Source organism: Peribacillus sp. 05N428 (genome assembly GCF_056397085.1).
The window spans coordinates 1-53,028 of the sequence record NZ_JBFTMS010000056.1 but is presented as its reverse complement, the minus strand read 5'-3'; the positions used below and the strand labels follow the sequence as shown (position 1 = coordinate 53,028).

52 protein-coding genes and 4 pseudogenes are annotated in these 53,028 nt (G+C 36.5%); 31 read left to right on the top strand and 25 right to left on the bottom strand.

Going from position 1 to position 53,028, the window contains the following annotated elements:
* Positions 1 to 206: hypothetical protein (locus tag AC1DIV_RS27240; protein WP_477577843.1), on the bottom strand; the 206-nt coding region annotated here is incomplete at its 3' end.
* 107 nt (positions 207 to 313) lie between these two features.
* Here AC1DIV_RS27240 and AC1DIV_RS27235 point away from each other — a divergent pair.
* On the top strand, positions 314 to 1,525 hold the full coding sequence (locus AC1DIV_RS27235; protein ID WP_477577842.1) for an MFS transporter: 1,212 nt from the start codon (positions 314 to 316) through the stop codon (positions 1,523 to 1,525).
* Positions 1,525 to 1,977 carry a GNAT family N-acetyltransferase gene (locus AC1DIV_RS27230; RefSeq protein WP_477577841.1) on the top strand — a complete coding sequence of 151 codons (453 nt, stop codon included), beginning with the start codon at positions 1,525 to 1,527 and terminating at the stop codon, positions 1,975 to 1,977. Before AC1DIV_RS27235 ends, AC1DIV_RS27230 begins: the two co-directional genes overlap by 1 nt.
* Positions 1,978 to 2,641: 664 nt before the next feature.
* Here the strand turns inward: AC1DIV_RS27230 and AC1DIV_RS27225 are convergent.
* Complete coding sequence (locus AC1DIV_RS27225) at positions 2,642 to 2,950, bottom strand: hypothetical protein (RefSeq protein ID WP_477577840.1); 309 nt, start codon at positions 2,948 to 2,950, stop codon at positions 2,642 to 2,644.
* 187 nt (positions 2,951 to 3,137) lie between these two features.
* On the opposite strand from AC1DIV_RS27225, the gene AC1DIV_RS27220 reads away from it, so the two are divergent.
* The gene (locus AC1DIV_RS27220; protein ID WP_477577839.1) at positions 3,138 to 3,308 is read left to right on the top strand and encodes a hypothetical protein; all 171 of its coding nucleotides are present in this window, start codon (positions 3,138 to 3,140) and stop codon (positions 3,306 to 3,308) included.
* Between the two features lie 193 nt (positions 3,309 to 3,501).
* On the opposite strand, the gene AC1DIV_RS27215 is transcribed toward AC1DIV_RS27220, so the two are convergent.
* The 3 genes and pseudogenes from AC1DIV_RS27215 to AC1DIV_RS27205 form a co-directional block, all read right to left on the bottom strand.
* Complete coding sequence (locus tag AC1DIV_RS27215; RefSeq protein WP_328138828.1) at positions 3,502 to 4,269, bottom strand: SDR family oxidoreductase; 768 nt, start codon at positions 4,267 to 4,269, stop codon at positions 3,502 to 3,504.
* 871 nt (positions 4,270 to 5,140) lie between these two features.
* A pseudogene (ribB, locus tag AC1DIV_RS27210) lies at positions 5,141 to 5,776 on the bottom strand (3,4-dihydroxy-2-butanone-4-phosphate synthase); the annotation flags it as partial.
* 108 nt (positions 5,777 to 5,884) lie between these two features.
* Positions 5,885 to 6,679 (bottom strand): DeoR/GlpR family DNA-binding transcription regulator, encoded by a 795-nt coding sequence (locus AC1DIV_RS27205; protein ID WP_328138827.1) that lies wholly within the window; start codon positions 6,677 to 6,679, stop codon positions 5,885 to 5,887.
* Between the two features lie 397 nt (positions 6,680 to 7,076).
* On the opposite strand from AC1DIV_RS27205, the gene AC1DIV_RS27200 reads away from it, so the two are divergent.
* The 7 genes from AC1DIV_RS27200 (at position 7,077) to tkt (ending at position 15,045) form a co-directional block, all read left to right on the top strand.
* Positions 7,077 to 8,198, top strand: a complete 1,122-nt coding sequence (locus tag AC1DIV_RS27200; protein WP_328138826.1) for an MDR/zinc-dependent alcohol dehydrogenase-like family protein — start codon at positions 7,077 to 7,079, stop codon at positions 8,196 to 8,198.
* Positions 8,199 to 8,278: 80 nt separating this feature from the next.
* Complete coding sequence (locus tag AC1DIV_RS27195) at positions 8,279 to 9,550, top strand: MFS transporter (protein ID WP_477577838.1); 1,272 nt, start codon at positions 8,279 to 8,281, stop codon at positions 9,548 to 9,550.
* Between the two features lie 173 nt (positions 9,551 to 9,723).
* Positions 9,724 to 10,209, top strand: coding sequence for a ribose 5-phosphate isomerase B (gene rpiB, locus AC1DIV_RS27190; RefSeq protein WP_054396694.1), 486 nt, complete (start codon positions 9,724 to 9,726; stop codon positions 10,207 to 10,209).
* The gene (locus tag AC1DIV_RS27185) at positions 10,190 to 11,194 is read left to right on the top strand and encodes a dihydroxyacetone kinase subunit DhaK (protein ID WP_477577837.1); all 1,005 of its coding nucleotides are present in this window, start codon (positions 10,190 to 10,192) and stop codon (positions 11,192 to 11,194) included. The genes rpiB and AC1DIV_RS27185 overlap by 20 nt, the downstream gene beginning before the upstream one ends.
* Before the next feature lie 13 nt (positions 11,195 to 11,207).
* Positions 11,208 to 11,858 (top strand): dihydroxyacetone kinase subunit DhaL, encoded by a 651-nt coding sequence (gene dhaL / locus AC1DIV_RS27180; protein ID WP_477577836.1) that lies wholly within the window; start codon positions 11,208 to 11,210, stop codon positions 11,856 to 11,858.
* Positions 11,859 to 11,999: 141 nt separating this feature from the next.
* Positions 12,000 to 12,974 carry a class II fructose-bisphosphatase gene (gene glpX / locus AC1DIV_RS27175; RefSeq protein ID WP_477577835.1) on the top strand — a complete coding sequence of 325 codons (975 nt, stop codon included), beginning with the start codon at positions 12,000 to 12,002 and terminating at the stop codon, positions 12,972 to 12,974.
* 16 nt (positions 12,975 to 12,990) lie between these two features.
* Complete coding sequence (gene tkt / locus AC1DIV_RS27170; RefSeq protein ID WP_477577834.1) at positions 12,991 to 15,045, top strand: transketolase; 2,055 nt, start codon at positions 12,991 to 12,993, stop codon at positions 15,043 to 15,045.
* A 904-nt stretch (positions 15,046 to 15,949) separates the two neighbouring features.
* On the opposite strand, the pseudogene AC1DIV_RS27165 reads toward tkt, so the two are convergent.
* From AC1DIV_RS27165 to AC1DIV_RS27135, 7 genes and pseudogenes are all read right to left on the bottom strand, one after another.
* Positions 15,950 to 16,104: pseudogene (locus AC1DIV_RS27165) on the bottom strand (carboxymuconolactone decarboxylase family protein); the annotation flags it as partial.
* A 699-nt stretch (positions 16,105 to 16,803) separates the two neighbouring features.
* Positions 16,804 to 17,148, bottom strand: coding sequence for a DMT family transporter (locus tag AC1DIV_RS27160; RefSeq protein WP_477577833.1), 345 nt, complete (start codon positions 17,146 to 17,148; stop codon positions 16,804 to 16,806).
* Positions 17,149 to 17,224: 76 nt separating this feature from the next.
* Complete coding sequence (locus AC1DIV_RS27155; protein ID WP_477577832.1) at positions 17,225 to 18,154, bottom strand: TauD/TfdA dioxygenase family protein; 930 nt, start codon at positions 18,152 to 18,154, stop codon at positions 17,225 to 17,227.
* Positions 18,111 to 18,977, bottom strand: coding sequence for an ABC transporter ATP-binding protein (locus tag AC1DIV_RS27150; protein WP_477577831.1), 867 nt, complete (start codon positions 18,975 to 18,977; stop codon positions 18,111 to 18,113). Before AC1DIV_RS27150 ends, AC1DIV_RS27155 begins: the two co-directional genes overlap by 44 nt.
* Positions 18,978 to 19,000: 23 nt before the next feature.
* Positions 19,001 to 19,801, bottom strand: a complete 801-nt coding sequence (locus AC1DIV_RS27145; protein ID WP_477577830.1) for a taurine ABC transporter substrate-binding protein — start codon at positions 19,799 to 19,801, stop codon at positions 19,001 to 19,003.
* An 11-nt stretch (positions 19,802 to 19,812) separates the two neighbouring features.
* A complete protein-coding gene (locus AC1DIV_RS27140; RefSeq protein WP_477577829.1) occupies positions 19,813 to 20,040 on the bottom strand; it encodes a hypothetical protein in 228 nt (75 codons plus the stop codon).
* Positions 20,041 to 20,070: 30 nt separating this feature from the next.
* On the bottom strand, positions 20,071 to 20,871 hold the full coding sequence (locus AC1DIV_RS27135) for an ABC transporter permease subunit (RefSeq protein ID WP_477577828.1): 801 nt from the start codon (positions 20,869 to 20,871) through the stop codon (positions 20,071 to 20,073).
* A 620-nt stretch (positions 20,872 to 21,491) separates the two neighbouring features.
* On the opposite strand from AC1DIV_RS27135, the gene AC1DIV_RS27130 reads away from it, so the two are divergent.
* From AC1DIV_RS27130 to xerS, 17 genes and pseudogenes are all read left to right on the top strand, one after another.
* Positions 21,492 to 21,797, top strand: a complete 306-nt coding sequence (locus tag AC1DIV_RS27130) for an aquaporin (RefSeq protein WP_477577827.1) — start codon at positions 21,492 to 21,494, stop codon at positions 21,795 to 21,797.
* 2 nt (positions 21,798 to 21,799) lie between these two features.
* Positions 21,800 to 23,644: a propanediol/glycerol family dehydratase large subunit gene (locus tag AC1DIV_RS27125; protein ID WP_477577826.1), complete on the top strand. Its 1,845-nt coding sequence runs from the start codon at positions 21,800 to 21,802 to the stop codon at positions 23,642 to 23,644.
* A gap of 13 nt (positions 23,645 to 23,657) precedes the next feature.
* A complete protein-coding gene (locus AC1DIV_RS27120; protein WP_477577825.1) occupies positions 23,658 to 24,236 on the top strand; it encodes a propanediol/glycerol family dehydratase medium subunit in 579 nt (192 codons plus the stop codon).
* Between the two features lie 10 nt (positions 24,237 to 24,246).
* Positions 24,247 to 24,693, top strand: a complete 447-nt coding sequence (locus AC1DIV_RS27115; protein WP_477577824.1) for a diol dehydratase small subunit — start codon at positions 24,247 to 24,249, stop codon at positions 24,691 to 24,693.
* Positions 24,694 to 24,697: 4 nt separating this feature from the next.
* Positions 24,698 to 26,536: a diol dehydratase reactivase subunit alpha gene (locus tag AC1DIV_RS27110; RefSeq protein ID WP_477577823.1), complete on the top strand. Its 1,839-nt coding sequence runs from the start codon at positions 24,698 to 24,700 to the stop codon at positions 26,534 to 26,536.
* Positions 26,533 to 26,898 carry a glycerol dehydratase reactivase beta/small subunit family protein gene (locus tag AC1DIV_RS27105; protein WP_477577822.1) on the top strand — a complete coding sequence of 122 codons (366 nt, stop codon included), beginning with the start codon at positions 26,533 to 26,535 and terminating at the stop codon, positions 26,896 to 26,898. The genes AC1DIV_RS27110 and AC1DIV_RS27105 overlap by 4 nt, the downstream gene beginning before the upstream one ends.
* Entirely contained in the window at positions 26,885 to 27,319 is a 435-nt protein-coding gene (locus AC1DIV_RS27100) for a GlcG/HbpS family heme-binding protein (RefSeq protein ID WP_477577821.1), read from the top strand. The genes AC1DIV_RS27105 and AC1DIV_RS27100 overlap by 14 nt, the downstream gene beginning before the upstream one ends.
* 461 nt (positions 27,320 to 27,780) lie before the next feature.
* Positions 27,781 to 29,022 (top strand): sensor histidine kinase, encoded by a 1,242-nt coding sequence (locus tag AC1DIV_RS27095; protein WP_477577820.1) that lies wholly within the window; start codon positions 27,781 to 27,783, stop codon positions 29,020 to 29,022.
* 5 nt (positions 29,023 to 29,027) lie between these two features.
* Positions 29,028 to 29,462 carry a response regulator gene (locus tag AC1DIV_RS27090; protein WP_477577846.1) on the top strand — a complete coding sequence of 145 codons (435 nt, stop codon included), beginning with the start codon at positions 29,028 to 29,030 and terminating at the stop codon, positions 29,460 to 29,462.
* Positions 29,458 to 29,565: pseudogene (locus AC1DIV_RS27085) on the top strand (hypothetical protein); the annotation flags it as partial. The gene AC1DIV_RS27090 and the pseudogene AC1DIV_RS27085, both read left to right, overlap by 5 nt.
* Before the next feature lie 15 nt (positions 29,566 to 29,580).
* Positions 29,581 to 29,730 carry a hypothetical protein gene (locus tag AC1DIV_RS27080; protein WP_477577819.1) on the top strand — a complete coding sequence of 50 codons (150 nt, stop codon included), beginning with the start codon at positions 29,581 to 29,583 and terminating at the stop codon, positions 29,728 to 29,730.
* A 505-nt stretch (positions 29,731 to 30,235) separates the two neighbouring features.
* Entirely contained in the window at positions 30,236 to 32,272 is a 2,037-nt protein-coding gene (locus AC1DIV_RS27075; RefSeq protein WP_477577818.1) for a DEAD/DEAH box helicase, read from the top strand.
* 5 nt (positions 32,273 to 32,277) lie between these two features.
* The gene (locus AC1DIV_RS27070; protein WP_477577817.1) at positions 32,278 to 33,000 is read left to right on the top strand and encodes a hypothetical protein; all 723 of its coding nucleotides are present in this window, start codon (positions 32,278 to 32,280) and stop codon (positions 32,998 to 33,000) included.
* Between the two features lie 417 nt (positions 33,001 to 33,417).
* Positions 33,418 to 33,825, top strand: a complete 408-nt coding sequence (gene mntA / locus AC1DIV_RS27065) for a type VII toxin-antitoxin system MntA family adenylyltransferase antitoxin (protein WP_477577816.1) — start codon at positions 33,418 to 33,420, stop codon at positions 33,823 to 33,825.
* Positions 33,815 to 34,219, top strand: a complete 405-nt coding sequence (gene hepT / locus AC1DIV_RS27060; RefSeq protein ID WP_477577815.1) for a type VII toxin-antitoxin system HepT family RNase toxin — start codon at positions 33,815 to 33,817, stop codon at positions 34,217 to 34,219. Before mntA ends, hepT begins: the two co-directional genes overlap by 11 nt.
* Before the next feature lie 15 nt (positions 34,220 to 34,234).
* Positions 34,235 to 34,396 (top strand): hypothetical protein, encoded by a 162-nt coding sequence (locus tag AC1DIV_RS27055; protein ID WP_477577813.1) that lies wholly within the window; start codon positions 34,235 to 34,237, stop codon positions 34,394 to 34,396.
* Between the two features lie 133 nt (positions 34,397 to 34,529).
* Positions 34,530 to 35,657 (top strand): tyrosine recombinase XerS, encoded by a 1,128-nt coding sequence (gene xerS, locus AC1DIV_RS27050; RefSeq protein ID WP_477577811.1) that lies wholly within the window; start codon positions 34,530 to 34,532, stop codon positions 35,655 to 35,657.
* Positions 35,658 to 35,856: 199 nt separating this feature from the next.
* On the opposite strand, the gene AC1DIV_RS27045 is transcribed toward xerS, so the two are convergent.
* Positions 35,857 to 36,669, bottom strand: a complete 813-nt coding sequence (locus AC1DIV_RS27045) for a hypothetical protein (RefSeq protein ID WP_477577809.1) — start codon at positions 36,667 to 36,669, stop codon at positions 35,857 to 35,859.
* 486 nt (positions 36,670 to 37,155) lie between these two features.
* Between AC1DIV_RS27045 and AC1DIV_RS27040 the strand changes: the two genes are divergently transcribed.
* Both AC1DIV_RS27040 and AC1DIV_RS27035 read left to right on the top strand, forming a co-directional pair.
* Positions 37,156 to 37,821, top strand: a complete 666-nt coding sequence (locus AC1DIV_RS27040; protein WP_477577807.1) for an excalibur calcium-binding domain-containing protein — start codon at positions 37,156 to 37,158, stop codon at positions 37,819 to 37,821.
* 427 nt (positions 37,822 to 38,248) lie between these two features.
* The gene (locus AC1DIV_RS27035) at positions 38,249 to 38,533 is read left to right on the top strand and encodes a tyrosine-type recombinase/integrase (protein WP_477577845.1); all 285 of its coding nucleotides are present in this window, start codon (positions 38,249 to 38,251) and stop codon (positions 38,531 to 38,533) included.
* A gap of 263 nt (positions 38,534 to 38,796) precedes the next feature.
* On the opposite strand, the gene dut is transcribed toward AC1DIV_RS27035, so the two are convergent.
* The 4 genes from dut to AC1DIV_RS27015 all read right to left on the bottom strand — a co-directional run bounded on the left by dut (position 38,797) and on the right by AC1DIV_RS27015 (position 43,288).
* Positions 38,797 to 39,234 carry a dUTP diphosphatase gene (dut, locus tag AC1DIV_RS27030; RefSeq protein ID WP_063596991.1) on the bottom strand — a complete coding sequence of 146 codons (438 nt, stop codon included), beginning with the start codon at positions 39,232 to 39,234 and terminating at the stop codon, positions 38,797 to 38,799.
* Complete coding sequence (locus tag AC1DIV_RS27025; protein WP_477577805.1) at positions 39,235 to 40,278, bottom strand: dCTP deaminase domain-containing protein; 1,044 nt, start codon at positions 40,276 to 40,278, stop codon at positions 39,235 to 39,237. It abuts the gene before it with no gap.
* 50 nt (positions 40,279 to 40,328) lie between these two features.
* Complete coding sequence (locus AC1DIV_RS27020; RefSeq protein ID WP_477577803.1) at positions 40,329 to 41,828, bottom strand: SIR2 family protein; 1,500 nt, start codon at positions 41,826 to 41,828, stop codon at positions 40,329 to 40,331.
* Positions 41,829 to 42,037: 209 nt separating this feature from the next.
* A complete protein-coding gene (locus AC1DIV_RS27015) occupies positions 42,038 to 43,288 on the bottom strand; it encodes a helix-turn-helix domain-containing protein (protein ID WP_477577801.1) in 1,251 nt (416 codons plus the stop codon).
* 357 nt (positions 43,289 to 43,645) lie between these two features.
* Here AC1DIV_RS27015 and AC1DIV_RS27010 point away from each other — a divergent pair, with 357 nt between their 5' ends.
* Together AC1DIV_RS27010 and AC1DIV_RS27005 are read left to right on the top strand one after the other, a co-directional pair.
* The gene (locus tag AC1DIV_RS27010; protein ID WP_477577799.1) at positions 43,646 to 44,791 is read left to right on the top strand and encodes a tyrosine-type recombinase/integrase; all 1,146 of its coding nucleotides are present in this window, start codon (positions 43,646 to 43,648) and stop codon (positions 44,789 to 44,791) included.
* A gap of 123 nt (positions 44,792 to 44,914) precedes the next feature.
* Positions 44,915 to 45,180, top strand: a pseudogene (locus AC1DIV_RS27005) (DDE-type integrase/transposase/recombinase); the annotation flags it as partial.
* A gap of 332 nt (positions 45,181 to 45,512) precedes the next feature.
* On the opposite strand, the gene AC1DIV_RS27000 reads toward AC1DIV_RS27005, so the two are convergent.
* The 8 genes from AC1DIV_RS27000 to AC1DIV_RS26965 form a co-directional block, all read right to left on the bottom strand.
* Complete coding sequence (locus tag AC1DIV_RS27000) at positions 45,513 to 45,986, bottom strand: flavin reductase family protein (RefSeq protein WP_342605221.1); 474 nt, start codon at positions 45,984 to 45,986, stop codon at positions 45,513 to 45,515.
* Between the two features lie 25 nt (positions 45,987 to 46,011).
* Positions 46,012 to 46,563: an FAD synthetase family protein gene (locus tag AC1DIV_RS26995; protein ID WP_342605220.1), complete on the bottom strand. Its 552-nt coding sequence runs from the start codon at positions 46,561 to 46,563 to the stop codon at positions 46,012 to 46,014.
* Between the two features lie 157 nt (positions 46,564 to 46,720).
* A complete protein-coding gene (locus AC1DIV_RS26990) occupies positions 46,721 to 46,909 on the bottom strand; it encodes a dioxygenase family protein (RefSeq protein WP_377413685.1) in 189 nt (62 codons plus the stop codon).
* 553 nt (positions 46,910 to 47,462) lie between these two features.
* On the bottom strand, positions 47,463 to 48,977 hold the full coding sequence (locus AC1DIV_RS26985; protein ID WP_477577797.1) for a 4-hydroxyphenylacetate 3-hydroxylase family protein: 1,515 nt from the start codon (positions 48,975 to 48,977) through the stop codon (positions 47,463 to 47,465).
* Between the two features lie 465 nt (positions 48,978 to 49,442).
* Positions 49,443 to 51,236 (bottom strand): XylR N-terminal domain-containing protein, encoded by a 1,794-nt coding sequence (locus AC1DIV_RS26980; RefSeq protein ID WP_477577795.1) that lies wholly within the window; start codon positions 51,234 to 51,236, stop codon positions 49,443 to 49,445.
* 40 nt (positions 51,237 to 51,276) lie between these two features.
* Positions 51,277 to 51,729, bottom strand: coding sequence for a GNAT family N-acetyltransferase (locus tag AC1DIV_RS26975; protein ID WP_477577793.1), 453 nt, complete (start codon positions 51,727 to 51,729; stop codon positions 51,277 to 51,279).
* 217 nt (positions 51,730 to 51,946) lie between these two features.
* Complete coding sequence (locus AC1DIV_RS26970) at positions 51,947 to 52,156, bottom strand: STAS domain-containing protein (protein ID WP_477577844.1); 210 nt, start codon at positions 52,154 to 52,156, stop codon at positions 51,947 to 51,949.
* An 18-nt stretch (positions 52,157 to 52,174) separates the two neighbouring features.
* On the bottom strand, positions 52,175 to 52,408 hold the full coding sequence (locus AC1DIV_RS26965) for a hypothetical protein (RefSeq protein ID WP_477577791.1): 234 nt from the start codon (positions 52,406 to 52,408) through the stop codon (positions 52,175 to 52,177).
* Between the last annotated feature and the right edge of the window lie 620 nt (positions 52,409 to 53,028).

Here is a 53,028-nt window from a genome sequence, read left to right as displayed (position 1 = left end):
TGGTTATAGTGATCTTGTGATTTACCTTCAGAGTTGCTCACAAAGTTCTCGATGTTTTTTGAAACATGGTTATAGTGATCTTGTGATTTACCTTCAGAGTTGCTCACAAAGTTCTCGATGTTTTTTGAAACATGRTTRTAGTGATCTTGTGATTTACCCTCAGAGTTTTTTACAAAGTTCTCAATGTTTTTTGATGTTTTTGTCATTTTTTTATCTCCTTTTTATGTAAAATTTGGTACAATATAAATTGTAATATAATTTTTAACATTGTCAATGTTTTAATTTTTTTGAAATATTAGGAAAAGGAGGAACTATGCAGAAAATTCCGAATGATAAAAATGTAATGAAACTCTATTTTATTGGATTTTTCGGTAATAATTTTTTTGATAGAGCAATTTGGATGATTTACTTTACACATTTGGGTTTTTCATTATTACAAATTGCTATACTACAAGCTATTCTAAACGCAACACAATTTTTATCAGAAATTCCAACCGGACTTATTTCTGATAAATATGGTAGGAAAGTCTCTTTAATTGTAGCGAGAATGTTCATTATTTGTTATATGCTAGGATTTATGTTTTTTGATAGTTTTTATTTAATTGCTGTAGCTCAAGTCTTTTACGGAGTAGGTCTAACTTGTATTTCTGGAGCAGATCAATCCCTACTGTATGACACGTTAAAAGATAAGAAACTCGAAAAAAATTACAGTAAAATCATTGGACGTTATTTTGCTATTGTAATTTTAGCGTTAGCTATTTCTATGTCAATAGGAGGGTTTCTCCAGGAATTATCATGGTCTACAGTATACTTATTTGGTGTAATATGTCAGTCAATTGCATTGTTAATAACTTTAAATTTAAAAGAAAGTAGTAGTTATAATACAAATAAAACTAGAAAGGTTTCGGATTTAATTGGAGAAATTAAATTGTTTTTGAAATTAAATCCAAATTTGAGGCTATATTTAATTGGTATAGGAATCTTTTATGCAATAGGTTCTGTATATTACATGTATAATCAAGTGCTTTTTGATCAAATGGGTTTACCTACATACATAATATCTTTATTGTTCGGAATTGATTCAATTGTTGCAGCAGTTGCTTCTATTAACGCATACAAACTAGAGAGTAAATTTACAGCAAGGATTGTTTTCAGTTTTTGTTTGAATGCAACAGTTGTGATGTTCTTGCTTTTATTTACTAAAACTAACTTTTGGGTTCTAATTGGATTTTTTGGTGTGAGTTTAATTTATAATACACTTGAACCTATTGCTAGCAATGTTTTGAATTTAGAGGTTTCATCTGAAAAAAGGAATACAATGCTATCAATGACTAAATTTTTATCCACATTCATAATGTTCTTGTCATTTCCACTAATCGCTTTTTTAACAAAATTTTTAAGTGTTTATTATGTATTGGCAATTACGGGTGCATTTACAATGTTTATATCTAGTCGTCTTATTAGCAAATTTTTTTCCGAATCAAAAATACAACTTAAATTCTCAAAGGAAAAGAAGGTACTGTAATGATAATTTATAATTATTTTAAAGATAATCAAATTTATGATGCAGCTAACCTTTTTATAGAAGTTTTTAATAGTCCACCCTGGAATGAGAATTGGACCTTAGAATATGCCATTCAAAGAATTGAAACCATCTTTAAAACTCCTGGGTTTAGAGGCATCGTTTGTTTGGAGGATTCTAATTCAGAAATAGTGGGTTTTTGTATTGGAAATGATGAGGCTTGGGAGAATAGAAAAGTTTTTTATCTAAATGAACTATGTATTAAACCTTCATATCAACAGAGAGGCATAGGAAAAAAATTAATAAATAGATTAGAGAGAGAGTTGAACCACCTCGAGGTCAATCAAATTTATTTATCAACAATTAGAAAAAAGGAAGGGCCAAAAGACTTTTTCAGTAAGCTCGGTTATATTGTTGAGGAAGAGCGTATTACGATGTTGAAAAAACTTAAGTGAGAAAATTAATATTTTTATTGCTTTAATATATAAAATAGGAGGTATATTCATGAGTAACACCGTCCCAGTAGAAATATTAGAAGAAAATGATCAACATGTTATAGGGCCTAAAAATGGAGATGTAGGTTTTTAACTAAATGTCTCATCCCGCTGACTATCTATTCTTTTTCCCTATAAAATAAAAATACTCAGGTAGACGCATTACAACATCTGATTTGGATTAATCCTAATAAAGATAAATTAGAAGTTGTTAGAGGGAATGATAAGTATGCAATTAACAGAAGAAAATTCAGGTATTTATTTAAAATTATTACGGGTGAGGAATTAACTGATTAAAAATAAGGATTATGGAACTAACGGGTGCTTTACTTCAATAAGAGAGGTTGCTGAGGCAGCCTTTTTCTTATTGAACTACCATGAAAATAAGTTTCTTTAAAAATGAAAAATAACAATACTTAAGAAGACCCTGCTCAATCGTTTTAAAAAAAGAGGAGAGCGTTAATTAATTAGTCTATGGATTAGGGTTGACTGGGTTAAGGTCAGTATTAGTATTGACACTTCCTAACCATTTTCAATCTTTGTGGTGAATCGCCGATTTTTGCGATTCATGGATGGCTAACGGGGCAGGTTAGTTCAACAAGCGTAGTGTATTCGTACTATGACGTTACTTCTTCTGTTTTAAATCCATTTCGTCTAGCACGAATACTTTAAAAGAGTCTTTCTCTTTCATATCGCAAAAACAATATCCATCTTCCATTTCCATAGGGGAATCATCTTCTCCATAATTTTCAAATGCTCTTACAAATGCGATATAAACCACTTCGTGACTTGGTTTTTCAAACTTTTCATCAAGGTAAAATTCACTCCAACAATCTTCTAAGAAAGTAACCCTATCCAAATATTTTTCTCTTTTGCCAACAAACCATTTTCGCCCACTTCCACTTGCACCTTCTGTAAACTCTGTTAATTCCATTTGACTCACTCCTTCACAGTTTGTGTCAACTCCGCGATAAGTTTTATAGAACTACCATGAAAATAGACTTCTGGAATTTAGGGGAAAAGGCAATACTTAAGAAGACGCAGCTCTCGTATAACAAGCGAAGCTATGACACTACATGGAGGACAGGGGTACTGGTTAATAAGTAGAGGAGGTAAAGATAATGAATCCAGTTGTTGGATTGAAAGAAGAGAAAAATCCGCCTTTAGGCATGCAATTAAAGCAAGCAAGATATTTTAAAAATACAATAGAGCAAGATCACTGTTTTATTCCGTTTTATGGAGGAATTGGAGCTATTTCGTACAGCTATTTACATACTGTGGCATATAAGTGATACGTTTGATTAAAAAGAAACAGACTCACCAAATGGTGACGTCTGTACAAAATCAAAACCAATTTATCCATAGACTATCTGAATTAGTTTCTGCTGGTAGTTTAAAAAAAACTGCCCGTTTCTAGAGAATCATTTCTTCATCAGAGCCCCAATCAATACTATCCCTTCAGGATAATATTGATTTTATTCCCTATTATTTAATCGTATTACCACCATCAATTACCATATTTTCACCAGTAATTAGATTTGTCGCATCGCTCGCTAAGAATAAGGCAATAGCTGCAACTTCTTCGGGGTATCCAAAGCGTCCAAGTGGAATTTCTTTTTTCGCTTTTTCCCCTTTTTCTCCAGCCCAAGCCTTTTCCCCTAATTCAGTTAAAATAACAGTAGGTGAAATAGCGTTTACTTTAATGTCAAATTGAGCCCATTCATAAGCAAGTACTTTAGTCATTCCAAGAATTCCGGCTTTACTTGCAGCATAAGCCACATGATTATCTAATGCAATAAGTGCTGCCTGAGAAGCTAAGTTAATAATATTCCCACCTTTTCCTTGTTCAATCATTAAAGTGCCGACTTTCTGGCACATTTTAAATGATCCAGTTAAGTTAATCTCAATGGTTTTTTGCCAGTAATCATCAGAAATATTTTCTGCATCATCGAGTAAAGCAATACCAGCACAGTTTACTAGAATATCAATCTTGCCGAAGTGTTCTCTAACTTCCTGGATTGCAAGGTCCATACTTTCGTTACTAGTAATATCGCATTGCACGCCGATGGAATTTTTTGTACTCAATTCCTTAGCTACATCTTTCACAAAATCTTTTTGGTCAAAAATAGCAACTTTTGCCCCTTTTTCTATGTATAATTCCGATATAGCTTTTCCAATTCCGCTTGCTCCGCCTGTTACAATTGCAACTTTGTCTGTAATATTGAAGTTTTTATCATATCCTTGAAAACCCATAAAATATCTCCCTTTCTATTAATATATTTTTGAAAACGTTTTCATTGTTGAGTATTAAATTAACTATTTTCATTTTAATACAAATTCAATCGCTTTTTCAATATTATTTATCATTTATTTTTATATTTTTCATTTTATTTATCGTTTGTTTTTACATTTTATAAATTTCGATGTGAGGAATACAATAATTTGAAAAGAATTTAGAAATTTCTAATAGAATTTGTTCCAATGTAGGCAGTTCAAATAATTTATGAATTCCATCAACAGTATTGTGATGATGCCTTTTTTTAGGATAATAAAAGTATGTCCAGGTGAGGTAAGACAAAGTTGGATTTTCTACCCGTTGATTGTAGACATTTTATATTTTAATGTTATAAGTAGAATCTTTATCTGCCTTATTGATAAGACAGGAGGGAAATAAGAGGTAGCCAAGGCTTTTTAGAAAGCACTAGGCTACTTTTTATTGTATTTAGAGGTGAGGGCACTCTTCAAAGTTATTACTGATAAGGAGCATCAGTAATAATGAAAGGTATATCCCATGAATATTTTATTTATATTCAAAAATAGGATTAATGGATATTTTCATCTGATACTACTATTGCTTTAATGTTTTGTTCTTTTAACTTTTTTATTTCACTATCTTGCATAACATAATTAGTTATCAGAGTATCGATCTGATTTAACTGGATTTGAGTCAATATTTTGGACACTAAAAAGTTAAATCTTAAGCTGTATTCCTAATTCGATCTTCAATGGCTTGCATCCCAATCTTCATATTAGTATTTATCATTCAAAACAATTCTCACAGTATGTAATTTCAATACACGAAAGTAGACAAAAAGGTGAACATCAGGAACCTTGTATTCTAATTTATTTCTACTTTTTCAATGCACGGTTTTTCATATTTACGACGAAACTCAATTAACTCTTTAATTGTAATCATCTTTAGATCAAAGTGCTTAGCAATCGTTACTAAGTCTGGAATGCGTGCCATTGTACCGTCATCTTTCATAATTTCGCAAATAACACCCGCAGGTTTTCCACCGGCTAATAATGCTAGGTCAACAGCTGCTTCTGTATGACCAGCGCGACGAAGTACTCCACCGTTTCGTGCGATTAGTGGAAACACATGCCCTGGCCGACGAAAATCATCAGCATTTACATCTTCATCCAATAATGCTTGAATTGTTTCGGAACGTTCAAACGCACTGATACCCGTTGTTGTTGTTTTGTAATCAACGCTAATCGTAAAAGCTGTACCGTAAGCATCTGTGTTGTTATCATGAACAACCATAGGATTTAGTTCAAGTCTTGTAGCCAATTGGTTAGAAATGGGCGTACAAATCAATCCTCTGCCGTGCATGGCCATAAAATTAATGACTTCAGGTGTAGAGTATTCAGCAAGCGCGACAAAATCACCTTCATTCTCACGCTTTTCATCATCACAAACAATGATAATTTTTCCACTCTTTAAATCCTTTAATGCTTCTTCAATTGTATGAAACATATTTGTCACCTCACTATTTAATTTGTATAGCTATATTCATAAAACTTCCACCGTTTAAATCGGGAATCCATTAATTATATACTTATATAATTTCTATAGAGGAAGGGATTAATGAACGTTTTCGTCTGTTGATACTGTTATTACGTCAACATTTTGTTCTTCAAGTTTTTTTGCATAATTATCTGTTATATCAAAATCAGTTATTATAGTATCTATTCGATCAATTGAAGCAAATGATGCAATTGAATTTTTATTAATTTTAGTATGATCAAGTAAAGCAACTACCTTGTTGGAGGCATTGACCATGGCTTTTTTTAATTCCACTTCATATACACTGAAATCTGTTAAACCGGATTCGAAAGAAAATCCATTAGCGGACGTAAACATCAGATCGATATTAATTTGGTTTAAAATATTTACTCCTAAACTACCTTCTAGAGAATACGAACCTTTTTTAACAATCCCTCCTAGTAATATCACAGTGATATTAGAATTCTCATTTAATTCAAGAGCAGTATTAATGCCACTTGTTACAACTGTTAGTCGAATTTCCATCTCTTTTAGAGTACGGGCTAGTTCAAGAGTGGTTGAGCTTGAATCGAGCATAATACATTGACCGTTTGAGAGAAGTTCAGCAGCCTTTTTAGCAATAGCAGCCTTTTCAAAGCGGTTTTTTAGTTCTCGTGTAGTAAAGCTTGTATCGTTATCTTGCTTTTCGGATAAAATTGCTCCTCCATGTGTTCTTTTTAGAAGACCCTCTTCTTCCATCTTCGATAAATCTGTTCGTAATGTCGCTTCAGAAACTTTTATTTCTTCTGAAAGTTCTTTTATTGTAATACGATGCAGATCTGTCAGTTTTTCCAGTATGATTTTCCGTCGTTCTGGCGCAAACATTTTTTTCATTTTATCACCTATATACCTTAATTATTTTATCAAATTGAACTCGCTTACAAAAAAATCGATTACCACTGAAGTCATAAATGAGAAAATGGAATATTTATTACTCAAATGAGACTGACTGGAGATTTATAATGAACTTTCTCTTAATTATTATCATACATCATTTTTTTATATTAATCTAAAGTAATTAAAATTAAAAGAAAATTAAAAGGAAATGAAAAACAAATGAAAAAAAACGAAAAAATAAATTGACCTTTCAATAGTAAAGGTAATATACTGAAAATAGAAATCAGAGAAATACTGTAAAATAACAATGGGAAGACTGAAAATTTGTATTTTTTAGTCGAAAATGTAAGCGTTATCTGTGAGAAAATCAACATAATATGAGGAGAGATGTAGCATGTTCAAAAATCATACAACAGCAATTCAAGAAAATAATAATCAAACAATCCCTACAACAATGAAAGCGGTTGTGGCATATTCCCCTGGTGATTATCGCCTTGAAGAAGTCCCTGTTCCGCAAATTGGAGAAGGTGAAATTTTAGTTAAAGTAGAAGCATGCGGCATTTGTGCCGGAGACTTGAAAGCGTTTGACGGAGCACCAAGCTTTTGGGGAGACGATCAACAGCCAGCATACATTAAAGCGCCAATGATTCCAGGTCATGAATTTATCGGTCATGTTGTCTCACTTGGTGAGGGCGTCAAAGGCGACTTTAAAATTGGTGACCGTATTATATCGGAACAGATTGTTCCTTGCTGGGACTGCCGCTTCTGTAAACGCGGCCAATACTGGATGTGTGAAAAACATGACTTGTACGGTTTCCAGGAGAATGTAAACGGCGGAATGGCTGAATATATGAAATTTACGAAAGAAGCGATTAATTATAAAGTGCCGGAAAATCTTCCAATAGAAAAAGCAATTTTGATTGAACCTTATGCATGCTCGTATCATGCTGTAGAGCGTGCACAAATTCAACTTGGTGATGTTGTTGTACTTGCAGGGGCTGGAACACTTGGACTTGGCATGATCGGTGCAATCAAAAAATCAGGACCGGGCAAACTAATTGTTCTTGACCTTTTTGAAGAGCGTTTAGAAATGGCGAAACAATTCGGTGCGGATATGGTATTAAATCCGGCAAAAGACGATGTGAATGCGATTATAAAAAAGCTGACAGACGGCTATGGCTGCGACATCTATATTGAAGCGACTGGTGCACAAAAATCAGTTGAACAAGGGTTGAATATGATTCGTAAACTGGGCCGTTTCGTTGAATTCAGCGTATTTAAAGAACCTGTAACAGTAGACTGGAGCATTATCAGTGACAGGAAAGAACTTGATGTACTCGGTTCTCACCTTGGTCCATACTGCTATGAGCCTGTTATTAAAGGCATTGCAAACGGTGACCTTCCTACAGAAGGGGTTGTCACACATGAACTTCCACTTGAAGAATTTGAAAAAGGATTCCAACTTGTGAAAAGTGGAAAAGAGTCATTAAAAGTCGTCCTAAACCCAAATCTATAAAACTATTAATTAACGAATAGGTTCCTGCTTTGTTTGGAACCTATTTCTGTAAATAAACACGAATAAAGAGGAGGAAAACGATGAATCAAGGACTTTTAGGCAAACTTGGGATGGATTCCAAAATGGCCATGGGATATATTGGTGTTTTGCTGTTTATGATGGGTGACGGCTTGGAATTAGGATGGCTATCCTCCTATTTAATTGATAATGGTTTAACTGTTCAGCAATCTGCTCTTCTATTTAGTGTATATGGTTTCTCTGTTGCAATTGCAGCCTGGTTTTCTGGCGTACTCGCTGAAGTATTAGGTCCCCGCAAAGCCATGTCGATTGGGGTGGCACTATTTATAGCAGGAACACTCGTTTTTTTAACAGTGGGTCTTCCGACAATGAATCTAGCTGTTATGATTCCTACGTATTCACTTCGTGGACTGGGTTACCCATTATTTGCATATTCTTTCCTCGTTTGGCTGACATATTACGCGCCTGCAGAAAGACTAGGAACTGCAGTCGGCTGGTTCTGGGTGTCATTTGCAGGAGGATTGAATGTACTGGGAGCTTATTACTCCAGTTTTGCGCTTTCTTATCTAGGAGAAATGAAAACGCTTTGGAGTGCACTTGTATTTGTAACACTTGGAGCTTTAATTGCAATTTTGTTAAACAAAGATGATGGAAGTAATAGAATGAAATTTCATTCTAAAGCGGAAGCACTTAAATATATTTCAAAAGGGATCACTATTGCATTTGAGCGTCCAAAAGTCGGACTGGGTGGCATCGTTCGTACAATTAATACGGCAGGGGCATACGGATTTGTTGTGTTTCTTCCGGCATATATGATGGAAGTTGGGTTTACTAGGACTGAATGGTTGCAGATTTATGGTGCATTATGGTCTAGTAATGTTATTTTCAACTTAATATGGGGGATTATTGGAGATAAATTAGGCTGGCGTAACACAGTTATGTGGTTTGGTGGTGTAGGATGTGCTGTATTCACAGCGGCACTTTATTATATTCCTTCCTTTATGGGAGCAAATTATATGGTGACAACACTTGTCGCAATTTGTTTCGGTGCATGTCTTGCTGCATACGTGCCTCTTTCTGCATTGATTCCATCACTTGCCCCAGAAAACCGTGGAGCTGCAATGTCTATTTTGAACCTGGGTGCTGGTCTGAGTACATTTGTTGGCCCGGCCCTTGTCGGTCTTTTCATTGGGAGTGTCGGAACAGTAGGCGTAATTTGGATATATACAGGACTATATTTATTGAGTGCTTTTATAATGAAATTTGTTACATTGCCTAAAAAAGAAGAAACAAAAACACTGGACAAGTCCTCTATCGTGCAAGCTGTTCAATGAACAAACGATGAGAACATCTTTTAAAAGATGTTCTCAATTTTTATTGAAATTTCATTAAATGAAAATAAATAAAAATAAATGATAATAAATATTGACTTTTTTATTATCGAATGAAAAAATAAAAATAAGAATAATGACAATAAAACAGGAAAATAATGAAAGGGCGTTGTATAATGAAAATTGGGTTAGGTTCTGATCATAATGCTTTTGATATGAAAGATAGTTTGAAAGAGTATATTAAAGAATTGGGACACGAGGTTGTTGATTACGGTTCTGAAGATTCATGTACAGAAATTGATTATCCTGGCGTAGCTTTCCAGGTTGCTAATGACATTAATGAACAAAAATTAGATCGTGCCATATTAGTTTGTGGTACAGGTATCGGAATGGCGATTGCGGCAGGTAAAGTACCAGGTATTCGTGCAGCTCTTTGCCATGATACATACTCAGCCGAACGTGCACAAAAAAGTAATGACGCACAAGTGTTAACAATGGGTGCAAAGGTTATCGGAATTGAACCAGCTAAAAATGTAGTGAAAGTGTACTTAGAGTCTGAATTCCCTGGCGGCAACTCAGCAAGAAAAGTTAAGCAAATAATGGACAAAGAGCAAGACTTTTTGAAAGGAGCTGTAGCAAAGCATGAAAAAGCTCATCAATAATCCAACGAGAGTTGTAGAGGAAATGATTGAAGGATATGTAAAAGCATATCCGAAACATGTAAGAAAATTAGTTGAAAATGACCGTGCACTTGTTACGGCGAAGGAAACAAATGACAGAAAAGTAGGCGTCCTCATTGGCGGTGGATCGGGCCACGAACCTGCATTTATGGGGTATGTGGGTGATGGCATGGCTGACGGTGTAGCCGTAGGAAATATTTTTGCTTCTCCGCCACCAGATCCCATTTTGGAAGCGACGAAAGCCATTGATAAAGGAAATGGCGTTATTTATGTATATGGTAACTATGCTGGAGACGTAATGAACTTCGGCATGGCAGCAGAACTGGCTGATCTTGAAAGCGGTATCCGAGTTGGTTCCGTGCTTGTAACAGATGATGTAGCTTCTGCACCAAAAGAAGAAAAAGAAAAACGCAGAGGGATCGCAGGCGAATTTTTCGTCACTAAGGCAGCAGGTGCGGCAGCGGATAAAGGATATAATTTGGATGATGTGGTACGTGTGGCTCAAAAAGCAAACGATTACACACGTACAATGGGAGTCGGCTTAACACCTTGCTCACTACCACAGACAGGAAAACCTAGCTTTGAACTTGCTGACAATGAAATGGAAATCGGTCTTGGTCATCACGGTGAACCAGGGATCGAAAAAGGTGACTTGCAGCCCGCTGATCAAGTAGTTGATCGCCTCATTCATGATATTTTGGCTGACATGCCAGTTGAGTCAGGAGAAAAGGTAGCTGTTCTTATAAACGGTTTAGGTTCAACAACAAACATGGAACTTTACATAATGTTTAGACGTGTAGAGCAAATTTTAAGTGGAAAAGGCATTGAAATACACCGTTCATATGTAGGCAGCTATAGCACGTCTCTTGAAATGGGTGGTGCGTCTGTCACCATTACAAAATTAGATGAAGAATTGGCCGAGTTTGTAGACCATCCTGCAGACTGCCCAATGTACGTCCAAAAATAAGGAGGAACTTGCGATGAAGGTAACAGCTGAAGACTTCAAAACCTTTTTGAAAAACGTTGTAACAATGATTGAAGAACAAAAAGATTATTTGTGTGAATTAGACCGGAAGCTGGGTGACGGTGATCATGGTGTCACTATGTCCATTGGATGGCAGGCTGTTAACGAAAAACTAGATGGCGAACTGAAAGACGAGAAGGATATCGCTAAAATCAGTATTTTAATAGGTCGCACGTTTTTAAGTGCTGTCGGTTCTTCTGTGGGTCCTCTTTATGCAACTGGTTTTATGAGAGGTGCTAAAGCATTTCAAGGGAAATTGGAACTTGGTGATGAAGAATTAAAGGATTTCTGGGTAGCCTTTGTGCAAGGGATTAAGGAACGCGGCAAAGCGGAGGTTGGTGATAAAACGATGATTGATACACTGCAGCCGGCACTTGAAAGTTTACAATCGAATTTTGCACAAACGAATGACTTTGTTGCTTCCTTTACGGAAGCGGTTAAAGCGGCAGAGCAAGGGATGGAGTCAACAAAAGAAATGATTTCTAAGCGCGGACGTTCAAGCCGTCTTGGTGAACGTTCACTTGGTACAATGGATCCTGGTGCAACATCTTCTTACATGATTCTTAACACATTTTTAACAACCATTAAATCGGCTCAAACAGTTTGAAAATATATCACATCGGATAAAAAAATTCACCCGCACGTCAACAATAATTTAATTATTTTGACTTTTATATCGATGTGGGTAAATTTTTACCTATTAATGAATAAATATACACAACTATGAATATTAGGAGGTTGACTCTAGTTGTCTAATGTGAACATTAAGCAAAAAGATAGTGTTCAATCACTGGCCGGTGACTTTTTAGTTGTTGCCCAAAAAGCGGCGATTGCGGCATATCCTTGGATCGGAAAAGGAAATAAAATTGGAGCGGACGGAGCCGGAACGACAGCAATGCGCGAAGAGATGAACCGCATAAATATGAATGCTTTGATTGTTATTGGCGAAGGAGAAATGGATGAAGCGCCGATGCTGTATATTGGTGAGAAGCTTGGTGCCGGCACTGGACCACAAGTAGATATTGCGGTTGATCCAGTGGAGGGAACAACCCTTGTTTCAAAAGGACAAGATAATTCACTGGCAGTTATTGCGGTTGCTAAACATGGAACCCTTTTACATGCGCCGGATATGTACATGGAAAAAATTGCAGTCGGTCCTAAAGCAAAAGGCTGTATAAATATAAATGCTTCTCTAACAGCAAACATGAAGTCCGTCGCAAAAGCGCTAGGGAAGGATTTAAGTGAACTGACAGTCATGATGCAGGAACGTCCGCGCCACGATCATTTAATGAAACAAGTCTTTAACCTTGGGGCAAAAGTCCGATTATTTTCAGATGTTGATATTACTGGAGCAGTTGCTACAGCGGTTGATGAACTGGATGTAGATATTCTTGTGGGAACCGGCGGTGCACCAGAGGGTGTGATTGCTGCCGTTGCACTGAAGTGCCTTGGCGGTGATTTCCAAGGGCGACTTGTTCCCGAATCTGAAAAGGAACTGGCACGTTGTATAAAGATGGGACTTTCCAATCCTCGTGCTGTGTTGACGATGGATGACATTGTGAAGTCAAATGACTGCTTTTTTGTAGCAACAGGCATTACAGACGGCCCTTTGTTAAAAGGAGTCCGCCAAAAAAGAAACAATGCGATGACAACACACTCTTTTGTTGCGACAGCGAAACAGTCGCAGTTTATAGAAGCACGCCACGAGGTCCTATTTACTTGAAAGTGGAGGAACAAACATGACTACTGTACTTTATATTGAACAATTATCTATTAATGCAATTCGAACGCTTTCTATTGATGCAATAGAACAGTCGAAGTCAGGCCACCCAGGTATGCCGATGGGTGCTGCTCCTATGGCATTTACACTGTGGTCTCAGTTTATGAACTACAATCCGGATAATCCTAATTGGTTTAACCGTGACCGTTTTGTTTTATCTGCAGGCCACGGCTCGATGCTTTTATACAGCTTACTACATTTGACAGGTTTTGATGTGTCACTCGATGATTTAAAAAAGTTCCGCCAGTGGGGAAGTAAAACCCCTGGGCATCCAGAGTATGGTCAAACCCCCGGGGTAGATGCAACGACAGGACCACTCGGCCAGGGAATTGCGATGGCAGTCGGAATGGCAATAGCAGAGCGTCATTTGGCAGCGGTCTACAACCGTGATTCTTTCAATATTGTGGATCATTACACATACAGTATTTGCGGCGACGGTGATTTAATGGAAGGCGTCTCAGCGGAAGCGGCATCACTAGCAGGTCATTTGAAGCTTGGACGCTTAATCGTTTTATACGACTCGAATGATATATCACTAGATGGCGACTTGAATATGTCATTTAGTGAAAATGCAGCCGACCGTTTTAAAGCATACGGATGGCAGGTTATACGCGTGGAGGACGGTAATGATACCGAATCTATTACGAAGGCGATTACGGAAGCGAAAGAAAATGAACATCAGCCAACGTTAATTGAAGTGAAAACAGTGATCGGTTATGGTTCCCCAAATAAAGGTGGGAAATCGGATTCTCACGGAGCACCACTTGGAAAAGATGAAGTAAGGCTTGTGAAAGAATACTATCAATGGAGCTATGAAGAGGACTTTTATATACCGGATGAAGTGAAAGCTTTCTTTGCTAAGTTAAAAGACACGAGTGCAGAAAAAGAACAGGAATGGAATGAACTTTGCGCTAAGTATAAACAGGCGTATCCTGAACTCGAGAAGCAATTTGGTGAAGCGATTAGTGGTGTACTTCCTGAAAGCTGGAGTGATTCCTTGCCTGAATACGAAGTAGGCAAAGATAAGCTTGCCACACGGACATCAAGTGGCGCGGCATTAAATGCACTTGCCCAAAAGGTGCCGGCTTTGTTTGGGGGTTCGGCTGACCTTGCTTCGTCCAACAAAACAAGCCTGGAAAATTCTGGGGATTTCAGCTCTGCAGATTACAGCGGCCGGAATATTTGGTTTGGTGTTCGTGAATTTGCGATGGGGGCGGCATTAAACGGAATGGCTCTTCATGGTGGTGTTAAAGCGTTTGGTGCAACGTTCTTCGTTTTTTCCGATTACTTGCGTCCAGCGATTCGCATGGCAGCATTAATGAAACTGCCAGTGGCGTATGTCTTCACACATGACAGTATTGCAGTTGGAGAAGACGGGCCGACACATGAGCCTGTCGAACAATTGGCATCATTACGGGCAATACCAGGACTGTCCGTTATTCGTCCTGCTGAAGGTAATGAAACAGTGGCTGCTTGGAGGCTGGCGCTTGAAAGTATTGATGAACCGATAGCGCTTGTCCTAACACGTCAAGATTTACCGACACTTGTAACAGGTGATCAGGCGTATGAAGGTGTAAAGTGCGGAGCCTATGTTTTATCCGAAGCAAAAGAAGCGGTAGTTGGGTTGCTACTTGCAACTGGTTCAGAAGTGGCTCTTGCCGTTGAAGCTCAATCTAAACTAGCACAAGAAGGTATTAACGTTTCTGTTGTTAGTATGCCAAGCTGGGATCGGTTTGAAAAACAGTCTGATGAGTATAAACAAAGTGTAATTTCACCGGATATAAAAATTCGGTTAGCCATTGAAATGGGGGCTTCACTCGGATGGCACCGTTACACAGGCGTTGATGGCGCAGTACTCTCCATCGATCGGTATGGCGCATCAGCACCGGGTGAAAAATTGATTGAAGAATTTGGTTTTACGGTAGAAAACGTTGTTTCGGAATTTAAAAAACTAATAAAAGTGGGAATGATAGATCGTTCTTATGAGAGTAACAAAAAAATTGCTCATATATAGAATATTTTTGCTCTTACGTCATCATGAACAAGTTTAATAACCCATCTTCTCCTTATTAACCCGTTCGTAAAAGTAGACATTTGCGAACGGTTCGTTTTTATATTGAATTGTACGATATAAGTCGTTCGAAAAAGTCTGTTTGAGTTTACGGACGTTCGCTGGTTGTTATGTACATTTACGAACGTGTCTAAAAGTTACAAGTTCTAGAGACTTGAAAAAACACTTCAATTCGTCCTGTCACTTTGACCGATAATTTGCGTATATTTTAAGCGTTATTTTGCATATCAAACTTTAAAGACCCAGCTACCTTCACATCAGAAGATTAGCTGGGTTTCTTCATTGTTTACATAATCTGCCTAGTAAAAAAGCAACTGCTCATAGTAGCAATCGCGCTCCCCTTGTCCTCTTTAACAAGATATGTCTGTAAAATTATCTTGTATAGGACAAGCTATTAGGGGATATGTGGATTTTTCAAGAATGCTCATTTTACAAAAAGTAAGGTAGTATGCTATTTATCAAAAAAGAGTAGAAATGGATCGTAAATCGTATCTGCGAAGACATCTCTTGATAACACAAAATAATCTACATACTATTTAACTTATAGGGTGTGGCCGTCAATTGGCTACACGATTTGAATGTACGATTTTTTACATAATCTACATTCAATTTAAAGTGAAAAAGTCACCCTTAATTAACTAACGGGGCAGATTAGTTATTCACCTTTATTTGGAAACTCCGTTATGATTAGGACATTATTTAGGGAATTGTCCTAAATTGTAAAAAGTTCATAAAAAAGGGTGTTACATGATTAATATGTATCACCCTTTTAATACTTAATTTACAAACGCGCATTGATTCCTAAAGATTTATACTTAAATAGGGATAAAAATTTCTTATTTTGCTGCTAAATGGAGAGTCGATTCCAACTAATAATTTGATTATCAAAATAACAAGATTTACATAGTCTTTTTCACTAAAATGTATACGCACTCGATTATAAAGATCATCAGGAACACTAAAAGTTGGAACCAAAGTCACATGTTCAGTTAAATCTAATGCAAAAAATATCATTTTTACTCCATGTAATTAATGTTTTTCAAATTAATCAACGCAATGTTCAATTGTTCTGAAATGTTACATTAGAATAAGAACGATTAAATTTGATTGAATAGATCAATACGTAAATAATGATAGTGCAGCAATAAATTAAAGCAAAATTAATGAAAAATTCAAATTAAAAAATTGAGTAAGTACTCCGACCCCAATAATCGGAACAATAAATCCAGAGTAGGCGCATAAATAAAAAGCCGAAATAACTCGTGGGCGTTCTTCAGGTTTCGGTAACGAACTAGCTAGCCTTAAAGTAGTTTGAAAAACGTCCACCCACCGCCAATAGCTTGAATGAATATAGCTACCCAGAGCATTAATAAACTCGATGTCTGGCCAGAATAAACCAACTTTATCTCAACGAACCTGAAGCTGGAAACTGTTACATTTCTCAGCAACGGTTAAAGGATCAGCGATTAGAAGACTTAGGCACATTTGTTAAGATTAATAATAAAATCTAGATATTATTATTTATCGCTTGTAATCATGTGCCTTTATATTACTTATTCAATTTGTTCTCATTATAATAATGTTTTTCTTCATTTCATCCGGGAGCTGAAGTTTAACTGTAAAAATAGTGCATGAAATGATCAGAATGGTAGATAAACCATAGACACCCAATAGTTTGAAATGTTCTAATATAATTCTGAGCTAATCGTTCTTCACAGTTTCTGCATGAACACTCCCGCTAAAATTCAAACCTATAACACCAAGTATAATAAGTGCAATTGAAAGAATTTTAATAAGAGAAAGTTGTTCTTTGAAGTAAATTAGCCCAATTACGGATATTGTAGCCGTACCAACACCAGACCAGACAGCGTAAGCCACGCTGACATCAATCTTTTTCAGTGACAGGGTCACAAGCGAGAGACTTACCCCGTAAAAAACAAAGATTGAAATAGAAGGAAGCAGCTTGGTGAATCCCTCTGAAAGTTTCATAGAAGTAGTGCCAATGATTTCGGCAAATACACCTAATATTAGAAAAAACCAGCTCATAATATTGGCTCCTTTTTTAAAATGGCAAACAAAGAACAAATGAAGAATTAATGAAAACTTCATTCGTTCTTTATAATCAGTATGGACGGTCTCCTTTGATGGTTACACGCTCTGCTTTTCGATTATACGGGAAATAATCAGATACGGCATAATGTTGGGTAGCACGATTATCCCAGAAAGCGACTGTATTGACCTCCCAATGGAAACGCACTTGATATTCAGGAATATGTGTCTGACGGAATAAAAGGAGTAGTAATTCTTCACTTTCTGCTTCCTCCAGCCCAATAATCCCCGTCGTAAACGAAGGGTTGACGAAAAGGGTTTTTCTCCCAGTTTCTGGGTGCCTCCTAACAATCGGATGTGCCACGGGAGGGAATTTTTCCTGTTTTTCTAAAAGTTCTTCAGCACTCATTAAATGACTAAACGCAGGAGTGAAATCGTGAAGAGCTTTTAGCTGATCGATGCGTGTCTTCACATCATCCGGTAAATTATCATATGCAACTCCCATATCTGCCCATAATGTATCCCCGCCGACAGGAGGGACGTCAATCAATCGAAGAACCGCTGCTTTAGCGGGTTGTTCTCGGAATGATACATCAGAATGCCAAATGTTTTCATACCCTTCTTGTTTTTTATTTCTGTCAAACTGAATTACTTTATCTGATCGGTTTTCCGGTGATTTATAAAATGGATGGACTTCAAGTTCGCCAAAATTTTGGGCAAAAGTAATTTGCTCTTCAGATGTAATCTTTTGATTTTTAAAGAAAAGGACTTTCCATTCTAGAAGTGCCTCGTTTATTTCCTCCTTTAATTTTTGTGTGAGTGGCTTCGATAAATCGACTCCCTCAATGATGGCCCCGATAACTGGATTTAGAGGCTGAATCGTAAATAGGGAATAGTGGCTAATATCGTTATCGATATTTCTTGTGAGTTGTTTTGGTCCTGCCTTATCTTCTCTAGCTTCAAAATGGAGTGGCCTTGGAAAAGCTTTTGAAACTTTTGTCATTATATTCATCCTTTCCACTATGTTTTATTTCTTTAATTAAGTATGTTCTTAATTCCTGAAATTTTTCTGTTTTAAAGTCGGCCGATTTTTCACTGCTTTTTATTAACGGATTTTGAAAATCGATTGTGATGCGGCCCGGATTCGGTTGCATCACTAATATTCTGGTTCCTAAAAGAAGTGCTTCATCAACGTCATGTGTAATAAAAAAAATACTCTTTTTTGTTTTTCGCCAAATAGACAAGAGGTGATGCTGCATTTTCTCACGAGTTAAGGCATCTAATGCGCTGAAAGGTTCATCCATTAAAACAGCTTGGGGATCTGCAGCGAGTGTGCGTGCAATCGCTGCTCTTTGCTTCATTCCTCCTGACAATTGGTGAGGAAGAAGGTTTTTTGATGATTGTAGATCTACAAGATCCAAATAGTAGTTGACTAATTTTTCGATTTTTTCTTTCGATATGCCCTTCATTTTCAACCCAAACCCTACGTTGTTTTTTATCGTCATCCATGGAAACAAATTAGGATGCTGGAACACAACGCCTACGTCCGCAGTCGGCTTAGAGTACTTTTTCCCATTCAAAAACACACCCCCGGAGGAGGTTTTTTGAAATCCGGCCATAATATTTAATAAGGAAGACTTGCCGCAGCCTGACGGCCCGAGAATGCAGACAAATTCATAGTGATGCAAATTAAATTGAATATCTTGAAGAACTGGTACCAATTTTGAGGAATACTGTAACACGACATCTTTTACTTCAATAATCTTATTTTCCTGCACTTGTTCAGGCGCAATTTGTTCATACGACACAACGGTTGAACGTTCCATGTTGAATCTCATCCCTTCTATACTTATTGATGCGGAGCCTGAAGTAGGGATTTTTTATACTCCTCCAAATCAGGGGCATTAGGAATCGCTTTTTGTTCAACCAGGTAATCAGCTGTTTCTTTAAGTGTTTCTGCAAGTGGTCCATCGAAGTATTCTAGTTGTTTTGAGGCATCCAGCCATACGATTTGTTTCATGGTAACCAAGCTTTCTTCTGGTGTAAGACCCAATTCTTTTGACAGAAGTTCAGCTGACTCTACTGGCTTTTCGTTATAGTATTTGACTGCTTCATCCAATACATCTACATAGCCATTTACAATGGAAGGGTAATTTTCTGCATAATCGTTACGCACGATACCGAGTTCAGCTGTAAGAACACCTTGTTCTGCCAACTTATTAGAATTTGTAATGATTTTTCCTTTTTCCGAAATCAGTTTTGACTGAATTGGCTGCCAAATGTAGGCCCCATCAATATCTCCGCGTTGCCAAGCAGCATAGATATCAGGTGGTTGCATATCTAGCAAAGTAATATTTTCTTTTAAAGGGTCAATTCCTTCTTTTTTCAATGCACCTAGCAAGCTGTAATGTGAGGTGGAACTGAATGTTGTTGCGATTTTCTTTCCTTTCAAATCACTTAAAGTTTGAATGCCAGAGTCCGTTTTTACCACAAGTGCTTCGCTTTCACCAATGATGTCATGAAGATAATATATTTTGTAAGGCATTTTACTTGCAATACCGATTGCGGCTGGAGGAGTGCCGACAAGCCCAAAATCGATACTGCCACTAGCAATGGCGTTATTTACATCGCGTCCAGAATCAAATTTCACCCATTCAACCTTTATGTCTGGGTATTTTTTTCCAGGAGGCCAAGAGCCTTAGCGAGCAGTTCTCCACTTGGTGAGACTTGATACCCCAGTACAATTTTTTTAGGTGCTTTTTCAAAATTAGATTTTGAAGACTGATTATTCGCAGTATAGACTGAGTTCTCGTTAGAGCAAGCAGCAACAAAGATTAGGGCGAATAAAAGTGTTAATGATACCAAAACTTTTCTGTTTATATTTCCCATTTTTTGAATCTCCATTTCCCAATGCTTTTTTTATTTGCCTACCCATGTAAAACGTTTTGATTGATAAAGTCGGATCAAGACGTCTAATAAGATGGCGATAACCCCCATGATAATAATCCCGACAAAAACAATGTCACTTCTCAAATATTTACTAGCATCTAAAACCATCCAGCCGATGCCGCTTGTAGCTGCGACCATCTCTGCCGCAACAAGCGTTGCGTATGTAATCCCAATCGCAGTCCGCAGACCCGTTAAAATATCCGGTTGGCATGAGGGTAAAATAATATGCAGGAGAATATTTCGTTTTTGGGCGCCAAGTGAAAGAGCTGCGTTTATACGATCGACTGGTAGCTTTTGAACGGACGCAACTGTAGCAATAAATAAAGGAGCAAAGGCGCTTAAGTATAAAAGTGCGATTTTTGATTCGTCTTCAATGCCGAGCCATAGAACCAGCAGCGCGTAATATGCCAAAGGAGGCAGCGGTCGGTAAAATTCGATAATAGGATCAAAAACTGCTCTAATGTATCTTGAATATCCACATAAGAGACCCAACGGTATAGCTGTAAAAAAAGCAAATATTAAAGCTGTAAAAAGTCGAAATAAACTATTTGAAATGTGTGTGAGCAGAGAAGCTCCTTTGTACCCTTCCGTAATTAATACAATAAAAGACGACCAAACAACCTGAGGCTGAGGTATAAAATATGAGTTCACCCATCCAAGGTTTGTCACAACGAACCAAATAACAAAAAGCATAGTAACGCTTATAAAAGAAATAAAACGAACCACCCACTTTTTCTTTTCAAAGAATTCGTTTTCCATTTTGCCTTTCATTCCTCCTTTCAATGAGTAAACAAAAAGGCACCCATATCCTAAGATAATAAGGGAGCCTCCAGTTGTCTGGTCGGTAATTTTGTTTATTCCTATTGGTTTAGTTGGTTTATGATATCAAGCTTTAAGTCAACCGTCAATAGGGATATTACCTTTTGGCATTCCATTGACTTTTTTAAAGTGGTCCATATACACATGTCTAGTTAGGTACTAATAAAATTCTTTGATTTAAAAAGTAGAAAAAGTGCTAAGACATGTAAGTTATGTCTAGGGACATTTAAAATTCAGAAAATTATAATAAGTTTATCAAAGTAAAAAAGAGGAGGTTATAGTCAAAAGAAAATATTCAACCTATTACGTTAGCAGTACGTAGGCTCCTTGCCAGTTAGTTGAGCAACAAACTTCCAATGGAAAGAAACAAGGATACGCCCCATCGCTTCATGGAGGTGACTTTTAAAAAATGGAAAGAAGGTGTGTCCCATAAAAGCATTAAAAAGGGAATCAATCGCCGAGTTTATTGGCTGCTTTATTCTGATTTTCTTTGGTGCTGGCTGTGTCGCTGCTCTTGTCTTAAATGAAGCCCAATACACGATTTGGGGTTTAGCCATTTTGGGGGAATAGCGGTGAGTTTGGCTCTTTATTTAACCGCAGCGATTTCGGGAGCGCACATTAACCCAGCTGTCACCTTATCGCTCGCCATTTATCACAAGTTCTCTTGGGCAAAGGTAATCCCTTATATGTTCGCACAAATAGCAGGTACCTTTACAGGGGCTGCCTTAGTCTATGGGCTCTTTCACAATGATTTTCTTCACTATGAAGCCACAAACGAAATCATCGTGGGAGTGCCGAAAGTCAACCTTTGGCAAGTATCATTTCTACCTTCCCTGCCCCCTATCTCAATCATTTTCAAGCGGCAAAAGTTGAGATGACCATGACTGCTTTTTTAATCTCCGCTCTATTTGCCTTTATTGATGAACGAAGTTCATTTGCTCCTTCAAAAGCATTCTTTCCATTAGCCGTAGGGCTGGTTGTCGCAGCACTCGGTGTTTCCTTTGGTACGTTAACTGGGGGCATTGAATCCAGCATGATAGAAAGAGGGATATTTCTTATGCTGCGTTCAAAACGATTTGAGATTTTAGAAGAAAGACCCGTGAATAAAGATGGATTTGTCAAAGAATGGCCAGAAATGGGATTTGTTGCAATGACAGGTCCTAATGATCCAAAGCCTTCTATCAAAGTAGAAAAKGGCACGATTGTAGAATTGGATGAAAAAAGACGAGAAGACTTCGATATGCTCGACCAGTTTATTGCCGATTATACGATTGATGCAAGCGTAACGGAAAAAATCATGGCTCTTGACAGCTTGGAAATTGCCCGAAAACTTGTGGATATTAATGTCCCTCGTTCAGAAATCGTAGAGCTGTCAAAAGGACTCACGCCAGCAAAAGTGTTGGAAGTACTTAATCATATGAATGTCGTGGAAATGATGATGGCTTTACAAAAGATGMGGGCAAGAAAAACGCCGTCCAACCAATGTCATGTCACGAACGTGCGTGATAATCCTGTCCTCATGGCGGCGGAYGCTGCAGAAGCGGGAGTTTACGGATTTGATGAACAGGAAACAACTGTTGGAGTTGTTCGTTATGCCCCCTTCAATGCGTTAGCATTACTCGTYGGTTCCCAAACCGCRAGAGGAGGAATCTTAACACAGGATTCATTAGAAGAAGCGACAGAACTTCGTTTAGCCATGCTTGGATTAACGTCTTACGCTGAAACCATTTCAATTTATGGCACAGAGTCTGTGTTCATGGACGGAGATGATACCCCATGGTCYAAATCATTTTTAGCCTCTGCATATGCTTCACGCGGTGCTAAAATGCGCTTTACATCAGGTACAGGTTCAGAAGTGCAAATGGCCGGAGCWGAAGGRAAATCMATGCTCTATTTAGAAATTCGCTGCGTGATGATGGCCAAGGGAGCAGGCGTGCAAGGGCTACAAAATGGTTCCATTAGTTGTATTGGTATACCAGCCTCWGTACCGAGCGGAATCCGCGCCGTSTTAGCAGAAAATTTGGCGACTACCTTGTTTGATATGGAAGTAGCATCAGGAAAYGACCAAACGTTTTCCCATTCGGAAATCCGACGTAGCGCTAAAATGCTGTGCCAAATGCTACCTGGTACAGATTTTATCTTTGCTGGATTTAGTGCTGTACCGAACAACGAGGATATGTTTGCAGGATCAAATATGGATTCCAGCGATCTGGATGATTACTTGATTCTTCAGCGCGACATGATGGTGGACGGCGGTTTAAAACCAGTAAGCGAAGAAGAGGTAATCAAAGTCCGTTATCAAGCGGCGAAAGCGTTGCAAGCTATTTTTGATGAGCTAGGATTCCCGGTCATTACAGATGAAGAAGTGGAAGCTGCCACTTATGCCAACAGTAGCGAAGATATGYCGAMAAGAAAYGTGGTAGAGGACTTAAAGTCGGCYGAGCAGATTTTACAGGATGGGATTTCAGGATTTGACATCGCGCTTATTTTAGCGAAACGCGGATATCGACAAACAGCTGARCGGATTTTCGATTTGTTAAAACAAAGGGTWGCTGGTGACTATTTGCATACATCAGCCATTATCAATAAGGATAATGTGGTGATAAGTGCGGTCAATGATGAAAATGAYTATAAAGGACCTGGAACGGGCTATCGCCTTAGTCCGGAAAGATGGGAAGAAATCAAAAACATTCGTCAAGCTATCAGTCCGAAAGACTTTGATTAAAGGAGGGAGCAACATGACGGTACCAACRTTTTCTATTGAAATGAAATTAACAGRAATTGGGACGCCAGCRAAAGGAACGAAYGCAASAGAAGTGATAGTAGCCWTAGGCCCAGCTTTTGGAAAAGAGATGAATAAAACAATCGTGAAAGTTGATCACGCTTTGGTTCTGCGTGAAATCCTATCTGGAATTGAAGAGCAGGGAGCCGTTCCYCGGGTGATTCGTAGCTTGCGAACRGCTGACTTAGCTTTTATGGCGCATRGAGCAGCCCAAATAAGTGGTTCAGGTATCAGCATTGGCTTGCAGTCGAGGGGAACGATTGTAATCCACCAGCGCGATTTGGATCCGCTAAGTAAYCTTGAATTATTCCCTCAATCTCCAGTCATTACGTTAGACATGTACCGGGAGATTGGACGGAATGCTGCCATGTATGCGTTAGGGGAAAGCCCTAATCCAGTACTGGTAGTAAATGACGAAATGACACGTCCTAAATATCAGGCKGCMGCTGCCTTGCTTTATTTAAAAGAGTGTCAGTCACTGGTTCCAGAACAGAAGCCAGTTGAATTGAAAGCCGAATTTTTCATAAAAGAATAGGGGGATGAAYATGGAAAATACAATGAAAGAAAMAAYAGAATTTCTMACAAAAGAAGACTATCCACTAGGTTYAAAAAGGCCGGATTTATTGTTTACACCTAGAGAACAGGCTTACAACGATTTAACATTGGATGCTGCTTTAAAAGGAGAGATAACAGGAGCYGATTTACGTATCAGCCCCAAAACGCTTGAAATGCATGCAAACATTAGTGAMAGTTTAGGAAGAACACAACTCGCGAAAAATTTTCGCCGAGCAKCTGAAATGATCAAAATATCTGATGCCCGTATACTAGAAATCTATAATGCTTTGCGCCCGAACCGTTCTACGAAAGAAGAGCTTTTAGCGATTGCCGATGAATTAGAAGAAGAATACGAAGCGACAGAAAACGCAGAATTAATCCGTGAAGCGGCAAATGTGTACGAAAGACGCGGAAGATTAAAGAARAATGAGGACTAAAGGWGTGGTCAAAAAAATTTTAGCCGGTGTMGATATCGGCAATTCATCCACTGAAGTGGCAATCGCGTGTGTGGAGGAGGACCATGCWTATTTTCTTTCCCAACATTTAGTCAAAACTACGGGTATTAAAGGWACGACTGATAAYGTGAAGGGCATCCGTCTTGCTTTGCAGGAAGCGGTCAAAAAAGCAGATATTGAGTTGAARGATATTGATCTTATYAGATTGAATGATGCTGTGCCAGTCATTGGCGATTTGGCSATGGATCTTATTAGCGAAACGATTATCACGGAATCGTCCATGATTGGCCATAATCCGGATACCCCAGGCGGAGCCGGTTTAGGTGTTGGGACAACGGTTTTAATCGATCAATTGTTGAACGTCGAAGAAAAAGAGCAGGATTATATCGCCGTGATYCCTAATTTATTTGATTATGAATGGGTGGCTCACCGYCTAAATCAGGCAAAMAGCGTAGGRATTTCTGTTACCGGGGCAATTGTACAAAAGGATGATGGGGTGTTAATACACAATCGACTGTACAAAAAAATTCCTATCGTCGATGAGGTYGCGTTGATTGAWAAAGTTCCTCTTTTAAAGTTGGCCGCGATTGAAGTTGCTTTACCAGGTCATGTCATTCGAACATTAAGTAATCCATACGGGCTCTCTACTGTCTTTCAGTTGGATYCGGACCAGACGWTACAAATTGCTTTAGTCGCTAAAGCATTAGTTGGCAACCGTTCKGCCGTAGTAATCCGGACACCGCAGGGGGAAGTCGTTGAACGGAAAATAGAAGCGGGACGATTCATGTTAATWGGGACAAACAACCGGCAGCTAGAAGTATCCATTAACGATGGGGCAGAATCCATTATGAAAAAGTATGAAAAACTGGAAACGCTGATAGACGTCAAGGGAGAAACAGGAACTAATGTCGGAGGGATGTTTAACGGGCTCCGTCATGATTTAGCTCAACTCACCGGACAATYACCCCTTGAAATTACCATCTCAGATCTTCTAGCGGTTGATGCGGTAATCCCGACCTCCATTAGCGGTTCCATGGCGGGTGAGCTTTCCATGGAAAGTGGCGTCGCATTAGCCTCCATGGTCAAAACAGATAAAGTGCCGGTCCAAAAAGTGGCTTCTTTATTGGAAAAAGAAATGGGCATCGAGGTTGAAGTGGGAGGAGTTGAAGCGGAAATGGCCATSCGCGGGGCCTTAACGACTCCCGGCACGAGAAAACCAATTGTCATTCTCGATATGGGCGGTGGCTCAACCGATGCTGCCATGATGAATGAATCCGGCAACATCATCTCAAGCCACTTGGCTGGTGCAGGAGACATGGTAACGATGCTGATTAATTCTGAACTCGCATTGAGAGACAAGGAACTAGCTGAAAAAATAAAAAAATTCCCTTTAGGAAAAGTGYTGAGCTTGTTCCATATGCAACTAGAAGAYGGRACAATGTTATTTTCTGAAGAGCCTTTTCCTCCGTAYACCTTYGGAAAAGTAGTCATTCGGGAAGAAAAAGATCTCACGCCATTATCAACCAAGGTATCCATGGAAAAGGTCAGGGAAATACGCCGCAGCGCCAAGCGAAGAGTATTTTTAACGAATGCTCTGCGTGCGCTTAAGCGAGTAATCCCAACAGGCAATTTAAAACACTTGTCCTTTGTTGTCATGGTGGGGGGATCGGCACTTGACTTTGAAATTCCACAAATGTTGACAGAAGAACTAGGTAARTATGGTATCGTTGCCGGTTTTGCCAATATTCGYGGTACAGAAGGCCCAAGAAATGCGGTGGCAACCGGTTTGGTCTTATCCTCTATCAGGCATGAGGTATTCAAATGAATAAACGAGACGTATACATTACAATTTTATATAACAGCGCACTTTCCMCTAGACAAATTCAAGAAGTGTGTGCGGGCTTGGAAGAAGAAGGGGTTCCATTCTTACTTCAAGAGGGGAACAAARCAAGTAGTTTTATAGAACTAGGGTGGGAAGCAGCATCTATATCCCCTTTGCAAGTTGGTATAGGSATTGAACAAAATGGCGATTTATGTTTACATCACGAAAAATTGAAACCAGAAGAACCCTATTTACAGGACAGCCTTCAAAACGGGCGCAGATTAGGAAAGAACGCGGCTCGTCTAATCAAAGGCTTACCCTTAATCTTTTTAATAGGAAAGGATGAAAAATATGGAGCAGATTAATTTAGAATTAGCAAAAAARCTAATTGAGGGTGCTGAAAAGGTAGCAAACGAAATCGAAGTCCCTATGGTCATTAGCATTGTGGATGAAGGAGGGAACTTCATAGCCTGCCATCGAATGGATGATGCTTTATTGGTCAGTGTGGATATTGCCCAAAACAAAGCCTGGACYTCAGTAGCAATGAAAATGCCCACAGCAGACTTAGCTCAGGCAGCMGGAATGGGAAAWGAACTTTACGGTATTAATACAACCAATAATGGACGGGTTGTCGTGTTCGGCGGAGGCATTCCTTTACRYAAAAAAGGCCGAATTATTGGGGCAATTGGCGTAAGCGGCGGCTCRGTCGAGGAGGATATACGAGTAGCCCAAGCGGCTGTTAATGTGCTGRATGATATAGAAKTAACTTCTAGTCTCATCAGATAGGGTCCGTATGGTATTCATTGGAGGTCTWCCTGCCATCCAGTTAATATACAATGTTAATATCCTKGGARCCAACGATTCAATCTGTTTGGTTCCMAGGATATCATCTGTTTGATGAAAGTTAAATTGGTTAGTATGTTTGWAATGAAAGACAAAATAAAGAGATTGCAAAAAATGAAGMTTTACACAAAATCCGGTGATAAAGTTGAAATAATATCCTTGTATATGGAAATWGAATGTAAAAAGGCATCTAWTTCTGTAGAAGCTTAAGGAACGSRTGGTGAAGCTAATTCCATGATTGGATTAGCTCTTTCGTTGTATTGGCCCGTTATGTGCATTACCATCACTTTATCGAAGGAGACAATATACTTTTTAGCTAGAGAGGAATAAGCTATAATGATAGGTATAAATGTTMCAAAAAGTGTAAATTTAATAATATAAGTAAATTGAYAAGGAGGTACATGGTGAATGCATTTACATTACGGAGCATTGTGAATGTTGAGACTCTTCAGGAAATCCAGGAGCGATTTTCCGATGTGACTGGTTTGGGAGTCATCATTGCMGATGATCAAGGAGTGCCTGTCACCAGTCCAACTAATTTCACAAATTTTTGCAAACAYATGCGTTCCTCACAGGAAGGAATGCGATGCTGTGTATGGTCTGATAAAAAGGTGGGACWGATTGCGGCTAAACAAGCAAAGCCAAGCATCCATTATTGCCATTCTGGTCTAGTTGATATAGCTGCTCCTATTGTWCTTAACGATAAACACCTTGGATCTGTTCTGTGTGGCCAGGTGYTACTAGAAGATCAAGATGAAAAGMAGTTGGACAAGATTCGAGAGAAAACAAAACACTTGCCAATTGATCAAGAACTCCTCCAACTTTATTTTGAGAAGATTGAATTTACAAGTCAAAAAAAGATCGAAGCATCAACAGAAATGCTGCAGCTTGTTGCCAATTATATCGTCAAATTGGGCGCTAATAACCTWGTACAAGAAGAGCTAAATGAGMAGAATCAAAAACTAATGGAAGAGATAAARGTTCGTTCCAGACTGGAGAAACTCCTTCAGGAAACACAATTAAAGGTATTGCAATCACAGATTAATCCGCACTTTTTATTTAACACTTTGAACACCATTTCACGACTTGCCTATTTAGAGAATGCGGAACAGACACAAAATGTGACGTACTCGCTAGCTAAAATCATGAGATACAGCCTGCGAAATATAGACCAGCTTGTTTCATTAAGGGAAGAACTGGATTACACAAGAAATTAYTTGAATATTCAACAATCTCGTTTCCGTAATCAAATTCATTACGAAGAGATAATAGACTTTGATACARAAGCYATAAAAATGCCCATTCTTTCTATCCAGCCTATAATTGAAAACGCTATCATCCATGGATTTGAGCCACAGGATAGTAGAGTGGTTATTAATATTCACGGATTTTTAGTAGATAAYCACGTRGTGTTAGAAATTTCTGATACAGGAGTGGGGATGACGGAAGAAAAAGTAGCCTCTATTTTTTCRCATTCAGGAGTGGGAAAAAACAGTCATACCACAGGAATTGGGATKAATAACGTACAAAAACGAATTCAATATTATTTTGGAGAAGAGTACGGGATTACWGCCATTGAAAGTCAAYCAGAAGTTGGTACAACGGTGCGGCTCGTYCTTCCAAATTCAGGAGGAGTTTTGTATTGAATGTGATGATAGTGGATGATGAACCATTAGAACGGGAAGTATTAACGATGATGATTAATAGAGAAAACCTCGCAATAAGCCACTTATTTGAAGCTRAAAATGGAGCGGATGCTGTAGACCTGGCGAAGCAAAATCGYATGGATATCGTTCTAATGGATATTAAAATGCCTATTATGGATGGCTTGGCAGCAGCRGAAATAATCAAAAACGATGTTCCARACTGTCGCATCATTTTCCTTACAGCGTATGATGAGTGTGACTTAGCCAACCGAACGAGTAAATTGGAAGCAGATGATTATTTATTAAAACCAGCTCATCAGAATGAGATCAGRCAAAYATTAATTAAATATATACCGGTGGTAAAAAGCCMGGCTMCACCCTCTTTAAAAGCATCCTGTAAGCGAGAAATGCGGATTTACCGATTCCAATTATTTTGCTAGGGTGTTCAAAAAATACGAAGGAATCACACCTACGCAATTTCAGCAGAAATCTCTTTTGTCAAGAAAGAAAAGAATCAATACATTCAATAATTTTGTGATGTAAAGTAGATTTTTTGCAATGAAACACAAGAAAGAGTTGAATTACCAGGAGGCACACCGGCTGGATCTTCAGCTGGTGCGTTCACGCATGGAGAAAAAAACATCCTTTTTTCTCGATTTAGAGCAGGCATCGAGCCTTCTTTGGCTGGAGAGGGAAGATTTCGCTTAATTTATCTTTGCGTAAAATAACTATTTTACGAAAAAAATATAGAAAATATGTTTGGTATAATACAATAAATAACTTTTAAAGATATTAGAGGGATTCGCTTAGTAAATATTTTTATTCTTGAAAAAAAGGAATTTGTTAAATGATAGCAGAATGATATATTTGATTAAAGAAGATTTAGTATTATTACAATTATTATTAGAGGATAGAAAGTTGAAATTAAAAGGTGGAAATTACTAATATTTATTTTGTTCATATAAGACTTATATGATAAGCTTTTGGATAAAATTATTAAAGAGTTTATAGGAATTAATCCCAGAGATTTAAGGAATGCTGCTTTACAATATTGCGCAGCTAATTTTGGTTCGAAATATTTAAGTAACTGCTTAGGTTTATCTATTACACAAGCAGAGTGATATTCAAAAATTGGCGAAGAACTAATTGATTATATTGTAGACCAGAGTATTGAAGGAAATATCAATTTAGAATTAGGAAGTGAATAATTACTATGTCTAGTACCTATTTTTTCTCGAATATCGAGATTAATGAAACTAATAGGTTATTTATAAATAATATAGAACAATATGCGGAAGAAAATGCTTTACCAACATATGTAATACATAGTCCACTTGCTGAAAAGAAATATACTTATTCTTTTTCTTCAGGAATGATAGTTTTGATACCCAATCATAAAATTATTATTGTAAATAATGGTGGCAATGAAGAGGGTTTTGAAGATTATTTTGAAGACTTTTTTGAGGATTTAGGACATCTTTCAGACCGATATGAATATCGGAAAATATTAGGGAGACCTAGAAAGTGGAAAAATGAACTTTTAACAGATACAAATGTCCCAAAATCAGATCAAGATATAAGTGAATTTCTAACACAGTTTAAGATTGAAGATAAAGTCAAGAGTCGTCAGATTGAATTGTTGATATCTCTAAGTATTGGTAGTATCAACCATATTGATAAAATTACTGAGGAATTGCCCAAAACTACATTAGAAAAAGTAAAACAAAATATTATTTTATTTGATGGTGATCAAACTCGATTCATTTTTAAAAAGAAAAATGATGAAAGAATAACAATTCAAGGGTTGGCGGGTACTGGTAAAACTGAATTACTATTGCATAAAGTTAAAGAATTATATACAGAGAATGATGAAAATAGAATTGCTTTTACTTGCTTTAATAAAGCCCTTGCCAATTCGTTAAAAAGTCGTGTTCCATTATTTTTTGACTTTATGAAAGTAGAAGAACAGATTAAATGGGAAGAACGATTGTGGATAATGCATAGTTGGGGCTCAAAAAATGATCCGAATAACGTCGGGATGTATAGTCTGATTTGTAAAAAATATGGTATTCCATTTCAGGGGCTAATGCAGGGAAGCTTTGATTCTGCTTGTAGAGAAGCGATTAACTTTTTGTCAAATATTAAAGAGGATATCCAACCTATGTTTGACTATGTATTAATAGACGAAAGCCAAGATTTTCAAGAAAGCTTTTTCGAATTATGTGAACTTGTTACAAGTAATACAGTTTATGTTGCAGGAGATATTTTTCAAAATATTTTCCAAGCTAATACAAGTGATTCATCGCCAGATTTTCTTCTTAATAAATGTTATCGAACAGACCCAAGAACTTTAATGCTAGCTCATGGTGTAGGATTTGGGTTATTTGAAGAAAAGGGTATTAGAAAACTGACCAATGAGCAGTGGGAAGCTTGTGGATACAATATAGAGAAAGTTACTGAAGATGAAATGGTACTTACTCGTGAACCTCTACGTAAGTTTACAGATCTTGATTACGAAGAAATAGAAAGTATTAAGTTGATTCAATATGAAAACCCCGAATTTGGCTCTAAATTAATCGAAACAATTGAAGAAATAAAAGAGCAAAATCCTACTGTTGGTCCAGAAGATATTGCAATTGTAGTTATTGATAAAGGTAATAAATATTTTGATTTAATGGGACAGATAGGCGTACGTGTAGGTACTCATTTTGATTGGAAAGTTAATACTTTATATAATTCGAAAACACTCAAGAAAAATACATTATCGATAAGTAATATTAATAATATTAAAGGTCTTGAATTTCCATTTGTAATTTGTGTTTCTCATGAAAGTATAGGAGAAAACGTTAGGAAACGGAATTCTTTATATATGACATTAACAAGATCATTTATTACTTCGTATCTATTCGTAAGTAAGAAAAATAACGAAGGTTTTATTAATTCTGTTTCAAAAGGATTAAATAATATAAAGGCTTCAAATAAGTTGATTTTTAACAAGCCTAAACAATATATTGATCAAGCAGAATTGACTTTAGATATTAATGATATTACTGTTTCTCAAAGAGATATAGTAGATGAAGTCTTTAATGAAATTGCCCATCAAATGCCTAATGCAAAACTTGATATTCAAGATCCCGTTAAGCAAGATATCTTAAGGAGAATTGTTTATATGATTGCACCAGACTCTACTAATAGGAAACAAATAAGAGAAATAATTTATTCGAATTTAATTAACATAGGAATAAAGTGATACTTATGAAAAAAATATCTTTTTATTTGACACATACATTATATGATCAAGCAAACGTTAACATTAGAGAGAAATCTGATGTTTTAGGATTATTATTAAATACTATTCCAGATATATTTGTAAATAACGAGCATGACGTTGGATTAGGGCATTGCGAGATAATTATAGATAAGATGAGCAGAATTATATTTACCTTGATTAATGATGGTAAGGTATATAAAAAATTCTCTTTTAATTTTCCGTTTACTTTAACGGAAAATGAAGAGGAAACAGACGATATGTTTGGTAATAGATGGGCTATTTTTGATTTAGAGGGAGAAAGAATAAATAATCAAACTATTAGCATTCTAAAAATCCTCTTTGAGGATGATGCATTTGTAGATAGAATACATTCAGAGATTGAGCCATTGGACTTTTATGAGCAAATTCTCCAAGCTATAAAAGAAGTAGAACTTGATGTAACAATATCAGATAACTATATATGGAGACTAATAAGGTATTTATATTTATTTGAACCAGGATATTTAAGATACGACTATGATGATTCAGAATCTAGGCGTAATGCATTAACCCATCCATTACACCACTTAGATTTTAATTTTTCTAATAATGTTACTCTTAAACTAGGAATTGCTGATGATGATAGGCAATATAGAGGTTGGAAGATAGATAGTTTTGAAACTCTGTTAAATAACAATAAGCCTTGTTATTATTTGAAATTAACTTAAAAATATAATCATCTAAAGTTTAAGGTAATTAATCTTTGAGCTTTAGATGATTATGTAAGATATATCTATACCGGCAAGTAAGTCCACCTGTTCTACGATTGAAGTAGTATTTTAGGCTGTCCTTATTATGTCCGCATCGGAACAGGTATACTCCATGCCGTTTTGTCTAATCATTAAATTATACTACGAGGCGAATTTTTTTCTTTTCTTTTCGCCAGGCTGTTCGCCTTATAAGCTGTACAGGGTAAGAACACGGGTATACATATAGCCAGGAGAATGTGGAGAGGAGAGCACTATACGATAATGGGGAAAGTTAGTTATATTTTATTTATGCGTAAAATCTCTGTTTTACGCATAAATGGACATAGGAATAGACGTTTGGTATAATATTCATATTATCATTAAGGAGCGTGTCTTATGTATACAGAGATATTCCAAACCATTCAAGATACTCTCATAAAAAAAATAGATCCGGTTTTCATTATTATCTTTGGTTCTTATGCCAAAAACTCTACACATAAAGACAGTGATATCGATATTGCTTTCTACAGTGAGAATCAATCGCTTACTACATATGAAGTTTTTCAGCTAGCACAGGAATTAGCAGATATTCTGAAAATTGAGGTGGATTTGGTCAATATTCGTACAGCATCCACGGTTTTTAAAGCCCAGATATATACTACCGGTACCGTTATATATTCAGCGAATGACACTCTTCTTAAAAACCTCCAAATGACTGCACTAAGCATGTACGCTAAATTGAACGAGGAACGCGTAAATATCTTAAAAAAAATAGGAGAAAGTGGGACCATCTATGAAGAATGATGTGATATTGAACAAAATCAGTGTTATAGAACGTTGCATGAATCGGGTTAAGGTTGTATATGAAAACAATCCAGAAAACCTGAAGGACTATACCAAACAAGACTCCATCATACTCAATATACAAAGAGCCTGCGAAGCGTCAATCGACTTGGCTATGCATATTGTAGCTGAACAGAAATTAGGGTTGCCTCAAACCAGCAGAGATGCTTTTGATATGCTTCATGGGGCTTTAATTATCGACGAAAATACTGTCAAACGATTAAAGGCCATGGTGGGTTTTAGAAACATAGCCGTTCATGACTACCAGACGGTTAATATAGACATTTTGCAGCAAATTGTTGAAAACCATCTTGGAGATTTTACCGACTATACAAAACAAATCCTTAAATTCTGATAAAGGGGTTTTATGATGAATTACAAAATTCGTGTTTATGATCTTCATACAAATAAAGAAACATTCAAGGTAGATGAAGTTTTTGAAACTAAAGATGCTGCTGAAGTTGCTATCAAAAATCATAAAGTTCAAAATCCAGAAAAATATGAGTATGTAAAAATTCCAGTGAAAAACTAATTATTTCAGTCCTTTCCTTCCAATCATGGGCTATTACATAAGTTAGTAACTTGAACATAAAATGATTATGTAAACAACTATTCGTAAAAATTGAATTTTACGCATAGATTAAAGTGAAAAAAGGAGTAAAACAATGGCCAATACCAGACAACATCAAGTCCATGAGCAGAAATTGGAACAGCTGGTTAAGTCCATGCCTTTCTATATCGTTGAATATGTTGATAATAAATTGGATACCCGGTCCCCTTCCACCCTCTTGAATTACGTTCTTGATTATAAACTATTTTTGGAGTGGCTGATTGCGGAAGGCATTGCTGAGCAGGAGCATATTAAGGATATCCCCCTGTCCGTGCTGGAAAAGTTGAAGTTGATCGAAGCTCAATCCTTTATCAAATTTTTGGAACGGAGAAACATCCCCATCAATAAGCAGGAAACAAAAAAAGCGGAAAAGGTATCCGTCAATCGGAAAATTTCAGCATTACGTTCCCTTTTCAAGTATTTAACGACCCAGACGGAAAATGAAGACGGCGAGCCTTACTTCTATCGGAATGTCATGTTGAAAATTGAAGTGAATAAAGTGAAGGAAACATTGGGGGCGCGTGCTTCCAGAATATCGACGAAGATTTTCCACAATGATGAGGATGCTCGGTTTCTTGAATTCGTGAAGCATGACTATGAAAGAGAGCTACCTGAAAAGTCCAGGAAACTCATATACTTTAAAAGGGACAAGGAACGTGACTTTGCGATCTTATCTCTCTTCTTAGGAAGTGGCATCCGGGTGAATGAGTTATCCAACTTAAGGCTACGAGACTTGGATTTCGAGGAAAAACAAATACATGTGTTACGTAAGGGTGGAAAAAAAGATGTCGTGGCAGTCTCTCCTCCGTCCATGCAGGACATAAAAGATTACCTAGCTGTGCGAACGGAACGATATAGGGGATCTAACGATGATGCAGCCTATCTGTTCTTGACGAGGGTGAATGATGGAGCCACCCCCCTTTCCAATCGCGCCATCGAGAGTTTAGTAAAGAAATACACGAAGGCCTTTAAGTCCAATAAATCCATGTCCCCACACAAACTGAGGCATACCTATGGGACGAATTTAATGGAACAGTCAGGAGATATTCATTTGCTGATGACTCAACTGGGTCATACGTCAACCACAACAGCTGCGCTTTATACTAACCCTGAGCAGGAGAAGGCTAAAAAGGCTGCGAAACAGCTGGGAGAGAGAAGAATCAATTTTCGTAAAAGGGATTAAATGAAAAAGGAGAAGATTTTCTAGTCTTCTCTTTTTTTTTACGTGTGTAGAAATGAAAACATAAGGTACAATCTATACTTCTGCCATTTGGAAATGGTTAAATAAATGGCGACCAAAAGTCAATGTTATGAAAAACCATTCCTCAGTTTTTTTTAAACTGCCTAATAGAAAGTGCGATCTTTTAAAAGAGAATGCACAGTTAGTTTATTAAATTTTGAGCCAATGATACACCAAAGTTTCTAATCATAGTATGTTCTTTTTCGGATAACTTGTTTAGACAATCTTCTTCCCACTTTGTCAGAAGTATTTCTTTATAAATAAAAGCTTTTTGAATTATATCGCATTGCCCTTGCCAGTTTAACATTTTAAATTCTTTAATGTTTAGTAACCATTGAATTTTTTGCAATTTATCCGTTGTTAGTCTATCTTTATCCCATTTAGGTAACACAGCTCTTTCGTAAAGGAGATATTTCACAAAACGGTGTGAATTTAATCTTCTTATTTTTTCTAAGTTTCTAAAACTTCCCTTATTCTTATGAGCTTTTTCTATAATATTCTCTGGTATCTCACGATGAATCAAATAATTATTTATATCCGTACTAGTTACACCAATTTTCTTTGAAATTTCTTCTATACTTAAATCTTCATTCAATAGGCAACTAAGTAAGTAATGTTTATCAAACCAATTAGAATGATCTTGGAACATCTTTCTTAGGAGTTTTATACGTTGCGTTGTTATATTTGAAAATACCTGCTCTATAACAGTTACATACATTTTCTGTTTTCTTGTATTAGTTAAATGCTTATAGGCTAAATATTCTAAATACCCCGATACGAGCCAATACTTTTCCTCATATTTATCCTTTTCGACTACTGGATAGCTAGGTAAATCTTCACCTTCAATTAATAATTTGATTCTTTTCTGAACAGCAGATTCAGTAACTGATTCTATATATATAGGCACGATTAAGCTAATATCTATTTTACTTATTTTGATACCGTTTAAATTCATGCCTCCACCTCCACATATTTTAACCTTACTAATACATATGTGTTGGGTTATTTGTCCTATTACATTTGTATTGTACTTCCAGATATATCGAATTAAATGTTTTATAAAAAAAAGAAAATCTACACTGCAAACGGCTCTCACCATTGTTGACCTATATTTCGGGCTTGATTGAGTAGTCTTATTCCTTACTGGTGAATGTTGCAAACCTCCTTTGAATCCGCATAATTTGATTTCCCGACCATATTCGTTCTAATACCACGTTACAGTATCTGTCGAAGTCCTTTTAAGGGTTTTCTTTTCAAATGTCAATATATAAAAAGAAAATCCGATGCTATCACTAAACATTTAAAAAGGAAATTGAATTTTTTTGTAGAATTATAGATATATACTACTAGAAAGGAAGCTTTGCAAATAAGTGCTTGTTTTTTAGTCTAAAAATATAAATTTTAGTGGTTAGTAATGATTATTTTTAAGGGAGTGTTAGTTATGCCAGCCATCGCATTATTAGGTTTTCTCGCTATTTTATATTCTTTTTTTTACCTACTCTACCACTTTATCAAAAAGATTAAAAACAAAGAAAGAACACTATCCAAAAAGATTTTTTACCCCTCGCTCATTGGTGGAATAATATTTTTTATTGTTGGAATATCGTTTTTGGATACAGGAGTTCAAGCTAAACTTGATGATGAAATAGAACAAAATACAAAGTTAACAGCTGAGAATAATACTTTAAAATTAGAAAATTCAAAGCTTGAAAAACAAATTACGGATCTTACGTCAGAAATTAAAGAAACAGCATCTAATATTACCGAATATGAAAATAATTTAAAAACATTGGAAGAAGAAAAAAAGGCATTCTCATCAGAAAAAGATTCATTAAATGAAAAGATTAGTGATTTAACAACTAAAAATACAAGTCTGCAAAACAAAGTTGATAGCTTAAATACTCAACTTGCTAGTAAAGATACTTCTACCTCTACTGCAAAAGAAAATTCAGATCAATCAACTGCGTCTATATCGTCAGGAGAAAGGGAAGATTTCGCAAACTGTACTGATTTACGAGATACATATCCAAACGGTGTTCCAGCTGGTCATCCTGCTTATGTACCAAGTATGGACCGCGATAAAGACAACTATGCTTGTGAAAGGTAATAACATATAGGCTCTATATTATAGAGCCCCCATTTGTAGACAAAAAGGTTTCGGAAAGTTCCCGAAACCTTTTTAATTTTTTATAAGCAGATTCGGTTTCACAATTGCAGCAAGCCAATAGGGTAAGGGGTGAGCTCCACTTTCTCTATGTGATGGTCATAGCCAGAACCACCGGCCGTCTTTTTGGAACGGACAAACATCCCCATCAATCTCTTTTCTTAGGAAGCGGCATCCGGGTGAATGAGTTATCCAATCTGGCTGCGAGACTTGGGTTTTGAAGAAATACAGATTCACGTTTTACGTAAGGGTGGAAAAAAGGATGTTGTGGCAGTCTCTCCCCCTTCTATGTAGGACATAAAATATTATTTAGCTGTGCGATCGGAAAGTTTAAGTCAAATGATGATACGCCTATTTTTTCTTGACTAGGATGAATGATGGAGCCACCCCTCTTTCTAACCGCGCCATTGAGGCTCTAGTAAAGAAATACACGAAGGCATTTAAGTCCAATAAGTCGATGGCTCTACATAAACTGAGACATACCTATGGGACAAAATTAATGGAGCAGTCAGGAGACATCCATTTACTGATGACTCAACTTGGTCATACTTCAACCACAACAGCTGCCCTATATACAAACCCTGAGCAGGAGAAGGCTAAAAAGGATGCGAAACAGCTGGGAGAAAGAAGAACCAATTATCTTAAAAAGGAATAAATGAAAAAGGAGAATTTCTAGACTTCTCCTTTTTAGGTTTTGAGTGTGAATTTTGAGAGACGTGCTCAAATGTCCATGACCAGTAACCAAGGAAGCTTAATGGGGTAGATAGTGCATCTGTATTATACTTGTCCTTACTTTCCATCGAACTATCATATTCCCATAACGTATAAGATTGCTTATACGTGGACTTAGGACTTACACAATGGAATTGGATGTTGAGGAATACAGGTTATAACTACCAAAAACCATGTCATCACTTATTATTTTGTACCTGTTGAACCAAACCCACCTTCAGCTCTCTCAGTAGCAGTAAGATAATCAACACAGTTTACATTAACATTTAAAAAAGTTGAAATTACCATTTGTGCAATCCTCATACTCTTCTCTACTTTAAACTTTTCTTTCCCGTGATTAATTAAAATAACCCCTATTTCTCCCCTATACCCTTGATCTATTGTTCCAGGAGTATTCAAGACAGTAACAGAATGTTTTAATGCTAATCCGCTTCTAGGTCTAATTTGAGCTTCAGTTCCTGTTGGAAGTTCGAGTTGGATACCTGTTTTAACTAAAACCGACTCACCAGGATTAATAATTATTTCCTCAATAGAAAATAGATCCATCCCTGCATCTCCATGATGAGCATATGCTGGAATTTTGGCATCGGGGTGAATTTTTCTTACTTTTATTTCTTTCGTCATTTACTTTATATTCCTTCCTATATTTACTATTTGTGTAAAAGCCCATGCAATTACCATTATTATAATACTAAAATAAGAAACCATACCATCTTCTGCAGCTCCTTTACTTACTTTCCAAATAAAATAGAGCAGCGCAGAAGTTCCTAATATAATTCCTGAAATTCTCAATATCTTAAACGAAATTTTCCGATAATTATTTGAATTCTTTATTTTTTCACTAACATCATGAGCCTGATCTGTATAAAACTGAAGTACTTCCGCAAATCCTTTATAATTGTCTTCGAATATTTCTTTAGTGGTTACGACATTTTTATTAGGGTCAACATTACTAATAAAATCTATAGATCCAATCGAGTCAATCATTTTTTTTAGTTTAAGAAAATGTTTGTATTTTTTTGTCCAGGAAAAAATTCTTCTATTATTTGGTTTATCTACTATTCTACTAAGTAAGTCAAATCGACCAGAAGGATTATTATGGTATTTAGTAGCAGTGGATGCTGTTTTAGTAAACATAAGAGTAACAAATGCTGAATACCTAAAAGTTAGGTTTTCTTTTTCAGGATTTTTATACTCATTTTCTTCTTTAGAAGATACCTGCTTCTGATTATTAAGTATTTCTGCTAATGTTAACTTGATACGACGTTTAGTAGGATTATTTATAGAAACTAATAGAGGCCCTTGCCATAAAGGATCAAGAGTAGTTGAGATATGTCCCAATCCTTTTGAAACTATACTTACCCTTGAATGAAAAGTCCCAGCAATATTCTTACCAATCTTTAAAGCTTCTCTAGTCATAATAACTACGGTATCATTAGGTTCTATGAAACAAAATTTTTCTTTTTCATCAAAGTGAATTTTGACCAATAATTGATTATTGATGGATAAAATAAAATCAGATGGTGTCAGGTTATAGCCCGCAGGTGTTAAGTTATAATCTTCAAAAGGGTGAATTATTATCTCTTCATTTTCCAAACAAATATTGATGTCTGTATCTGTTAGTAGCCCAATTGTTTTATTTTCCTGGACTATTTGATCATGGTTCATAAATTACCCCCGTCGTTCCTTTTAATACCTTTAAGACAAATTTACACCGCTTAGTTTACTGAGGACAAGTCTATCGTCTTCTTCAGCATACTTTTTATAATCATAGACACAAAGTAGTTTTCTATAATCAGTAGTTTTCTTATCTGTATATTCTCTAGTTGGATTCTATCTTTTACTATTCCTAATACTATAGCTAAGTTCTTTCTGGATTGAGATATATTATCATCTTGTAAAATATCCTTAATATTTGTATGCTCTTCAGCAAAATCAGTTGCACCTCTAATTAAATTACTGATTTTCTCATTTTGAATATCTTTTAGTGTTCTAGTGCTTTCCAACTCTAACTGAATTTTACTAAATCCGTAAATAGGGAAATACTGATTTTTTTGAATTCTATATTTATCAATTAACTTTAAGAGTTGATGGTTAGATTCATCAATAATTTTGAAATAGTTTTCCATTAACTCTGATGTTGTTTGAAATTCATAATTTATTGTCTTTAATGAACCAATAGCTAAGATTTTTTCACCATTTTTTAAAGCATCTATATCCTCTGTAATACTAACTTCTATATTACCCCCAGCATATATCTCTTTAACTATAGTCTGCACTTTTCTAATATCCATGGCTGACACAGGTAGGCTTAAATCAGCTAAATGTTTATATATCTCTAAAAAATTATCCGTTTTTATTTTGTTTATTCGGATTGTAGAGAATCCACTCATATCAATATCATGGTCAGTAACTTCAGGATTCTGAGAACCTTCATCATATTCAACAAGTAAGAAATTCCTTCTAATTTTCTCTGCTTCTGGTGTATTAGGATTTATATATGTAAAAATGGTTCTTAGGATTCCTTTAATGTTTATATCGCCGATGTTGTAGCCTAAGAATATTATAGGATTATGGATAAACAACGATAACAACTGTGCCCTAATTAATTCATATTTTTCATCAAAAATCTTATAATCATCTTCCGTGATAATGATCTTACCAGGATTCTCGACGCAACCATGTATTTTATAGACTGAACCATAAGGATTGCTTAATAAAATCTCATTACCAATGAGTTGCTTAAATTCAAATATATCCTCTATAAAACTGTCATAATTTGTAGTGATTACTGACCCAATATTTTTTCTTACTTTTTTCAACTCAGATATTTCAATTTGTTTACTTTCCTTAATTTTATAACTCGATAATAATTGAGAAATATATAGTTTAAAACGACTAATGTTTATCCCGCATTTCATATTTTCATAAAATACATCATTAATATCCTTAAACTCACCATCCCGATCATTTTTTAGTACTTCGTTAAATTCATTTTCAAGTTCTTTTGCAATTTTAGAGTAATCAAAAGTCCCGTCTTTTTCATACTTGGACTTTATATCATAATAAAATTCATCAGTTCCTTTAATCTTATTTGAAATGTAAGATAGTAAACCATCCCATGTAAAAGAATTTTCTAGATACCTAAGACTTATCCCTGTACCCACAAAAAGTACTGGATGATTGGTGAAATTTTTTACAAACTCCCTTATGTGCATAGAATCGCCTCTTCTGTTTTTTGACTTATAAATAATTCACGGTGCTTAATTATATATTTATGTTTTAAACCAACTAGTCCATCCTTATAACCTTATTATACCATTCATTATTGCTAGCTTATGATAAGTATGTCAAAATAAGATGATGTTGCCTTTGAAAGAATAGGTATATTATTTGATTCGTATTTCCCAAATAAATTACTTCCTAGTTAATTTATTTTCGACGACAATGTATTCTCAACCCATTTACTAATACTTATCCCTTTTTGTTTAGCTAAATCTGAAATTGTTTCTAACAATTCATTTGGTAATTCAAAACTAGTTTTTCTATATGGACTTCGTAATATCAAAGTATCTTCTTCATGGTGCATTTCTCCATTAGTTAAATACGGTAAGATATCGGCAATACCAAACACCTCAGATATTAACGGCTTTTCTCCTGCCTTGACGTAAAGTAAAACTGTGTCAATTTGTTCCCTAAGTCGGATGTTTTCCACTCCCCATATTTCATATAAGTAGTCAATGAAGGGGTAAAATACAACTTCATTTTTTGGTATCCGAAGCTCAACATAGCCCTTATAATCCAAAGGAGGTTGGTGGATCAAGTATGATGGCTTTAAGGCATGATTTTTCATTCCTTCTTCATACGTTAACCACTTTTGGATATTGGGTAGGTAAAAACCAAATACATTTTCTTCATTACGAACCACACGTGCCTCTGGAATTTTAGACGAATGAAATCTTTGATACAAAGCAATGTCATTTTTTGAATTATAATATTCATATTTTTTCGGTCGCTGTATTTCAGATGGTTTAAGTGTTTTTTCTGCTTCCCGATAGGCTGTTTCCGATATTACATATGTGATTCTTTCATCACCATAAGGGATAGACTCAGCTTTTATGGAACCATCTTGAATATACTTATAAACACTTTGTACAGATAATCCTAATTTCTTTGCAACCTCATTAGGACTCATGCCAGTAGGGAAAGATTGTTTTTCATATACTAATCGATCCACTTCCGCTTTTTGATAACGGGCCTCTTTATGTAATCGATGTGGGTCCAGTATCTTAATGATTTTCTTCTGCTTTCCATAATGGTAGACCGTTGCCTTGGATACGCCTAATAAATCCGCTACTTCTTTTTGTGTATACCATTCCACTTTATCCCCTTCCCATCCTTCTTGATGATCCGTTCCTGTTATGGGAACATCCCGTTGGTTCCCATTCGTCAATTCCTCATGATACAAGACAGCTTCCGCCTGGCCAAATTTCACACGATATTGGAGACGGGGGTGTTCAATCACATCCAAAATCACGCCTTCTTTTTTTTCAAATTGTTTAAAGTAGTAAAAACTCTCTGGGTCTTCATCTTCCGTACATGTTTGGAGAACATAAACCAATTCCCCCATTTCATAAGATGCAGTCTGCGTGTTTTCTTCATTTTTTAGTTTATTCATAATTTGTTTATTCACCTTTTATCTTTTATTGTTATATTTCTATCCATCACAGGATTAACTATTCATTTCCTATATCTATCATAATATATAATATTGATGTAAATAAGTATAATTAAAAATTCCTTTTATATAAACATTATAGATTTAATATTTTAATCAAAAAATATTATCATAATTTATGAATCTAATTATATACTAATTATAATACACCTAAATAAAGATAGGATTTATTTAGGTCTTCCATAATTAATTAATACTTGTAGTTTGTTATAATGTAAGTAGTATTCATGATATGGAAAGTACTAGATATAACGTTAACTTATTAATAAGTGAAATATAAAAGTGAGGGATACAGGTATGCATGAACTGATAGATAAATCGAAAGAGATTCAGAGCAGTGCATGGAAAAAAAGTCTGTCAGACATTTCAATCCACACGTTACAAGAACGATTAGATGCGACAGAAAAGAATGGGAAAGATCCCTTTTCCGATTTTAGCGATGTAGACATGCTACAGTGGTATCTTCATAGGCGAGAACATTTAAAACGGCAACATGAAAAGTCCACCCGCACCGTCCAAGCCTATGAGCGGGAACTTCTTCAATTTATTGAACAAATGCTCACTTATTCAGTGGAAATCCATGTTGACTTGGAAAAAGTTGTGGAGGGTTCCCTCTTTAAATCGCTATCCCCCCGCCACATTCGAAGATATCAGGAATGGTTATCGGAAAAAAGCCCTTATGTCTTAACAAAAGGAGCGTATTCCGTTGCCACATTATCCAGAAAGACAACCATCATTAAGAGTTTTTTGACATTCCTGTTCGAATCAGGCTATATCACGGAGCCCATTCATGAAGGTTTCTTTAAGATCAATATTCGTAAAGATGATCGACCGAACCGTGATTTGGGACCGAAGGAAGTCATTCAGCTACTTGATTACTTCAGGGAAATCCACCACCCCATCGTTTTTTCGATCATTCATATCCTAACGATGACAGGCATGCGTAATGAAGAGTTTACAAGACTCCGAGTCAAGGATCTTCAATACGATTCCATTACCAGCACGTATTTTTTAGAGGTACTAGGTAAAGGAAATAAAAGAAGGCAAATCCCACTGAAAGAAAAAGGAATGAATAGCATTCGCATGTTCCGTTCAGCTAGAGGGCTCGACGATATAGATGCAGCAGAAGGAGAAGACCCGCTCTTTACGACCAATACCGGCCGTGCCTACTCTCCCTCATATTTGTCTCAATACATAACAAAAGCCATTAAGGAGAGTGGTTTGCCTTTTTTGAAGTTTCGTTCCTCTTCCATTGGTCCTCATACCTTCAGGCATGCTTTTGCCATCATTTCTCACTTAAATGGAGTGGATGTCTATCAGATTATGAAGAGTCTGGGCCATGAGCAGCTCTCCACTACAGAGATTTATTTGGAGAAGGTTTTTGAAAAAGAACGACATGCAATTCATTTGTGGAAATCAGATGTGTTTGGAGAGTATATATAATAGAAGAAACTCGTCATATTCAGAGGAATTTTTGCTGGATTTTGGACTCAATTGAATGGTGCGCTCTTAAAAGATCCAAAATGGTTTAAAGATTGAAGATATGAAAATATTCTTGATTTAAAGCAAGAGTTAAAAGAAGAAAAAAGTATGCCAGAAGGCATACGAGTACGACAAATACGGTATCGAACAACATTGTGAAACAAGATCATCGTTTTATAAAAAAACGGGTCCGTTCTATGTTGGGATTGAAATCGTTTCGAACAGCCACCTATATTTTGAGTGGTATCGAAGCTATACATATGGTTAAAAAAGATCAACCTCATCAACCGGCAAAGTCTGCCCAAAATGAGGTTGGATTCATTCATAAGTTGTTCGGAGTTGCTGCTTAATCCCAAAGTTAACAGGATATTACCATTCTATGGTTCTAGTGCATTATTTTCGCACCAGAAACTTCGATAAGGTTGTATTTCCATTTGTTTTAAATCTAACAACTAATGTTAATATTAATCTATTGATGGAAAAATTCATCCATTCCTTAAATTTTCAGAAATGACTTTATTTAACGCCCTTTTTCTGGTTCAACTAACGGTACAGATTAGTTTCCAAATGCTCCTGCAAAGACAAAACTCTAAACTTTAACTCTTGATTTGGATCTAAGACCCCACAATTCCTCGATTGTTAACAGCTCGCATAAGCAATCTTTGAATTGGTATTAATAGTCTCAAGCTTTTTGTGTTTCTGCGGCTAAACGTCCGAACTTGCCCGAGAAATAAGTGAGTGCGTCATCATCCGTATACGCAAAATTTTCGACCTCTCCAACAAATAAGACGTGATCTCCACCGTCATATTCTTGCCACGGTGCACATTCAATAAAAGCAAGTGATTCAGCAAGGCGTGGTGTATGATCGCCTTCAATCCATGTGAAAGGTTCTTCTTCTTTTGGACGTCCTGCAAAATGCATCGCCACATCTTCTTGACAAGACTTTAGAATATTAATCGTGAACGCATTATTTTTCATATGCTCGAACGCTTTCGTTTTCCGGTCGACAGAGACCAATACGAGTGGTGGATCTAGTGATACCGAAGTAAATGAGTTCGCTGTCAGTCCGTGATGACCACTTTCAGTTCTGCAGGTCACAACCGTGACGCCAGTTGCAAATCGTCCCATACAATTCCTATACTCTCTAGCATCCATATGTAAATCCTCCTTCTGTAAATTCTTATTGTGTACTATTTAAAGAATACGGCTCCCTACCAAGTAAATAGTATGCTTGCTCTGCTTGTTGATGCTGTAATAAATTACGAATCCGTGTCGATGATATAACCTCTCCTGCTGCGCAAGTGACGACAGGATGCTGAAATGCATTGAAAGCCTTGTCCAAATCTTCAATAGAACCACTTTTCCCTTTGCCGAAGTGGAAACCAGGTCCGACCCACACTTCTTTTGGGTTTATTCGACTCAGTTCATCGATGAAGTCCTGTGCACTTCTCGCTGCGTAAGCTTGATCAAACGAAGCGAAAACTGTATAGGAAACGCCTAGCTCTTCAAGAAATTTCTTCTTTTCGGGTAACGATGTAAGCATCGATTGGTTTTGAAAACAGACTTTAGGCGGTGGATCAAATGTATAAACCACAAGCGGAACGCCATAAGAATTTGCCTGTGCTTTTGCTTTACTAATCAAAGCTTGATGTCCTCGGTGAATGCCATCAAAAGCACCAATCGTGACTACAGAATGTTCAAGTTCAAGTTGATTACTTTGGAATGATCTCATTTAAAGTACCCTCACTGTTCGTTATGATTTTATTTACTAGGTGTCATGAAATGGTAGGTATCCTTTGAGCAAATGAAGCAGAACCGGCACTACCTTTTTCATAGTGCCGTCTATATCCACTTATTGGGATGCTTCGTCTAGCTATATATCTAATTAATTACTTTGTGTTTATTAAAACTTTGCAAGGGCGCAATGAAAATTCAAGTGATCCTTCTGTGTAATAGTCTTTTTTGTCTAATTTAATGACTAAAGAATCGCGTACACCATCAGCTACGTCTGTCTCTAGCCATTCGTCACCGTCAAAGAAAACTTGTGTAATGAGCTGATCATGACCTTCTGCATCAATGATGAAGTGAAGATGTGCAGGACGGTTTGCGAGCCAATATGCGTTACAAATTCACCAGTCGGTCCGCCCATTGGAATTTAATAAGAAGTTGGAATAATTGTTTTAACCGTAAAGTTCCATTGTATTCAGGAATACAATCTGCAAAATGTGAATAAAATCCTCTTCATCAGCATGCCACATACGAATATGCGTATTCCCTAAAGGCGTACCATCTAATGATTTGATTTTCCCTGTAAAGAGGAATACTTCGCTTTTTTCATTAGTGCGTAGTATAAGGCTCCGTTAGTACTGGTCCATCTTCGATATAGTAAGGTCGCCGTACATGCCGCGCAATACGTGTGTTTCGTAAAATACATCTGCAAACAATGGAGTTTCTCTAGATTGTCCTAGTCTATCAAACCAAAGGCAAAACTCACGGTACTCTGCGTAAAATTCTTTTCCGCAATCAGTTCTTTCGTTTTTAATAAACCCTCAAAAATGTCGATTACTCTTTCATTAGCCATTTATATTACAGCCCATTTTTTTGTTTTTAATCAGTAATAAATCTGTTCAATTATTTTTTCTGATAAGCTTGGACATCATCATTGTTAATCCAAGTCGGGTTTACCCAACCATCTAAGTCATAATCATCCATACACTGTTGCGCGAAATTTTCAAACTCTTGTGCTTGGCCACTCATTTTCGCCATCGTCAAGTTTTCTAAACGAATGTTTTCGTTGTTACCTGAATAATTACGTTCGTATAATTCATGACGACCGCCGTACTCAGTACCAATCGCATCCCATAGTAATTTAATGACTTTGATTTTTTCTTCTGCATCGATACCATTTGAACCACGGTATAACTTATCGATAATGGGACGTAATTCAGGATTTTTAAAGTCAGCTGAACTAGACGGCTGTACAATTAAGCTACCTGCGACGACTGTTTCGATAATGTTTTTCACATGTGACCAACCATCGGACATGAATACCCGATATGCCAATCCGTATTCTAAGTTTGGCAAGACTGTTCCATTTGCACCTTTTTCGGGATTCAATGCCATTGCATCGCTTAAGGCCCAGAACATATTGCGGTAGGCAATTACTTCACCAATATTGGCTTGAACGCCGCGGAACGAATCTGTCCCATTTCCTCTTAATGCTTTGATCAATAGACCTGAAATGAAATCTAGTTTTACTGCGAATCTTGTAACACCGTGGAATGTCAAACGGTGAAGGAATCCACTTTCTGCAAAGAAGCTATTCGCTTTTTCAATATCTTTATAGACGAGTACGTTTTCCCATGGAATGAGTGCGTTTTCAAATACAAGCACTGAGTCATTTTCATCGAAACGGCTGCTTAGTGGATAATCGTAAGGACTTCCTGTAACTGCTGCGTTCATTTCATATGAAGAGCGGCAAATAAGTTTAATGCCCGGTGTATTCATATCTGCGACGAAAACGAGTGCATACTCTTCGCTTGGAATTGCGAGTGCACCGTAATGTGCAACGAAGTTATAGTTTGTAAGTGCAGATCCTGTTGCGACCATTTTCGCACCACTCACTAGAATGCCTTCTTCCGTTTCACCAACGCAGTGAATGAAGACATCTTTCACTTCATCAATCGACTTATCGCGATCAATCGGCGGATTAATAATCGCATGGTTGAAGAACCAGTTTTTCTCTTGCGCTTCTTTATACCATCTTCTGGCATTGTCCGCATATTTTCCGTAATACTCTGGGTTTGCGCCAAGTGTCGCTAGGAACGAAGCTTTATAATCCGGTGATCTACCCATTTGGCCATAAGACATTTTCGCCCATTGTGCAATCGCATCACGCGTTTTAAATAAATCTTCTGGTGTGTGATCTGGATGGAAAAAGCGTTGTGTAAAGCTACCATTTCCAGTGTCAGTTTCTCTTGTTAAAATATCTTTATATTTTGGATTATGCAATGCGTCAAATAAGCTTGCGATAGAACGCGCGCTATTTCTGAATCCCGGATGAATTGTAACATCCTTCACTTTTTCTCCGTGGAGCCAAATTTCACGATTATCCCTCAAACTTTCCAGGTATTCTGCTCCTGTCATAGGTATTCTAACTGCTTCTTTTGTAGTCATTAACGTGCCCCCTTTGTTTTTTGTAACCGCTTACTAAACTGAATATTACGCTACATTCTGAATGTTGGTAACTGTAAATAAATACTAATAAGCGCCCACCGACTAACAGAATTTGCTGAGCAGTTAATTCGTCTGCTTAAAAAGCACCTTTAATACAGGAGAAAACAAGTGATTCGTCCTACGTAACTTTCTTCAAAAAATATCCGCCGCATTACGGATCAATCAATACTTAATTACAACCTCCTTTTTTATATAACCAACGAACATTTCAAACATTACTTTATATTCGGAATATTAGTAACCGTAAAAGATTTCGAACAAATTTTACTGTGTTATAGCTTTTCACTAAAAAAGACGAACCAGTGAGCGATTCATCCTTTTTCAAAGTATTTTATTTTCCTAATCTGTCTATACTCCAGGAGCCTTGCGCCTTTCTTATTGGCTATTCACAACTTTTAACGCAAAATAGATTCTAGTGGCCAACTGCCCATTAAATCGTCCTGATCCTTTTTTCAAATCAATATCGCTAAGTGACTCAATTCTTTCAATCCGATAACGTAGACCAGCAATTGATAAATGTAAATCATCCGCCGTTTGTTGAAGATTTCCGTTATTATCTAAATATGATTTTAACGTAATGAGAAGACTCCCAGAATTCTCATTGTCGTATTCTATTAAACTTCCGATTGTCTTTGTATAAAATTTGATTAATTCCTTATGATCTGCGCCTTTTAAGAACATCATAATGCCTTCTAACTCTTTATACGTAGCTTGTCTACTGCTAACTGGGTACGTCAATTGAACAAAATCGCAAATCCGGGTTGCATCAATATAACTATTTCTCATCATGTGTATCGATTCTACGGTACGTCCAGAACCAATATGTATGATGACATCAGGTATGTGTTTTTTGATTTCATCAAGGATATTCATAGACATTCTTTCAATATCTTGTTCCTTATCCTCCGCAATAATCATCACGATATATCCATCTTTTATGAATAAATCGAGTTCAGGGTATTTATTCGAAAGAAAATTTAAGACTTTATCTTTCATCTTTCTTGGAATGACTTTAATCGCAATAATGCGATGAGGCTCATTTGGATTAAAGCCGAAAATTGTCGCTTGTCTTATCAAAGTCGTTTCATCTAACAACTTATTGTCAATAATTTCATCAAAAAAGTCTTCTCTTTTTTTCCATATGGATTCCGTAATTTTACGCTTATGATACATTTGAATGGTAAACACCATTAATGCACGATTGATGATTAATTGCTCCCTTTGGTCAAGCTTTTTATCCCCAATAACCGTTAGTCTGCCAAGTTGAATCTTATGGCTTTTAATACTGAATGACTCAAAAAACAAACCTTCTTGCTGTTTTGTCACAACACTACTATTTTTCCATTTATTATATGCTAGTAAATCTTCTGTACTTTTAAAATGCGCAGAATACACTTCCTTGAAATGGTCAATTACGATACTGCGTCCAATTATATCGCAAATCGTATGCGTAATATCGTTAATATCTTTGTCTTCTAAAAAAAGTTCAGTCAACTGATTTTGGACTTCTTCGGATTCTATAATATTATCGTTTAGTTGCTCAATTTCCGTATAGACGTCTTCTAACACGGATTGTAATGATTCAGCCATGTAATAGCGCAGATCTTTTAAATTCTCTTCATCACAGTGCGCAACGGTTTGTGCGACGAAGTAACATTCTTGATCACCTTTCCCGTGACAGTATTTCTCATAAGCAACCACTTCTTTCCCGAAGGCGCTCGTTAGATACCCGCTTGCATAACCGATGAGCGTCCAGCAGGTTGCCTCAGGACCAATCTTATTTCCAACTAGATGATTGGTGACTTCAAATGAATTTTTCCAATACCCTGTAAAATATAAATGATCACCATTTATTTCTAAAATATCGGGTTCTACTGTGACAATGCCTTCAAATGTATGCATCGCTGTTCCTGACAGCATCAATTCCTTTGTTGATCCCCATTCATAATTTTCCTTGAGTGACTCAGCAGCTCGTTTGCCACAAGCCCAGCCGTAGCGCATTAGAAATCCTTTCGCTCGTTCTTTACCGAGTGTATTAATTAAGTCATTACGTAAAATTCCAAGTGCCTCAACAGAGATTAATGCCATTCGTTTATCATGAAGCTTAATTACCCCTGTGCGCGGATTGATATCTATCAAGTTTTGCAAAAGTAACTGATTAGCTTTCATCAACATTTTTTCCTCCCAATTTGTCAGCTGAAAGTTTTGCTCAATTGATTTTCTCCATAAATACAAACTCTATATTTTCACGGATCATTTCTTTTTTATAACTTTTGTAACCGATGGATTCATATAGACGAATATTACCAAAACTTAAGGACCCAGTATATAGGTCAAATCGCGCGCAAGTAGGAAAATACTTTTCCAATTCCATCATTAACTGCTTGCCAATTCCCCGTTTTTGAGCATCCGGATGTACCATTAATCGCTCGACATAACAAACGCCGTTTTTTTCATGTCCTCTCACCGAGCCAATAATTTTATCTTCTATAGTGAATTTTAAAATTACTTTCTTTTGAAAATCTTCTTTTATCTGATCAAGCGTTTCTGTAAGTGGCGCAATTTCATAGTTATTATAGAGTTCAGCTTCACGTATATAAGATACTTTTTGAATCACTAAAATCGATTGAGCATCTTCTTTAACCGCTTTCAAAATCATCATATAAACACTCCTCGTCCTATAATATATCATTATGAAAATATGACGGGTTCTCTCGATAGCTTCTCTTTTATTCACAGTTAACTCTACTCGGTAAATAGTAATCTTATCGCTTGTTGTTTCAATACTTATGCTTTCAAATTCAATCTCTTTTAATTGGTCTAAATTATTAGTTAATAGAAAGTACATTTTATTAAGTAATGTGAAGGTATTTTATATATTATTTTATGACTTCTATCGCTTTTAAAACAGATGAATACGTCTTAATTGATGAAAAGTCGATTCCTGCAGTAATAGATTTTGTTGCTAAATCAGGGCGAATACCAGTAAAAACCATATTTATTCCCAACAACCGAAGAACATCATTTATTTTAAATAACTCACTTGCAACGTATGAATCAATAGTAAGTATTCCATAAAAATCCATAATAAGATATTTAACCTTTAATCAAGGAATTTCCGGTATTACGCTATTGAAAATATATTCAACTCTTTTAGGTTCAAAGTTGCCAATCAAAGGAAGAATAGCAATACCATCATGGATAGGTACAATTGGTGCTGATAATTCATTAATCGCTTTTTGTTTTTCAATTAACTCTCTTTCTCTTTCTCTTTCATCAATGACACTATTTGTCTGTCGTTCAAAAGCAAGTATGGTCTCAGTAACGGTGGTATCGAGCATATAGTTAACTCGTTATTTACTTCAACAGTTTCCTCAGTGGTAAGTCCATGCTCTATGGAGACTTTCGTTATTTGTTCTATAAGACCCAATCGAAAATGAGGATAGCGTCCTATTTTTCCTGAAATCTGGCAGTTGAGGGCTGCTTGCCGTTCCCTTTTTTTTGGCTCATTTCCAAAAATCCTTGAGGTACTTCATATCCATTTAAAGTTATACCTTTCGCTATTATAAACTCAGTGTAAACACTGTAGTAAATCTCTAAATCTTCTTTAAAAAAGACAATCCCAAGTCTTTGAACAATATTATCAACGACTTTAATTGCTAATGATTCGGCATGTCAGTTAGATAATTAGCAACTGCTGAAAACGACTCCATAATTCTTTCCCCCCAAGTCTCTGCTTTACCTGATTATATCCTTTAATCTGCCAATTTAATAATGCTACGATTTTCTAATTAATATTTATTTTGGTCCTTTGGAGTTAGTATAGTTTCATGGACACATTTTAGTTAAGTCCTTACAATGATTTTTGAGAGGATGTGTCCGTCTTGGAACGTAAGAATACAGGTAAAAAATATAATAATGAATTCAAAAAGACTATTGTAGATCTTTATCACTCGGGTAA

Excerpts from the sequence above, each read along its gene's own strand:
- AC1DIV_RS27235 (WP_477577842.1), top strand. The coding sequence starts at position 314 with ATGCAGAAAATTCCGAATGATAAAAATGTAATGAAACTCTATTTTATT.
- AC1DIV_RS27230 (WP_477577841.1), top strand. The coding sequence starts at position 1,525 with ATGATAATTTATAATTATTTTAAAGATAATCAAATTTATGATGCAGCT.
- AC1DIV_RS27225 (WP_477577840.1), bottom strand. The coding sequence starts at position 2,950 with ATGGAATTAACAGAGTTTACAGAAGGTGCAAGTGGAAGTGGGCGAAAA.
- AC1DIV_RS27220 (WP_477577839.1), top strand. The coding sequence starts at position 3,138 with ATGAATCCAGTTGTTGGATTGAAAGAAGAGAAAAATCCGCCTTTAGGC.
- AC1DIV_RS27215 (WP_328138828.1), bottom strand. The coding sequence starts at position 4,269 with ATGGGTTTTCAAGGATATGATAAAAACTTCAATATTACAGACAAAGTT.
- AC1DIV_RS27205 (WP_328138827.1), bottom strand. The coding sequence starts at position 6,679 with ATGAAAAAAATGTTTGCGCCAGAACGACGGAAAATCATACTGGAAAAA.
- AC1DIV_RS27200 (WP_328138826.1), top strand. The coding sequence starts at position 7,077 with ATGTTCAAAAATCATACAACAGCAATTCAAGAAAATAATAATCAAACA.
- AC1DIV_RS27195 (WP_477577838.1), top strand. The coding sequence starts at position 8,279 with ATGAATCAAGGACTTTTAGGCAAACTTGGGATGGATTCCAAAATGGCC.
- rpiB (WP_054396694.1), top strand. The coding sequence starts at position 9,724 with ATGAAAATTGGGTTAGGTTCTGATCATAATGCTTTTGATATGAAAGAT.
- AC1DIV_RS27185 (WP_477577837.1), top strand. The coding sequence starts at position 10,190 with ATGAAAAAGCTCATCAATAATCCAACGAGAGTTGTAGAGGAAATGATT.
- dhaL (WP_477577836.1), top strand. The coding sequence starts at position 11,208 with ATGAAGGTAACAGCTGAAGACTTCAAAACCTTTTTGAAAAACGTTGTA.
- tkt (WP_477577834.1), top strand. The coding sequence starts at position 12,991 with ATGACTACTGTACTTTATATTGAACAATTATCTATTAATGCAATTCGA.
- AC1DIV_RS27160 (WP_477577833.1), bottom strand. The coding sequence starts at position 17,148 with ATGAGCTGGTTTTTTCTAATATTAGGTGTATTTGCCGAAATCATTGGC.
- AC1DIV_RS27155 (WP_477577832.1), bottom strand. The coding sequence starts at position 18,154 with ATGACAAAAGTTTCAAAAGCTTTTCCAAGGCCACTCCATTTTGAAGCT.
- AC1DIV_RS27150 (WP_477577831.1), bottom strand. The coding sequence starts at position 18,977 with ATGGAACGTTCAACCGTTGTGTCGTATGAACAAATTGCGCCTGAACAA.
- AC1DIV_RS27140 (WP_477577829.1), bottom strand. The coding sequence starts at position 20,040 with ATGGGAAATATAAACAGAAAAGTTTTGGTATCATTAACACTTTTATTC.
- AC1DIV_RS27135 (WP_477577828.1), bottom strand. The coding sequence starts at position 20,871 with ATGAAAGGCAAAATGGAAAACGAATTCTTTGAAAAGAAAAAGTGGGTG.
- AC1DIV_RS27080 (WP_477577819.1), top strand. The coding sequence starts at position 29,581 with ATGAAACACAAGAAAGAGTTGAATTACCAGGAGGCACACCGGCTGGAT.
- AC1DIV_RS27075 (WP_477577818.1), top strand. The coding sequence starts at position 30,236 with ATGTCTAGTACCTATTTTTTCTCGAATATCGAGATTAATGAAACTAAT.
- AC1DIV_RS27070 (WP_477577817.1), top strand. The coding sequence starts at position 32,278 with ATGAAAAAAATATCTTTTTATTTGACACATACATTATATGATCAAGCA.
- mntA (WP_477577816.1), top strand. The coding sequence starts at position 33,418 with ATGTATACAGAGATATTCCAAACCATTCAAGATACTCTCATAAAAAAA.
- hepT (WP_477577815.1), top strand. The coding sequence starts at position 33,815 with ATGAAGAATGATGTGATATTGAACAAAATCAGTGTTATAGAACGTTGC.
- AC1DIV_RS27055 (WP_477577813.1), top strand. The coding sequence starts at position 34,235 with ATGAATTACAAAATTCGTGTTTATGATCTTCATACAAATAAAGAAACA.
- xerS (WP_477577811.1), top strand. The coding sequence starts at position 34,530 with ATGGCCAATACCAGACAACATCAAGTCCATGAGCAGAAATTGGAACAG.
- AC1DIV_RS27045 (WP_477577809.1), bottom strand. The coding sequence starts at position 36,669 with ATGAATTTAAACGGTATCAAAATAAGTAAAATAGATATTAGCTTAATC.
- AC1DIV_RS27040 (WP_477577807.1), top strand. The coding sequence starts at position 37,156 with ATGCCAGCCATCGCATTATTAGGTTTTCTCGCTATTTTATATTCTTTT.
- AC1DIV_RS27035 (WP_477577845.1), top strand. The coding sequence starts at position 38,249 with ATGAATGATGGAGCCACCCCTCTTTCTAACCGCGCCATTGAGGCTCTA.
- dut (WP_063596991.1), bottom strand. The coding sequence starts at position 39,234 with ATGACGAAAGAAATAAAAGTAAGAAAAATTCACCCCGATGCCAAAATT.
- AC1DIV_RS27025 (WP_477577805.1), bottom strand. The coding sequence starts at position 40,278 with ATGAACCATGATCAAATAGTCCAGGAAAATAAAACAATTGGGCTACTA.
- AC1DIV_RS27020 (WP_477577803.1), bottom strand. The coding sequence starts at position 41,828 with ATGCACATAAGGGAGTTTGTAAAAAATTTCACCAATCATCCAGTACTT.
- AC1DIV_RS27015 (WP_477577801.1), bottom strand. The coding sequence starts at position 43,288 with ATGAATAAACTAAAAAATGAAGAAAACACGCAGACTGCATCTTATGAA.
- AC1DIV_RS27010 (WP_477577799.1), top strand. The coding sequence starts at position 43,646 with ATGCATGAACTGATAGATAAATCGAAAGAGATTCAGAGCAGTGCATGG.
- AC1DIV_RS27000 (WP_342605221.1), bottom strand. The coding sequence starts at position 45,986 with ATGGATGCTAGAGAGTATAGGAATTGTATGGGACGATTTGCAACTGGC.
- AC1DIV_RS26995 (WP_342605220.1), bottom strand. The coding sequence starts at position 46,563 with ATGAGATCATTCCAAAGTAATCAACTTGAACTTGAACATTCTGTAGTC.
- AC1DIV_RS26985 (WP_477577797.1), bottom strand. The coding sequence starts at position 48,977 with ATGACAGGAGCAGAATACCTGGAAAGTTTGAGGGATAATCGTGAAATT.
- AC1DIV_RS26980 (WP_477577795.1), bottom strand. The coding sequence starts at position 51,236 with ATGAAAGCTAATCAGTTACTTTTGCAAAACTTGATAGATATCAATCCG.
- AC1DIV_RS26975 (WP_477577793.1), bottom strand. The coding sequence starts at position 51,729 with ATGATGATTTTGAAAGCGGTTAAAGAAGATGCTCAATCGATTTTAGTG.
- AC1DIV_RS26965 (WP_477577791.1), bottom strand. The coding sequence starts at position 52,408 with ATGCTCGATACCACCGTTACTGAGACCATACTTGCTTTTGAACGACAG.